The 42,971-nt window shown below is 68.8% G+C and carries 70 protein-coding genes; 9 read left to right on the plus strand and 61 right to left on the minus strand.

What is annotated here, in order from left to right; genetic code table 11:
* From H1D24_RS38990 to H1D24_RS39145, 32 genes are all read right to left on the minus strand, one after another.
* Positions 1-1,110 (minus strand): carbohydrate binding domain-containing protein (locus H1D24_RS38990; protein WP_181662498.1); only part of this gene is annotated, 1,110 nt, incomplete at its 3' end.
* Positions 1,111-1,121: 11 nt separating this feature from the next.
* A complete protein-coding gene (locus tag H1D24_RS38995) occupies positions 1,122-4,274 on the minus strand; it encodes a hypothetical protein (protein WP_181662499.1) in 3,153 nt (1,050 codons plus the stop codon).
* A gap of 130 nt (positions 4,275-4,404) precedes the next feature.
* Positions 4,405-4,857, minus strand: a complete 453-nt coding sequence (locus H1D24_RS39000; RefSeq protein WP_181662500.1) for a hypothetical protein — start codon at positions 4,855-4,857, stop codon at positions 4,405-4,407.
* 9 nt (positions 4,858-4,866) lie between these two features.
* On the minus strand, positions 4,867-5,376 hold the full coding sequence (locus tag H1D24_RS39005; RefSeq protein ID WP_181662501.1) for a hypothetical protein: 510 nt from the start codon (positions 5,374-5,376) through the stop codon (positions 4,867-4,869).
* Between the two features lie 9 nt (positions 5,377-5,385).
* The gene (locus H1D24_RS39010) at positions 5,386-6,372 is read right to left on the minus strand and encodes a phage tail tube protein (RefSeq protein ID WP_181662502.1); all 987 of its coding nucleotides are present in this window, start codon (positions 6,370-6,372) and stop codon (positions 5,386-5,388) included.
* A 3-nt stretch (positions 6,373-6,375) separates the two neighbouring features.
* Complete coding sequence (locus H1D24_RS39015; protein WP_181662503.1) at positions 6,376-6,588, minus strand: hypothetical protein; 213 nt, start codon at positions 6,586-6,588, stop codon at positions 6,376-6,378.
* A gap of 25 nt (positions 6,589-6,613) precedes the next feature.
* Positions 6,614-7,078, minus strand: a complete 465-nt coding sequence (locus tag H1D24_RS39020) for a hypothetical protein (RefSeq protein ID WP_181662504.1) — start codon at positions 7,076-7,078, stop codon at positions 6,614-6,616.
* The gene (locus H1D24_RS39025) at positions 7,079-7,912 is read right to left on the minus strand and encodes a head-tail connector protein (protein WP_181662505.1); all 834 of its coding nucleotides are present in this window, start codon (positions 7,910-7,912) and stop codon (positions 7,079-7,081) included.
* A gap of 11 nt (positions 7,913-7,923) precedes the next feature.
* Entirely contained in the window at positions 7,924-8,202 is a 279-nt protein-coding gene (locus H1D24_RS39030) for a hypothetical protein (RefSeq protein WP_181662506.1), read from the minus strand.
* Between the two features lie 10 nt (positions 8,203-8,212).
* Complete coding sequence (locus H1D24_RS39035; RefSeq protein WP_181662507.1) at positions 8,213-8,623, minus strand: hypothetical protein; 411 nt, start codon at positions 8,621-8,623, stop codon at positions 8,213-8,215.
* 77 nt (positions 8,624-8,700) lie between these two features.
* Complete coding sequence (locus H1D24_RS39040) at positions 8,701-10,173, minus strand: phage major capsid protein (protein WP_181662508.1); 1,473 nt, start codon at positions 10,171-10,173, stop codon at positions 8,701-8,703.
* A complete protein-coding gene (locus H1D24_RS39045) occupies positions 10,173-11,138 on the minus strand; it encodes an HK97 family phage prohead protease (protein ID WP_181662509.1) in 966 nt (321 codons plus the stop codon). The genes H1D24_RS39040 and H1D24_RS39045 overlap by 1 nt, the downstream gene beginning before the upstream one ends.
* Positions 11,138-12,496, minus strand: coding sequence for a phage portal protein (locus H1D24_RS39050; protein ID WP_309484610.1), 1,359 nt, complete (start codon positions 12,494-12,496; stop codon positions 11,138-11,140). Before H1D24_RS39050 ends, H1D24_RS39045 begins: the two co-directional genes overlap by 1 nt.
* Positions 12,497-12,671: 175 nt before the next feature.
* Positions 12,672-14,183, minus strand: a complete 1,512-nt coding sequence (locus H1D24_RS39055) for a terminase large subunit domain-containing protein (protein ID WP_181662510.1) — start codon at positions 14,181-14,183, stop codon at positions 12,672-12,674.
* Positions 14,140-14,394, minus strand: a complete 255-nt coding sequence (locus H1D24_RS39060) for a hypothetical protein (RefSeq protein ID WP_181662511.1) — start codon at positions 14,392-14,394, stop codon at positions 14,140-14,142. The genes H1D24_RS39055 and H1D24_RS39060 overlap by 44 nt, the downstream gene beginning before the upstream one ends.
* Positions 14,395-14,574: 180 nt before the next feature.
* Positions 14,575-15,000 carry an AAA family ATPase gene (locus H1D24_RS39065; RefSeq protein ID WP_258564684.1) on the minus strand — a complete coding sequence of 142 codons (426 nt, stop codon included), beginning with the start codon at positions 14,998-15,000 and terminating at the stop codon, positions 14,575-14,577.
* An 18-nt stretch (positions 15,001-15,018) separates the two neighbouring features.
* Entirely contained in the window at positions 15,019-15,315 is a 297-nt protein-coding gene (locus tag H1D24_RS39070; RefSeq protein WP_309484611.1) for an HNH endonuclease, read from the minus strand.
* Positions 15,312-15,671 (minus strand): hypothetical protein, encoded by a 360-nt coding sequence (locus H1D24_RS39075; protein ID WP_181662513.1) that lies wholly within the window; start codon positions 15,669-15,671, stop codon positions 15,312-15,314. Before H1D24_RS39075 ends, H1D24_RS39070 begins: the two co-directional genes overlap by 4 nt.
* 133 nt (positions 15,672-15,804) lie before the next feature.
* Positions 15,805-16,032, minus strand: a complete 228-nt coding sequence (locus tag H1D24_RS39080; protein ID WP_181662514.1) for a MerR family transcriptional regulator — start codon at positions 16,030-16,032, stop codon at positions 15,805-15,807.
* Between the two features lie 135 nt (positions 16,033-16,167).
* Positions 16,168-16,818: a GIY-YIG nuclease family protein gene (locus H1D24_RS39085; RefSeq protein ID WP_181662515.1), complete on the minus strand. Its 651-nt coding sequence runs from the start codon at positions 16,816-16,818 to the stop codon at positions 16,168-16,170.
* A 91-nt stretch (positions 16,819-16,909) separates the two neighbouring features.
* Complete coding sequence (locus tag H1D24_RS39090; RefSeq protein WP_181662516.1) at positions 16,910-17,092, minus strand: hypothetical protein; 183 nt, start codon at positions 17,090-17,092, stop codon at positions 16,910-16,912.
* 82 nt (positions 17,093-17,174) lie between these two features.
* On the minus strand, positions 17,175-17,633 hold the full coding sequence (locus tag H1D24_RS39095; protein ID WP_181662517.1) for a hypothetical protein: 459 nt from the start codon (positions 17,631-17,633) through the stop codon (positions 17,175-17,177).
* 182 nt (positions 17,634-17,815) lie between these two features.
* The gene (locus H1D24_RS39100; RefSeq protein WP_181662518.1) at positions 17,816-19,939 is read right to left on the minus strand and encodes an FtsK/SpoIIIE domain-containing protein; all 2,124 of its coding nucleotides are present in this window, start codon (positions 19,937-19,939) and stop codon (positions 17,816-17,818) included.
* On the minus strand, positions 19,936-21,258 hold the full coding sequence (locus H1D24_RS39105; RefSeq protein ID WP_181662519.1) for a hypothetical protein: 1,323 nt from the start codon (positions 21,256-21,258) through the stop codon (positions 19,936-19,938). The genes H1D24_RS39100 and H1D24_RS39105 overlap by 4 nt, the downstream gene beginning before the upstream one ends.
* 22 nt (positions 21,259-21,280) lie before the next feature.
* A complete protein-coding gene (locus H1D24_RS39110) occupies positions 21,281-21,481 on the minus strand; it encodes a hypothetical protein (RefSeq protein WP_181662520.1) in 201 nt (66 codons plus the stop codon).
* A 25-nt stretch (positions 21,482-21,506) separates the two neighbouring features.
* Positions 21,507-21,731, minus strand: coding sequence for a hypothetical protein (locus H1D24_RS39115; RefSeq protein WP_181662521.1), 225 nt, complete (start codon positions 21,729-21,731; stop codon positions 21,507-21,509).
* A 92-nt stretch (positions 21,732-21,823) separates the two neighbouring features.
* Positions 21,824-21,985, minus strand: coding sequence for a hypothetical protein (locus H1D24_RS39120; RefSeq protein WP_181662522.1), 162 nt, complete (start codon positions 21,983-21,985; stop codon positions 21,824-21,826).
* 34 nt (positions 21,986-22,019) lie between these two features.
* The gene (locus H1D24_RS39125) at positions 22,020-22,232 is read right to left on the minus strand and encodes a hypothetical protein (RefSeq protein ID WP_181662523.1); all 213 of its coding nucleotides are present in this window, start codon (positions 22,230-22,232) and stop codon (positions 22,020-22,022) included.
* 183 nt (positions 22,233-22,415) lie between these two features.
* Complete coding sequence (locus H1D24_RS39130; protein WP_181662524.1) at positions 22,416-22,607, minus strand: hypothetical protein; 192 nt, start codon at positions 22,605-22,607, stop codon at positions 22,416-22,418.
* Positions 22,598-22,882: a hypothetical protein gene (locus H1D24_RS39135; RefSeq protein ID WP_181662525.1), complete on the minus strand. Its 285-nt coding sequence runs from the start codon at positions 22,880-22,882 to the stop codon at positions 22,598-22,600. The genes H1D24_RS39130 and H1D24_RS39135 overlap by 10 nt, the downstream gene beginning before the upstream one ends.
* Positions 22,882-23,091, minus strand: coding sequence for a DUF8839 family protein (locus tag H1D24_RS39140; RefSeq protein WP_181662564.1), 210 nt, complete (start codon positions 23,089-23,091; stop codon positions 22,882-22,884). The genes H1D24_RS39135 and H1D24_RS39140 overlap by 1 nt, the downstream gene beginning before the upstream one ends.
* A 26-nt stretch (positions 23,092-23,117) precedes the next feature.
* On the minus strand, positions 23,118-23,456 hold the full coding sequence (locus H1D24_RS39145) for a hypothetical protein (RefSeq protein ID WP_181662526.1): 339 nt from the start codon (positions 23,454-23,456) through the stop codon (positions 23,118-23,120).
* Between the two features lie 228 nt (positions 23,457-23,684).
* Here H1D24_RS39145 and H1D24_RS39150 point away from each other — a divergent pair, with 228 nt between their 5' ends.
* From H1D24_RS39150 to H1D24_RS39175, 6 genes are all read left to right on the plus strand, one after another.
* Positions 23,685-23,927 (plus strand): hypothetical protein, encoded by a 243-nt coding sequence (locus tag H1D24_RS39150; RefSeq protein WP_181662527.1) that lies wholly within the window; start codon positions 23,685-23,687, stop codon positions 23,925-23,927.
* Between the two features lie 149 nt (positions 23,928-24,076).
* Complete coding sequence (locus tag H1D24_RS39155; protein WP_181662528.1) at positions 24,077-24,712, plus strand: NUDIX hydrolase; 636 nt, start codon at positions 24,077-24,079, stop codon at positions 24,710-24,712.
* Positions 24,709-25,116 carry an NUDIX hydrolase gene (locus H1D24_RS39160; protein ID WP_181662529.1) on the plus strand — a complete coding sequence of 136 codons (408 nt, stop codon included), beginning with the start codon at positions 24,709-24,711 and terminating at the stop codon, positions 25,114-25,116. Before H1D24_RS39155 ends, H1D24_RS39160 begins: the two co-directional genes overlap by 4 nt.
* Positions 25,117-25,246: 130 nt before the next feature.
* On the plus strand, positions 25,247-25,504 hold the full coding sequence (locus H1D24_RS39165; protein WP_181662530.1) for a hypothetical protein: 258 nt from the start codon (positions 25,247-25,249) through the stop codon (positions 25,502-25,504).
* Positions 25,505-25,559: 55 nt separating this feature from the next.
* A complete protein-coding gene (locus H1D24_RS39170) occupies positions 25,560-25,772 on the plus strand; it encodes a type II toxin-antitoxin system HicA family toxin (RefSeq protein WP_181662531.1) in 213 nt (70 codons plus the stop codon).
* Complete coding sequence (locus tag H1D24_RS39175; protein ID WP_181662532.1) at positions 25,769-26,185, plus strand: type II toxin-antitoxin system HicB family antitoxin; 417 nt, start codon at positions 25,769-25,771, stop codon at positions 26,183-26,185. Before H1D24_RS39170 ends, H1D24_RS39175 begins: the two co-directional genes overlap by 4 nt.
* Before the next feature lie 43 nt (positions 26,186-26,228).
* Here H1D24_RS39175 and H1D24_RS39180 read toward each other — a convergent pair whose 3' ends face one another.
* The 29 genes from H1D24_RS39180 to H1D24_RS39320 all read right to left on the minus strand — a co-directional run bounded on the left by H1D24_RS39180 (position 26,229) and on the right by H1D24_RS39320 (position 39,919).
* Positions 26,229-26,870 (minus strand): hypothetical protein, encoded by a 642-nt coding sequence (locus H1D24_RS39180; protein WP_181662533.1) that lies wholly within the window; start codon positions 26,868-26,870, stop codon positions 26,229-26,231.
* Between the two features lie 57 nt (positions 26,871-26,927).
* Positions 26,928-27,125, minus strand: a complete 198-nt coding sequence (locus H1D24_RS39185) for a hypothetical protein (protein WP_181662534.1) — start codon at positions 27,123-27,125, stop codon at positions 26,928-26,930.
* Positions 27,122-27,358: a hypothetical protein gene (locus H1D24_RS39190; RefSeq protein ID WP_181662535.1), complete on the minus strand. Its 237-nt coding sequence runs from the start codon at positions 27,356-27,358 to the stop codon at positions 27,122-27,124. The genes H1D24_RS39185 and H1D24_RS39190 overlap by 4 nt, the downstream gene beginning before the upstream one ends.
* Complete coding sequence (locus tag H1D24_RS39195) at positions 27,358-27,609, minus strand: helix-turn-helix domain-containing protein (protein WP_181662536.1); 252 nt, start codon at positions 27,607-27,609, stop codon at positions 27,358-27,360. The genes H1D24_RS39190 and H1D24_RS39195 overlap by 1 nt, the downstream gene beginning before the upstream one ends.
* Positions 27,606-27,782 carry a hypothetical protein gene (locus tag H1D24_RS39200; RefSeq protein WP_181662537.1) on the minus strand — a complete coding sequence of 59 codons (177 nt, stop codon included), beginning with the start codon at positions 27,780-27,782 and terminating at the stop codon, positions 27,606-27,608. Before H1D24_RS39200 ends, H1D24_RS39195 begins: the two co-directional genes overlap by 4 nt.
* Positions 27,779-28,021, minus strand: coding sequence for a hypothetical protein (locus H1D24_RS39205; protein WP_181662538.1), 243 nt, complete (start codon positions 28,019-28,021; stop codon positions 27,779-27,781). Before H1D24_RS39205 ends, H1D24_RS39200 begins: the two co-directional genes overlap by 4 nt.
* A 72-nt stretch (positions 28,022-28,093) precedes the next feature.
* The gene (locus tag H1D24_RS39210) at positions 28,094-28,573 is read right to left on the minus strand and encodes a hypothetical protein (protein ID WP_181662539.1); all 480 of its coding nucleotides are present in this window, start codon (positions 28,571-28,573) and stop codon (positions 28,094-28,096) included.
* On the minus strand, positions 28,570-28,959 hold the full coding sequence (locus tag H1D24_RS39215; RefSeq protein ID WP_181662540.1) for a hypothetical protein: 390 nt from the start codon (positions 28,957-28,959) through the stop codon (positions 28,570-28,572). Before H1D24_RS39215 ends, H1D24_RS39210 begins: the two co-directional genes overlap by 4 nt.
* Before the next feature lie 111 nt (positions 28,960-29,070).
* Positions 29,071-29,382 (minus strand): hypothetical protein, encoded by a 312-nt coding sequence (locus tag H1D24_RS39220; RefSeq protein WP_181662541.1) that lies wholly within the window; start codon positions 29,380-29,382, stop codon positions 29,071-29,073.
* Positions 29,379-29,684 carry a zinc finger domain-containing protein gene (locus H1D24_RS39225; protein WP_181662542.1) on the minus strand — a complete coding sequence of 102 codons (306 nt, stop codon included), beginning with the start codon at positions 29,682-29,684 and terminating at the stop codon, positions 29,379-29,381. The genes H1D24_RS39220 and H1D24_RS39225 overlap by 4 nt, the downstream gene beginning before the upstream one ends.
* Entirely contained in the window at positions 29,681-30,427 is a 747-nt protein-coding gene (locus H1D24_RS39230; RefSeq protein ID WP_181662543.1) for a zinc finger domain-containing protein, read from the minus strand. Before H1D24_RS39230 ends, H1D24_RS39225 begins: the two co-directional genes overlap by 4 nt.
* Entirely contained in the window at positions 30,424-31,365 is a 942-nt protein-coding gene (locus tag H1D24_RS39235) for a hypothetical protein (protein ID WP_181662544.1), read from the minus strand. Before H1D24_RS39235 ends, H1D24_RS39230 begins: the two co-directional genes overlap by 4 nt.
* A gap of 30 nt (positions 31,366-31,395) precedes the next feature.
* Positions 31,396-32,487, minus strand: a complete 1,092-nt coding sequence (locus H1D24_RS39240) for a competence protein CoiA family protein (RefSeq protein ID WP_181662566.1) — start codon at positions 32,485-32,487, stop codon at positions 31,396-31,398.
* Positions 32,488-32,577: 90 nt separating this feature from the next.
* The gene (locus H1D24_RS39245) at positions 32,578-32,769 is read right to left on the minus strand and encodes a hypothetical protein (protein WP_181662545.1); all 192 of its coding nucleotides are present in this window, start codon (positions 32,767-32,769) and stop codon (positions 32,578-32,580) included.
* A complete protein-coding gene (locus H1D24_RS39250; protein ID WP_181662546.1) occupies positions 32,766-33,749 on the minus strand; it encodes a hypothetical protein in 984 nt (327 codons plus the stop codon). Before H1D24_RS39250 ends, H1D24_RS39245 begins: the two co-directional genes overlap by 4 nt.
* Positions 33,746-33,994 carry a hypothetical protein gene (locus H1D24_RS39255; RefSeq protein ID WP_181662547.1) on the minus strand — a complete coding sequence of 83 codons (249 nt, stop codon included), beginning with the start codon at positions 33,992-33,994 and terminating at the stop codon, positions 33,746-33,748. The genes H1D24_RS39250 and H1D24_RS39255 overlap by 4 nt, the downstream gene beginning before the upstream one ends.
* 88 nt (positions 33,995-34,082) lie before the next feature.
* The gene (locus tag H1D24_RS39260; RefSeq protein WP_181662548.1) at positions 34,083-34,460 is read right to left on the minus strand and encodes a UBA domain-containing protein; all 378 of its coding nucleotides are present in this window, start codon (positions 34,458-34,460) and stop codon (positions 34,083-34,085) included.
* Between the two features lie 62 nt (positions 34,461-34,522).
* Positions 34,523-35,455: a recombination directionality factor gene (locus tag H1D24_RS39265; protein WP_181662549.1), complete on the minus strand. Its 933-nt coding sequence runs from the start codon at positions 35,453-35,455 to the stop codon at positions 34,523-34,525.
* Between the two features lie 2 nt (positions 35,456-35,457).
* Positions 35,458-36,300 (minus strand): hypothetical protein, encoded by an 843-nt coding sequence (locus H1D24_RS39270; protein ID WP_181662550.1) that lies wholly within the window; start codon positions 36,298-36,300, stop codon positions 35,458-35,460.
* Positions 36,297-37,037: a 3'-5' exonuclease gene (locus H1D24_RS39275; RefSeq protein ID WP_181662551.1), complete on the minus strand. Its 741-nt coding sequence runs from the start codon at positions 37,035-37,037 to the stop codon at positions 36,297-36,299. Before H1D24_RS39275 ends, H1D24_RS39270 begins: the two co-directional genes overlap by 4 nt.
* A 98-nt stretch (positions 37,038-37,135) precedes the next feature.
* Positions 37,136-37,528, minus strand: coding sequence for a hypothetical protein (locus H1D24_RS39280; RefSeq protein WP_181662552.1), 393 nt, complete (start codon positions 37,526-37,528; stop codon positions 37,136-37,138).
* Positions 37,525-37,884 carry a DUF6197 family protein gene (locus H1D24_RS39285; protein WP_181662553.1) on the minus strand — a complete coding sequence of 120 codons (360 nt, stop codon included), beginning with the start codon at positions 37,882-37,884 and terminating at the stop codon, positions 37,525-37,527. The genes H1D24_RS39280 and H1D24_RS39285 overlap by 4 nt, the downstream gene beginning before the upstream one ends.
* Complete coding sequence (locus H1D24_RS39290; protein WP_181662554.1) at positions 37,881-38,072, minus strand: hypothetical protein; 192 nt, start codon at positions 38,070-38,072, stop codon at positions 37,881-37,883. The genes H1D24_RS39285 and H1D24_RS39290 overlap by 4 nt, the downstream gene beginning before the upstream one ends.
* Positions 38,069-38,464, minus strand: a complete 396-nt coding sequence (locus tag H1D24_RS39295) for a hypothetical protein (protein ID WP_181662555.1) — start codon at positions 38,462-38,464, stop codon at positions 38,069-38,071. Before H1D24_RS39295 ends, H1D24_RS39290 begins: the two co-directional genes overlap by 4 nt.
* Complete coding sequence (locus tag H1D24_RS39300; protein WP_181662556.1) at positions 38,457-38,645, minus strand: hypothetical protein; 189 nt, start codon at positions 38,643-38,645, stop codon at positions 38,457-38,459. Before H1D24_RS39300 ends, H1D24_RS39295 begins: the two co-directional genes overlap by 8 nt.
* Positions 38,642-38,953 (minus strand): hypothetical protein, encoded by a 312-nt coding sequence (locus H1D24_RS39305; RefSeq protein WP_181662557.1) that lies wholly within the window; start codon positions 38,951-38,953, stop codon positions 38,642-38,644. The genes H1D24_RS39300 and H1D24_RS39305 overlap by 4 nt, the downstream gene beginning before the upstream one ends.
* On the minus strand, positions 38,950-39,240 hold the full coding sequence (locus H1D24_RS39310) for a hypothetical protein (protein WP_181662558.1): 291 nt from the start codon (positions 39,238-39,240) through the stop codon (positions 38,950-38,952). Before H1D24_RS39310 ends, H1D24_RS39305 begins: the two co-directional genes overlap by 4 nt.
* On the minus strand, positions 39,237-39,530 hold the full coding sequence (locus H1D24_RS39315) for a hypothetical protein (protein ID WP_309484612.1): 294 nt from the start codon (positions 39,528-39,530) through the stop codon (positions 39,237-39,239). Before H1D24_RS39315 ends, H1D24_RS39310 begins: the two co-directional genes overlap by 4 nt.
* A gap of 92 nt (positions 39,531-39,622) precedes the next feature.
* Positions 39,623-39,919, minus strand: coding sequence for a helix-turn-helix transcriptional regulator (locus H1D24_RS39320; protein ID WP_181662559.1), 297 nt, complete (start codon positions 39,917-39,919; stop codon positions 39,623-39,625).
* Between the two features lie 537 nt (positions 39,920-40,456).
* Here H1D24_RS39320 and H1D24_RS39325 point away from each other — a divergent pair.
* The 3 genes from H1D24_RS39325 (at position 40,457) to H1D24_RS39330 (ending at position 42,813) form a co-directional block, all read left to right on the plus strand.
* A complete protein-coding gene (locus H1D24_RS39325; RefSeq protein WP_181662560.1) occupies positions 40,457-40,891 on the plus strand; it encodes a hypothetical protein in 435 nt (144 codons plus the stop codon).
* 157 nt (positions 40,892-41,048) lie between these two features.
* On the plus strand, positions 41,049-41,492 hold the full coding sequence (locus H1D24_RS43300; RefSeq protein WP_258564685.1) for a hypothetical protein: 444 nt from the start codon (positions 41,049-41,051) through the stop codon (positions 41,490-41,492).
* Between the two features lie 22 nt (positions 41,493-41,514).
* Positions 41,515-42,813 carry a site-specific integrase gene (locus H1D24_RS39330; RefSeq protein WP_309484613.1) on the plus strand — a complete coding sequence of 433 codons (1,299 nt, stop codon included), beginning with the start codon at positions 41,515-41,517 and terminating at the stop codon, positions 42,811-42,813.
* Positions 42,814-42,971: the final 158 nt, after the last annotated feature.

Raw genomic sequence — 42,971 nt, forward strand, 5'->3', positions numbered from 1 at the left:
GCCGACCTCCTCGACCTGGGCGGCGTCCATCCATACCTGATGCCCCGACGTTGGAATGGTGCTCGGCCGTATCCGTACCTGATGGCTCGTGGACGTCGCCGTGAACGTCACACTGAGCCTCTGCCATTGGGCGAACAGCGTGCTGTCCTCGCCGATCGCTCCGCCGACCTGGGTGAGCCGGACCGTGGTGTGCCCGGTCGGCACCCACACGTAGGCGTAGAACGTGTATGTCGTGCCGATGACCAGGCCGGTCATGGCGGCCGAGGTGACGGTCTGGTTGTCGACGCCACCCCAGGTGACCAGCATCGAGTACGTGCCCTGCTGGGCACGGGTGCTGGACTGTGTCACGACCGGCGTCCCAGAGGACGTCCAGCCGCTGACGCCGGCCTCGAAGGTGCCGTTCGCAAGGAGGTTCGGCGCCACAGCGCTGGTGCCCTCCCACAGCGCTACGGCGTCGACCCAGCACTGGGTGCCGGACGTCGGGGTGCCGACGATCTCCAGCACGAGCCGGTGTTGGGTGCTGGTCGCGGTGAAGTTGAAGGCGATCCGCTGCCAGTTGTCGTTGAGGGTGGAGGCTGTACCGAGGCCCATGCCCTCGATGTGGCATTCCATCGCCGGGGCGCCGGTTGGTACCCACACGTAGGCGCTGGCGGTGTACCGCTTCCCGATGTCCAGGCCGTACACATCGGTGTACACCGACTGCCCGGCCGGGGCGCCCCAGGTGACGCGCAGCGCCTGGCTGCCATGCATCACGTGCGTGGCGTCCAACGCGATCGTCGGGGACGCGGTCTTGGTCCAGTCCGTCAGCGACCCGAACGACGGGTTGGTGACCAGGTTCCGGTCTGCGCTGACGGTCCGGATCCGAATCGGCACGTTCTTCCGCACATTCGGGTAGTACGGCGACGCCGTTCGGGCCGGTGTGAACCTCCCGTCGCTGTTGTCCAGCGTCAGACCCGCTGTGCCAGTCTGCGCCTCCGACGACTCGTCGGAGGCGCCGCGGGAGATCCTGACGCCCGCGGCGAGGTCGACGTACTGGGTGATGTCCGTCCACACGGGAGACGCCGAGGTGATCGTGTACCCGAACGCCACCTCGGCGATGATCCGCGCCATGCTGCCACCTCTCAGACGAAGTTGAGCTTGGCGCCACCCCGGTTGCGCTTGAGCCGGGTCAGCACCTTCTCGATCTGCATGGCGACGGCTTCGGGGTCGAGAGCGCCGGAGATGTTGACGATGATCGGCGCCTGGCCGCTCGCCGCTACCGCGGCCGGGCGGCCGATTGCGGGGCGCGTGGCGGCAACCCTGCCGGCGACTGTGTCGAGAGCTTGGTCGACGGCTGGGAGGGCTTGGACCAGGCCGCGGGCCAGGCCCTCGGTGGAGTAGGCGCCGAGCCTGGCCATCACCGTGGACGGGCTCTTGATGCCCAATGCCTTCTTGATGGCCTTCTGCATGCCCTTGGCGATGTCGAGCATCAGCTTCTCGATGGACTTCTTCTCCGCCTGCAGGCCCGCCAGGAAGCCCTTGCCTGCGTTCTTCCCGGAGTCGTACAGCACGTCGGCGCCGGTCCGGCCGAGCCTTTCCGCCTGGTCGTTGATCTTGTACTGCGTGGAGTTGATCTCCTTGAAGATGCTGCTGTTCGCCCCTGCCAGAGCGGAGGCGTAGGCGTAGCCCTCCTCCGGCCCCATCTCCAGAATCTCGCGCAACATGGTCTTGTTGAGGCCACGCTTGGCGAGGGTCTTGATGTAGGACGTGAACGTCTTCATCTTCGTGAGCTTCTGCGCCAGCTTCTGCTGGATCCCGGCCGCGGTCACCTCCTCCTCGCCGCCGAACATCGAGCCGAGAGACGCGGACTTCTTGGCGCCGACGCGGGTCGTCTCGGCGAACTCCTTCGCTGCCTTGATCTTCGCGCCGATGCTGTCGCGCTTCGATGCGAGGTCCATCAGCTTCTTCGTCTGCTTGTTGACCATCGCCACGAGGCGGTTGTCCTTGCTGCCACTGAAGGCAGCCCAGATGTCCTTGGCCAGGTCCGCGGCCGTGGCCTTGATCTTGTCGCGGCTGCCGGGCAGGCCCTTGATGAAGCCAGCACCAACATCCTTCGCCAGGGCCTGCATCTTCTTCGACGGCGAGGCGATCTGCAGCTCGGCACGTACCCCGGTCGTGACTGCGGCGGCCATGCGGCGAGCGGCGCTCAGGACGGATCCCGAAGCGCCCTCCATGCCGAGGGCGAGGCCGCGGGCCACGTCCCCGCCAGCGCCACCAGACCCGCCCGTGGCAGCCGCCAGACCGAGACGCCCCTCGTTGATGGCCTTGAGGAACGCGACCCCGTACCGGGCCACCGACCGGGCCCGCACCACAAACTCGCCGTTGCTCACGCGGGCCAGGATCGAGTCGGACGTGCCGGAACCCGGACCCTCGACGAGCCCGCCACCGGGGAAGCCTGGCGTCCGCACCAGGCCACCGGAGGCGTACTTCAACTGCGAGCCTTGGGCGCCGGACTGGCGGGCCTGACCGCCGACCACCACGTAACGGGTGGTGAGCGTGACTGTCCTGCTGCGCACGGACGCCAGATCGGCCTTCGCGCGCCGCACCTTGGCCTGCAGGTCGGCGATGTGCGCCTTCAGGTCGGCCCGCTTCGACGGCGGCACCGACTTCATCTGCCGCTTCGCCTCAGCGATCTGCGCGTTCCAGTTGTTGATGTCCAGCTTCAGCTTGCCCGCAGCAAGGCGCGGCCCCACCGACGCAGCGAAGTCCCGGGATCCCCTTTCCGCAGAGTCAAGGCTGTCAAGGAAGCGGCCCCTGAACCGGTCGAACTCGGTGTTGGCCTTCTTCAGCTTGGGGCCGATCCCAGGAACCCAGCTGAACGCTGTGGCCGCACCGGACACGATGCCGTCGAGGGAGCCAAGAACACCGATCGCTACCAGCCTGAACGCCCGAATGATCGACGGCGTGCTCTGCACAGCCGCGTCCACCATGTCGATGACCGCGCCGCCGAAGACACGGGCGGCCTCCATGATCCCAATCTTGTTTTCCTTGACCCACCCATTGAGACGCTGGAGCGGGCCCGCAGCCTTGTCGACCTCCGTGCCGACCGGCGCGAACGCGCCGATGATCCCAAGAGCGGTGTCCTTCAGGGTCGGGCCGACGAGCGCGGCAACGTCGCGGATGGTCGTGAGACCAAAGCCGATGTCGCGGAAGACGGGCCGCAGCAGGACCAGCGCGCTACGGAACGCGTCCATCGCCCCCGCGCCAGTAGTGCCGAACATCTTGAACGTCTGGCCGAGGAGCGGACCCAGCTCCCGCGCGACTGCGCCCGAGAGTCGACCGATCGCAGGCAGCAGCTGGTTGACCATGCCGAAGAAACCGTCGAGGAACTTGGCGCTGCCGTCGATCCCGGTCTCCAGGCCCTTGAACATGCCCGGCAGACCCTTGCCGAGCAGGTCAGACAGCCCGCCCGACAGCGCCTTGAGGGTCGGCTCGCTCTTGGCGCCGAAGTCGAACAGCGCCACACCCAGCCTGCCCACACCGCCGGCCATGTCCTTCACGAAGGTGTTGCCCAGGCGCAGCACATCGGTGAAGTCTCTCTGGAACCCGGAGTCCTTCAGCAGCCGTGTCACGCCGTCGGCCGCTTTGCCGAAGCCCTCGGCCATGTCGGTCATGGAATCGCCGAGGATCTTCACCACCGGCCCTGCCGCCTTCACCGTCTTGGTGAACGCCGGAAGCATCGCCTTCTGGATCTCGCGGCCGATCGGCTCGAACTGTTTCTTCGCGTCCACCAGAGCCTTGGTGAACTCGCGCTGCTCCGGACCCAGCTTCTTCAGGGCCTCCTGGTACTTCTTCTTGTCCTTGCCCGCCTGCTCTAGCGCCTCGCCAACACCCTTGAAGCCCAGCTTGAGCGTGCCCGCAGCCACGCCGACGCCCGCCATCATCGGCACCAACGCACCCAGAGCAGGCAGCACCGACAGACCGGCCGCCCCCGCGACAGCCAGCAGCGCGGGGGTCAGCCCGCCGCCGCTGCCGCCCAATGCGCCAGCCGCGTTCCCGCCGGCCGACGCGACGTCCCCCAGACGGTTGGCAAGGACAGGCATGCCGCCTGCCATGACCTGCGCCGCATCCGCAGCCGAGAGGAACCGGCCCCGAAGGTCACGCAGTCGCCCGTTGGCGTCACGGGTGACCCCGGCCAGCCGCTGCTGCAGCTGCGCCGCCGAGTTCCCCGCATGGTTCAGCGCAGGAGACAGGTTGTCACGCCCGTCCAGAACGAAAGTCAGATGCTGCGCCATCACTCACCTCCGCGCATCCGTGCCTCGTGGGCGTCGATCCAGGCGGTGAGTACGTCGAACTCTTCCTCGGTGAGGCGGTCGACGTCTGCTGCGCTGTAGTGGAGGTAGAAGCCGAACAGCGGCAGGTAGGTCAGGCGACGCTCAGTGAAGCTGGGCTCGGGCTGGACTCGGCCGGGGCCGGGTCTTTTGGGGCCGTCACGTCGGCGATCGCCGCCTCGCAGGCCTCCCCGTCCGCGGCCACATCTCGCAGCTCGCGAAACGCGGCGGCCAAGTCCTCCGGGCTGTTGCCGTACTTGGCGAAGAGGCGCTCGGCGTAGTCGCGGACTTCGCGGGCGTCCAGGCGTATCCGCATCTCGTCTTCGAACGGGTCGAAGTCGCCGAAGCGCAGGGACGGTTCGGTGCGCTTCTTGACGGCCCAGGCAACGACGCGCAGGGCACCTATGTCGCCCTCGCTCATTGCCTCCTTGATGTCCGCCCAGCGGCCGTCCCCGGTCCGTTCGATGACCTGAATCTCGGAGGCGCGCAGCCGCCCGGCGTCGAGCCGCTCGACCTCGCCGCCCTCCGGCGTGTACTCGATGATCAACAGTGCTCCTTAGGAAAGTCGGCTCCGGACGTCGCCGAGGACACGCTCAACCTCGCGCTGCATGCGCGGCGTCTGCTGGCGGACAACGCGGTCCCACCACAGCGGAGTGGCGTACTGGTTGACCCAGCGCCGCTTGTTGCCGAACACCGGGTGCCTGAGGCGGCCGGTGTTCAGCTGCTCTGGCACGTTTGACTTCTGCAGGTCCGGCGGCAAACGGCCCTTGTCGAGCCACACTCGCGCGCCGGGATTCCCCGTCGTGCGCACCGAGATACGGATCGCCTCGGCGAGTGTGGCGCGCAGAGGGCGCGTGGTCGGCGAAGGGCCGCCGGGTCGGGTCGTGCGGCCCTGAGAACGGATATCCAGACCGCGGATGGAGTCCTGCAAGCCGTCCCGCAGCGGCTCGGCCGCCCGCCGGATACGGCGCTGCATGCTGCGGCGGATGTTGTCGCCACCAGCAGCCCGCAAACGCCGCTGCAGCTCCAGCAGGCTGCCTGTGTTGGTGATACGGACGTCCTGCACGGCGTCACCTCACAGTGTGACGTCAGTCGACATGAACTCGATCTTCGGCTGGTTCGTGCCGTCGTACAACGCCGTGAAGTTGTACGTCGGCTTGATGACGTCGAAGCCGTCCACCACAGGCGGGCCCTCGTCGAAGCGGACCGCGGGCAGCGTGATTCGGAACGTCTCGAAGAAGGTCGACGCGATGAGCGGACCGACGAACTCCCACACCAGGGACGTCGCACCGTCAGAGGTGTGCAGGTCATCGAGGACGGTGTCGACGTAGTCGGTCTCCAGGTTCCCGGTGATCTTCACCTGGTCGTTGCTGATCGGTTCCTTCTTCAGCCCTGCTTGCCCGGCGTAGAAACGCTCGACCGCCTGAGGCCGCTCGATCTTCACCGACACCTTGCGGACGCCGTCCCGCGCCGTCTCCGCACCGAACGTCCCGGTCTTGACCGCCATCTGCCCGAAGTGGAACGGCGACATCGACGGGTACGAGGCCGACGCCAGAACCTGCGCCTCGTCACAGTCCTTGCCGTCGAACTCAAACGACCCGGTGAGCATGCCGCCCACCTCGCACGCGAACTCCGCCCCGGTGACCTTGCAGCCCAGAAACGTCTTGTCGGTCACCGCGCCCGACGTCAAGGGCACGCCCTTCTGGATCGTCAGGCTCTTGCCTGCGGTGTCCGCGAGGGTGTGCGTCTGCAGGTACGCCGCGGTGGCGGCCTGCTGCACCGGCGTGACGGTCGTGCCCATCAGCGCCTGCAGCAGCAGCCCCATGGCCTTGTTGGTGACCTCCAGGTCGATCGACCCGGAGACCTCCTTGCGGGTCAGCACCCGCCGCGACGACAGCGCCAGCAGACGCCCCGCCGCGATACCCGCGGACTGAGCCGTCGTCTTCTTCAGGACGAGGCTTTCCTTCGTGAACTCGATGAACTTCGTCGGCGCGACGAACGTGCCGTAGGTCGACTCGGCACTGATGCCGAGCTGGGCGCCAAGGCCCGAACCGATCGCCATGGATCAGTCCTCCTTCTGCGACGCCTTGGCCGCGGTCGTCTTCTTCGCCGCGGCCTTCGCGACGGGCTCCTCAACGGGCTCCCAGTTGCTGGGCTGACAGACGTAGCCCTCGAAACGCTCGTCCGGCACCTCGACAACCTGGTCCGGTTCGACGAGCCGGTCGCCGAGCTCGGGCACGGTGACGGGCTCGGCGCCGATGAAGCGCACACGCGCCATGGCTGTACTCCTTGAATGGGGTGGGTCAGATACGGGCACGGCAGGTGATCGTGAAGGCCAGGCCAGCCACGGCGCCCTCGGCTTGGACCTGCTGCAGGTTGCCGGTCGTCAGGTGCGCCCACAGCACGGTGCCGTTCAACGTGGGCGCCGTCGGCGCGGAGTCGGTGGCACGAAGTGCATCCTCGACCGCACCGACCAGCTCGAAGACGGCCGTGCGCTGAAGGGCCATGTCCTTGTCGCCCGACCGCGTCTCCGCGTAACAGGCGATCTCGAAGTCCTCGTCACGGGTGCGAGCGCCGGCCGAGGCGAAGTCTTGCGTCAGCCCGACCGCTGCATCCGCGCCCGGCTGCCATCCGATATGGATGCGCCGCCGATCAGTGACGTTCACCGACTCCGGCCCGTCGACGATGCGGACACCAGCCAGAGCGGAAGCCGCACGCAGGATCGTCAGCAGCGCATCCACCGCCGCCGGTACACGAGACGTCGCCATCTACGCCACCCCCGGCGGTAGCCGGTGCGGCTCCAGCAGCTGCAGCGCCCGGTTGGGTATCGCGTACCCGAACCCGGCGATCGGCTCGGTGACGTTGAAGTCGTCGCCTCCGCCGATGCCGGCGAGGGCGCGCGACGCCCCGTACTGGGTGCGCCAGAGATGCTGAAGGATGATCTTCGCGGCGGCGGTGATGTTCGCCGGAATGACCGCGCGACCAGCCGTGTATGTGATCCGCAGTGGGCCGTACATCCGGCCGCCGCTCCGGAGCCTCACGATCCCCATGCGGGTATCCACATCCAGGTCGCCGACTGTGTAGCTCGTTCCGCCCGTCAGAATGGCGACCGCCGACGTCAGCGACAGGACCGGCGTTCGGCGAAGCGCGAGCTCCCTGACACCAGACGGCTGAATGCTGTGATCCTCCACGACAGTGCCGCGCGCGCAGACGCCGGTGAACTGCTCCACCAAATGCGTCACCGCTTCGATCCAGCCCCGCAGCTCGTCATCTTCCGTCGTCGTGGTGATGTCGAGGTGTGCCTTGGCGTCGGCGAGGGACAGGATCGCCGGGGGCGATGCCTCCCGAACGTCGAAGCTGTCCGTGTAGGCCGACGCCGGGCCGGTGAAGACCCAGCGCACCGCATGCCGCCCGGCCTGCGTGCTGGTGTAGTCCAGCGTGTACTTGCCGGTCTGGCCTGGAGGGTTGGTCACCGCCGGGGAAGCGGTGCTGCCATCCGGCAGCGTGATGGTCAGGGCCACGCTCGTGGCGTCGGTGAGCGTGCCGCCCGCGTTCTTGCAGTCCGCGGCCAGACGCACCGTATCGCCGAGATCGAACGGCATCGCTCACCTCCTCAGCCCTTGTCGTCGTCGGCCTTCTTCGCCGGGCTCTTGCTGGCCGCGCGAGAAGTCCGCGACGCCACGGCCCGCTTCTCGCCCGGCGCCGCGGTGGCCTGCTCCACCGGAGCCGACCGCTCAGCCTTCTCGGACATGAACGTCTCGACGTCCTCGAAGAGGTGCTCGTGCCCCTTGTAGACGGGGTCGGTGTCCTCGATGAGCTGCCCGCCGGTGATGACGCGCGGGACGCCGTTCTTCCAGACACTGAACGGGCTCTTGCAGCGCTTGATCGCCACTGCCTTCTCCTTAGCTGCGCGAGATCGGCGGACGCCGCACGACGCCGCGCACGATGGCCGCACCGAACGTTCCGCCAGTCGTCGCACCAGATGTGGTCACGGACGCGCGCAAGTAGCGCTTCGAGCCCTGATATCCGAGCTCATAGATCTTGTCGTCGTCGGTGCTGGTGATCGTGGGTGCCGAGCCCTGCAGGTCGGCGGCAGCAACCGTGGCCCACGCCGAGTTGTCGTCCGACTCCTGCAGGATGACCGCGTGCGACCCGTCGGTGATCGTCCCGGAATGGACGATGAGCATCGCCGAGCGGGACGCGTCCTTGTTCTCGTTCAGGTCGACGCTCGTGCCGTTGATCGTTCCGTTCGTGCGCAGCGCGATCGTCAGCGTCGCCTTCGCACGCGCGTTGTTGTACAGACTCAGCCGCATGGGTCCTCTCTCCCTCGGGCATACGGAAGGCCCGGACCGTCAGCAGTCCGGGCCTTCCGTCACGGAGTAGGCGACGTTCAGGTCACGTTGAGCATGCGGAGAGCGCCGTCGTTCACCGAGTCGGCCCCGACGCGGTAGTACGCGTACCAGCCGCGCTGACCGGTCGGGCGCCGGTTGGCGCCCACCAGGTGGGGGATGAACTCGACCGTCATGCCAACACGATCCGCGATCACGTAGGACTGGAAGTCGCCGTACACGGCCAGGTAGTTGTCCTGGGTGGCGTTGACGACGCCATCCATGTCTTCGGACTCCAGGGCCGGGCGGCCGAGGAGCTGCGGCGGGACGTCAGCGCCGATGCGCTCCCACATCTGGGCGCCGCCAGCGGTGTCGAACTGGCGGACCAGGTTGTAGACCGCCCGGTTGGCGAGCCAGGTCGCGTTGCCGCGGTAGCGGGCCGGCAGGGCGTTGTCGACCTTGTAGATGTCCGCCGCGGCGAACACGTCCGTCGTGGTGGAGGTGACGACCGAGCTGGTGCCGGTGAGGGCGGTGACGATGCCCGTCGGCTGCCCGGATCCGGTGCCCGTGGCGAACGCCGCCGCCTCGAGGGTGTCCCGGCCGAACGCGAGGAGCCGCGCGACTTCCTGGGTGACGTTGGCCTCGTCCTCCAGGGCCTCGATGGAGATCGGCACGAACCCGGCGGCCTTGTGGACCGGCACGGTCGGCTGCGCGAACGTCGTCGAGTCGTCCGAGACTTCGGCGGCTTCCGCGTCCCACGACCAGGAGACCGCACCGGAGGAGACGCCGTTCCACACGTCGCCGGTCGCGACAACGCTGCGGGCGACCTGACGGATCTGGTTGCGGGAGCCGTTCGCCGTGATGATGACCGTCGGGTCCAACTGGAACGGGACCAGGTAGCCACCAGCGCTGTCGGTGAGGGACATGGCCCGCTCGAGGGCGCGCTGCTCCTCCGGCGAGATCATGTGGCCGCGGCCGGCCGCCACCTTCGACCAGGCCCGCAGGTACTCGGGGCTGGACGCCGCGAGGACCAGCTTGGAGATGCGCGACTCGCTGTCGTCGAACTGTTCGATGATGCCGGTCGCGGCCGAGCGGACAGCGTCGTTGGCGCCGCCCATCTTCTCGATGGCCGACTTGGCACGGGCCTTGAGTTCCTGCGCGACCGCTTCCTTCGACTTGCCGAACGTGCGCACCTCGGACAGGTCCCACGGGTTGCGGAACCGGCAGTCCTCGACGCTGTCGGGGTGGAGGACCGGGTCAAGGTCGTATCCGTCGCGGGACGACGTCGGCGTGCCGCCCTCGATCTTCACGGCGGACGGGCGGCGCTCGGTCGCCTTGGCCGCCGACCGCACCCGCTCCAGAGCGGACTTCCGCTCCAGCTGACGGCGATGCGTGTCGACGTCGGCGAACTCGCGGGTGAGCTCGTCAAACGACTGCTCATCCTCCGCGGTGAGGTCGTCCTTCTCGCCGAGCCGCTCGAGCTCGGCCTGAATGTCCTTGAGGCGGATCACCGCCTGGGAGTGGCTGAGTTCCATCAGTCCTTGTCCTTCACGATGGGCGCCAGGCGGGTCTTCATGAGCGCCGCGATCTCGCGGATATCGCCCCTGAGCCGCTCTGAGCTGGGGTTTTCTGGTGTGGACGGGTGCCCATCGAAGGGCGGCGCGTCGGTGGTGCTGGGGGCTGGCGGGTGCTCTCGTTCGAGCGGCGCGCCATCGGTGGTGGTCTCTGCGGCCGGGTGCCCGGTGGGCGGCGCGGCTTGGCTGGCGGAATCACGGCTGAACAGGAGAGCCGCCGCAACCTCGCGGCGCAGCTCTGGGTCCTCGGGCACCTGCGGCAGTGAGGCCGCGTCCCTTGCGAGGGACTGACGGATCTGCCGCGTCATGTCATCGGAGCGAACCAGCTCCGCGGCCATGCCGCGGCTACGGACACTGACCGACGTCCCCGCGTAGGCCGGGAAGACAACAGGACCGAGCTCGCGGCACTTCAGCTCGATCAACTCGCGCCGCAGCGGGCCGCGATCGCCCGGGTACCAGAGAAGATCCATGAGCTCTTCTGGCTTCACCAGCTTCCCGGTTTGGTCGCGCCACTCGTCGCGGACGACCTCGAACCGGAACGACATGCCGGTCACGGTCTGCTGAGCGATCGCCTCCCGGACCGGCTCGATTAGCCAGTTCTCAGAGAGGCGCGCCTCGACATAGAGGCCGTCGTCGTCCTCCCGGAGGTCTTCGATGGAACCGATAGGGATGGACCCAATCAGCGGGTGATGCCCGTGGTCGAACTGCATGACGGGCTTTGACTCGCGGATCGTCTTGCGGAAGGCGCCCTTGCGGATCGTCTCCGTGAAGGTTCCCTCCCACGAGTCGATCTCGGTGTCCTGGCCGAAGACGGCGGCATAGCCGGACAAGGTCCGGCCATCGCTCTCACCGGCCTCGTCGGCTCGCTGAAACTGAAACGGCGCGGACCTCTCCAGGTCGCGCGCCGCAGGATGCAGGGTGCCCATCAGGTCCCCTCCTCGGTAGGTGTCTGCGGGACCGGGGCTGCCGTCGTCCCAGGCGGCTGTAGCTGCACGGAGAACAAGCCGAGGTGCTCGAGCAGCGAGTAGTCCTCGGCCTCAACGGCAGCCACGACGCTCTTCGGCGTGTATCCGGCGTCCGTGAGGGACCGGATGGTCTGTGCTTGCCGGAACTGGATCTCCGCGGCGTCCTTGCGGTCCTCCCGCAGGAACGGCACGTCACGGGAGTCGTACCAGAGCCGGAGCCCGTTCGATCCGCCACCAGCCGGCTTGAGCAGCCGTGAGAAGGAACCAGCAACCTGCTGCCACAGCGGATGGATCGTGCCGTCCGCGAACCGGCGCCGTGCCTGGCTGTAGTTGGAGTACGTCGCAGCCTGCAGGCCCTCCGACAAGCCCACGATGACCGGAGGCACCCCGGCCGCTGCCGCGATGCGGGTTTCGCCCGCCGCCTGCACGCTGGTGAAGTCCAGCTGCTGGAAGTCCTTGCCGACCACCGTGACGTCTGCGCCGCCGCCCAGGTACATGGTCTTGTAGGCGTTCTCCACGCCCCGATGCGAGCTGTCCATCTTGGCGACGAACTTCTCGAACGCCTCAGGCGCGACCTCCCGCGCCAGACGGACGACCATGTTCGGTGTCGCAGCGTTCTCGAAGAACCGCTGCTTGTGTGTCGTCATCAGGTTGTCGTTACTGGTCTCGCGGATGATCGGAGTCATCCACGACATGCCCCGGTACGTCGCCAGCGGGTCCGGGGTCGGCGCGAAGTGCGCCACCTCCTCCGGCAGGAACGGCACCGGCTCCGCACCCGCACCAGGACCCCCCTCCTGGTACAGGTAGCCGATGCGCCGCCATCCGAGCGTCCCGCCGCGGGTCCGGCGCGGCTCCAGCACGATCTGCACCCAGTCCGGGCGCATCCGCACCAGCTCGTCACCCTCACGGGCCCAGTACGAGTTCCCAGCCAGGTCAGCATCCTGAATGACCCGCGACAACAGGTCCTGAGTCGTCCCACCCACCCACGGCTCCTCAAGAAGCCGCAGATCAGCCGTGCCGAACATCTCCGACGGGCGGCCATTGTTCAGCCGCTGCCATTGGAAACGAGTCGCGGAGAACACCATCTGCCGCACCGACAGGCACGAAAACAGCACGCCATTCGTGACCGCCCGCGTCGCGAACCCGGTGAAGTCATTCGGGACACTCTCCGCGGCCTGACCGGGCATCGTCTGCTGCATGCCGGTCGGGTAGTACGTCGCACCGCCGAACTGGAAGCTGTTGACGTAGTCCTCGAGCGTCGCGATGTGCCGCTCCTCGGCCGATGGGCGCCCGCGCCGAGACCGCCACAGGCTCGTCACGGGCGCCCCCTCCCGCCACCCCTAGCAGGGTCCACATCGGCCAGCAGCAGGCAGTACGCCACCAGCAGCACGCCGCCAGTCATGAGGCCCGCCGCGACGTCGCAAGCAAGCCACACCCCGGACGTGAAGAGGCCTCCGCCAACCAGGACACCCGCCCGTGCCCACGCGGCACGGTTCACCTGAAAGCGACCCACGGCTCCACCTCCTCCTCCTCGTCGACCTCCGCGCCGAGGCCCCACTTGGCGAGCGTCACCGCCACCAGCGGGCTGATATCGACGCTGACGATGCGGCGCGCCCACGCCCAGGCGTCGCCCAGCGGGCGTTTCTGTGCGCCGGCGAGGGCGGATGCCAACGGCGCCTGGTCCAGGTGCGACATGGTCTGCTCGGTCACGGCGTCGTAGAACTGTCCGCACGCTGCGGCGACTTCACGCGCCTTCGGCGAGACGATCTCCACGCCGAGCCGCTCGGCGAGATCCGGGATCAGCGACCCAGCAGGCCCGCCCGCGTCAACGACCCAGCAGCGCGGCTTCCACTTCTTGTGCAGCTCTTCCGCGCGGTCCAGGATCCAGCCCGTGCCCGGCCGGTGATCGACGACCTCCACGTGCGTGCCGCCCCGCCACTCGCCTGCAACGCAGATAGCCGCGTGCGACCGCTCCGGCGTCATGTCGATCGAGAACGCCACCGGGTCGCCCGGCGCCGACTCGGCAGCCGCCAGCGCCCGCCACGCGTCCTCACCGATGACCTGCCACGTGTCCGCAGTGTCCGACGGGTAGACGCCCACGCCGAGGCGCTCACGCTCGAAGATGCCGCCGCTCCCAAGGGAGGCCCGCTCATTGCGGATGTGCTCCCGACTGATCCGGATACCGAGCGCCGGGTTCGCCCTCGCCCACGCCGCCGGATCGTCCGCGTCATCGTGCTCCGTGCAGGCGGACCCGCACTCGGACACGTGGGCGTCCACCGACCACTCGAAGTACGCGAGCGACGGATCCGGCTCACCAGACTCCACCGCAGCCTCAGCGCGCCGACGTAGGCGGCCGAGCTGCACCGACGGAGAGCCGATCCCGGCCGAACCGAGATACCAGATCTGAGGATTCGGTACTGCGGCCATCGTCGGCATGAGCGCGCCCATCGCGTCATCACCGAGGATCATCGCCTCGTCCAAGATGTTGCAGTCCCCGGTGAAACCACGGCCCGAGCCTCCCGAGCGGGCCAGGAACCGCAGCACCTGGCCAGTGACAAGCTCGATCGCCTCTTCGCCCGTCGTCTTCCGCACCCGCAGCACACGCTTCCGCAGATCAGGGCAACCCATGACCAGCTGCTCGATACGACGGAACGCCACGATCGATGTTTTGAACTCGTGAGCGCTGTGCAGGATCAGCTTCTCGCCCAGCAGGAACAGGCCTGCCAGCTCGCGGGCCTCGATGATCCCGCCCTTGCCGTTTTGCCGCGGCACGTTGACGGCGACTTCGAACGCCGACCAGTTGCCGTCTTCCCGCTCGCGGAGGCCGACGTCGAGGATGTGCTGCTGCCAGGGGTCCAGCTGCAGCCCAGCAAGCGCCGCGAGCTCGACTGCCTCCTGCCCCGACGACGACAGGAAGCCGACCGGAGCAGTGAAGAGCCGAGGCGTCTGTACGCCCCGCAGCTCAGGCCCCGCGGCGGCGGGCCTCTCGCTTACGAGTGAGCTCATCGAGCGCATCCCCCTCCTCGCCGACCGGAGCGAGCTTGCGCAGGTCGGCCATGATCGGGCGGAGCTTGTCGGCGACGACGGCCTTGGCGGTCGGAGCATCTGACGCGTCGATCGCCTTGGCGAGGTCGAGCGCGACGGCAGCCATCCCGGGCGATGTCTCGTCCGCGTGAAGATCATCCAGCTCGGCGGCGATCTTGTCGGCGACGCTCATGATCACCCCCGGCTGTGACGGAGCGTCACATCACGCAGAGTGACAGCCGCTAAATCGCTAGCCTGCGCTTCGACGGATTAGGCCTTTCAAAATCGCCACGCAAAAAATCGGGCGAGAAGGGCGGTTGGGTCGCTCGCTTCTCGAAATTCACGATGGGTCGAGGCCCCCCTCCCACCGTGATCACCAACGTCGCGAAGCCTGCGGCATCGCCGTCCGTGACTGCCCGCGGCGGGCGTTGTACCACCGCGACGCGACCCGCTCCATCCCTGGCTGCCGCATGGCCCTGATGCGTGCCATGACGATGTCGCGGCCTGGGTCGACGGTCACGATGCGCGCCTTCAGCCGCTTGTACTTCGCGAGCGCTTTCGCGCTTGGCTGCGTATGGATCACGTACACATCGGTGGTATCGAGGTGCTGATAAGCCTCATCGAGGGCGGCGAACCGGGCTCGGTGCACAACCTTGGTCAGCACCTCACTGTGCGCGTGGTGGTCGGCGCCTGGTCCGGCCATGGCCAACGCCATGAGGTCAAGGTCGATGACGATGTCCTCAGGCTTGGCGTGCGCCCTGATCCAACTGGACTTCCCCGCCGCGGGCGGGCCGGTCACAACGAATAGCACCCCGCGTCACCACCTGCGCGAGGCCCGCTGTGGCGCTCTGAGCGCCGTCCGATTCCCGCGCGCGCTGTTGCACCTGCGGTGCGCTGAGCGGGCGTTGGCGGGGTCGAGGAGGTCACCGCCGTGGCTGAGTGGTACGAGGTGGTCGAGGGTGAAGGCGAGCGGGTGGCGGCGGCCGTCGACGTTCGTGGGGATGTTGTGGCCGCAGATCCAGCAGGGGTGGCCCATGGCTTTCACTGCGGCGACGAGCCTGCGGTAGGGGCGCCCGTTGCGCGGGTTGCCGGCCACGGACGCCACCTCCCTCACGGCGTCTCTTCGAGCTCCTTCTCCAGCTCGTCGAGTTCCTTCTCGAGGTCTTCGAGGTCTTGCTCCAGCTCCTCGGTGCTCGGCGTCGAGACACTGTCGCTGGGCTCGGTGAGGTCGCTGGTTGCGTCCTTCAGCTGATCCTCGACGATCTCGCCCACGTAACGCTCAAGGGTCTTATTGTCGACGCCCTCGCACTCGGAAGGCCGCTTGCCCTCGATGTCCTTCTCGACTGCGTCCTTGAACTGCTTCTCCATCGCGGCCTTGCAAGCTGCCGGGTTGGCTTCGGCCTCGCTGCTGCAGGCGGTGAGCGGAGCGAGGAGCAGGGCCGCGGCTATGGCGACGGTACGGATGCGCATGGTCCCCCCAGGACTGTTGATGCTGAGGGAGCATCATGCGGCGGAATGAGGCGCTGTGTAAGCCCTGTGGCCGCGTTGTGACGCACTTGGGGCCCGCCGCCCTCGTCGGGGGGATTGCCGAGGACGGCGGGGGTCAGGCGGCCTTCGGTCGGCCGGGCTTCACCTGGGCGGCCTTCTCGACTGTGGGCAGGTGGTAGAGCGGCTGGCCGTTGCCAATCGGCATGGGCTCGATCTTGCCGCGGGATACCCAGACGCGGATCGTGCCGGGCTTGACTCCGGCAACACGTGCGGCTTCCCAGATGGTGCCGAGGTCGTCTCGGTCGTAGATCTCGCGAAGCCCTGGGTTGGGGAAGGTGGCCATGGCGCCTCCCCGGTATACGCAGAGACCCCCGCGGTGTGTCCTCGCGGGGGTCCGAGTTGCTGTTGGGATGGGTGTTCCACCATCGACTTCGGAGATTACAGATTGTCGGATCAGCTAGCAAGTGGCGCTAGCAGCTCAAGCCACCTGTGGCCCGAAGTCCTTGAACTGGCTGAGTCCGCTCGGCGGTGGCCCAACTCGTTCAAGCACTTGATCTATGTGGGCCTGTAGCTCGTTGTCGAGCAAGAAGTACTCGCAGCTCGGGTGCAGTCGGAGGCCAGCGAAACGCTGATGCAACTCGCCCTCCAGCTTGTAGCTGCCTGGCTCGACAGCCAAGACTTCGTCGGGGAGCAAGTCACGCATGCGGTTCCGGAGCTGCGTTGTCGTACCGATCTTCACGTACCGGCCTCGCCTGATGTAGTAGACGACGCCGTCGGGGGCGTCGCCGTAGGTTCCGGGAGGCGGGGCGGCATCTGCAAGAGCGGCGTACCGTTCCCCCTGTCGCGCCTCCGCGGCTGCGCGCTCCTTGGCGCGGGCCACCTGAGTCGCGGCCAGTTGGACAGCCACAGCCATCAGTTCATCGGTCATCTCGACGCCAGCCTGCGTCCAGTCAGCCACGATGGTCGTGAAGTGCGGGAAGACCGGATCATCCGCAGCGGGGATGTGCCGGGCGCCAGGTATCCCCACCCAGCTGCTCCGCGGCTTCATGCTCTTCGGGACGTAGGGCCTGGATACGAGGTTGCGCCCTTTGGCATTCTTGGTCACGTCGATCTCCTTGGGATCGGCCACGCCCCGGGAGTGTTCGCAGCACTCGCCGGGGTCCTTGCGTGATTCTCTCAGCCGCCACTGACAACGGCCCGCGCCTACGGTGCAGTTGGCGCTACGGCCGCACCCAGCAGTAGTGCCAGTCGGCGTCGTCGTGCGGCGGCGCCCCGAACATGCGCAGCACGTACCGGGCCCCGCCGATGGTCTGCTCCCCTGCTGGCCGGCCGTGGTCGCCGACCGGCACGGTGATCTCCCCGCCGTCACGCGGCCCGCCCTCGATACCCAACGTCAAGTCCATGATCCGATCAACGGCGGGTGGCGGGTATGGTCACGGCAGCGCCCCCGGTACTAGCTCTACCGGGGGCGCGCTGGGTGTCCTCTCACTGGTTGTTGGTCTTGGCCCACACTCCGCGGGTTGTGCTGCTGGTGCTGCGCTGGTCCTGGTAGACGGGCCCGTCGTAGTGGTGGTGGTGCTCATCCGGCAGTACACCCTTGGCGCGCTTGACGAGGCGGCTGAGGGCGAGGACGAGCGCGGCCGGGGCCCCGAAGACCATGGCGACGACGATGGGGTCGGCGCCCCCGGACGCCCACAGGATGGCAGTGGCGGAGCCGCCCACGACAGCAGTCAGGACGCTGCCGGAAAGCATGAGCGCGCTGGCGTCGGTGGCCTTCTGGCTCATGGGGGGCCGGCCGGGCTGGGCGACGGGCGGGGCGCTGCCGACGATCGGGATGGGGCTGTCGTCGCGGAATGAGGTCGGGGCGGGGATCTCGTCGATGGCGGCCATGAGGCGGCGGATCGTCTCGCGGTCGGCGTCGGTGGGGTTGGTCTCGGTGGACATCGTGGACTCCGGTCGGTAGGGGTGTGCAGCGGCTGTGCGGGGCTGTGAAAGTGCAGGTCGCGGGGTGTGAGAACCCCTGTGCGGGCGGCCGGACCCCTGTGCGGTGCGCACAGGGTGGAAGCCTGCCCACACAGGGGTCACATAGGGTCAAACACACCCGAAACGGAGCAGACATACAGGGGTTAATGGGTCCTATCGGACGCCCGGAGGGCTTCCAGCGTCCACCCCCACACGCGCTTGCCGTCATGCGGGAACTGCACAGCTGGCATGTCGACCTTGAGGGCGGCGAGACGGTCCTTGAGGGCACTGCCGGCCCGGGACGCATACCGCGCATCGCTCTCGTCGTCGGCCTGGGCGAACTCCTCATCCACCCTGGCCAGGTAGGCGAACGCCTCCGCTCGGGTCACGTTGCCCCGACCGGTCTCAGCCGCAGCCTTGACCAGGTAGTCGAGGATCGTCACTTCCGGGGCGGCCGGCAGCGTGCCTGCCTCCTGACGCAGCGCGTGCGCCCGCCGCAGGATGACGGCGACCTGGTCGTCGTCGTAGTAGTGACCGCGGACGAGTTCCGGCTCGGCTGACTCGCCGGAAAGCAGGATGCCCACGCCGCGCTGCGCCTTGAGAATCGTCTGAGCGTTGTGCCCGGCGGCCGAGTAGCCCTGACCGAGGATCGTGTCGGAGGCCTGCGGGGTGAGACAGCGCATCGCCCACTTGATCGACAGGATGTCGCGGATGCCAGTCGGCACGGAGTCCCCGTCCGGCTTCTGCGTCGCCGCGAGAGTGATCACACCGAGGGCGCGGCCCTGCTGCACGATCAGCCGCAGCAGACGCTCCATCTCCTCACGGATCTTCGGCGGTGCGGCGGCACCGTAGGACGACCACTCGTCCACAAGGAGCACGGCCAGGCGGACGCGGGGGTCGACCGCCGCCATCTCCTCGGTCAGCTTGCGCGACCCGTGCTCCTTGGCCAGCGCGCGCCGCTCCGGGATCTCCACGGTCCAGATGTGGTCGAGGATGTTGAGCAGCTGCACGGGGTCACCATCGGTGTCGTACATGGCCGCGATCGACTCGAACGGGGTGATGTCGGCGCCGCCCTTGCCGTCCGCCAGGTACAGGGGCACGGCCGGGTCCAGGGCGGCAGCGAGCAGCAGTTCGTTCGCCGCGGCCGACTTTCCGGACCCGGGCTCTCCACCGAAGATCCCGGACCGTTCGACCCAGGACACGTCGACGAGGTCGCCGCGTAGGCCGACACCCATCGGGATCGGCCGCCACAGGTTGACCCGCTCGGCGGTGAGGAGCGGCCCAGTGGGTGCCTTGTCGGAGAACGGCACCCGCAGCGACACCCGAAGCCGTATGCGTCCTTCGCGGTCGCCGCGGGCCTGGTGGACCTGCTGTACGGACACGCCGAAGGCTCCGGCGATCGCGTCGGCCGCGCCGAGGGCCTTCTTGGCGGGGACGCCTGACGGCAGGTCGAAGGTGACCTCCCACGCCAAGCCGTCGGCGGTGAGCGTGCACGGCGTGAGCAGCCGCAGTTCGTCGTCGGCGGCGATGACGCGGGCGTCGCGGTACACGCGGTTGACCATGGCGTCGGTCATGCGGTCGCCGTCGCCGATCTTCGCGTCACGGTCGGTGTACAGCTCACCGGCGGTGGTGCGGCGTCCGATGAGGGCGAGTGCGGCCAGGGTCGTGCAGGCGGCGGCGATACCACCGGGGGCCCCAAGGAAGTGCAGTCCCGCACCCTCGGCACCGAGGATCGGCGTCAGGGCGACGGCACCACGCATGGCGCGCTTCGCCCGGGCATTCTTCTGCGCCGACCGGTACTCCTTCATGGCCCATGCGGAGTCCTTGGACGCTTTCTCCAGGTCGCCGCGACGCCGGTCCTTCTCCTTGCCAGGGAGGAGCCGACGGTCGTGCGCCCACTTGGCGGTCTTGTAGTCGCGGTGGGCGAGGATCACGTCGTGCTTCGCCTTGGAGACTTCGGCACCCTCGGTCCCGTGCACCCAGACGAGCGTGCGGAGCATGCCGCGGCCGATCTGGGCGGCGTGCCCGTGCTGGGTGGTCTGCCGGCGCAGCCACTTGCGGAAGCTGCGCGTGCTGTTGATGCGGCCGACCTTGGCGCGACTCTTCCACCCGGCGCGGGTCTTCACCCACGCCGGGGTGAGGGGGGTGTCGCCCATCAGGTCGACGGGCGCAGGCTGCTTCACGATGGGCGTCGCGTCAGAGGCCGTGCCCGGCCCGGAGTTGTAGCCGGCGACGAGGCGCTCCCACTCGGGGTCGGGGCTGCTGCTGGGGGTCGTCTCGATGCTCATGCCTGGTCTCCTCGGGCGGTGTTCTTAGCGGCGGCGGACGCCTGTTCGAGGGCGGCCTGCTTCCTCGCGATCGGGCTGGGCGGCGGGGTGTCGCCGGGCGTCCGACGGGGCGGGGTGCCGCCGTTGAAGCGCCGCCCGTCGGGGGCGTTGGGGTCACGCTTGGCACGCTGACCCTTTTGGGAATCGACCTGCGAGAAGTCACCGATTATCGGAACCTCGGTGGCGACCTTCATGCGGGTCTGCGCAGCACGGCTACGTGCCTCGATCTCGGCCGTGATGCCGACCGTCTTCGAGCCGGTCACCCGGTACCAGGCGTCGGCCCAGATCTGCTCCGTGACGTACTGGGAGCCGCGGGCGGAACGCATCGCGTCGGCGACCTCCCACACCTCCGGGTGACCCTGCCGGCGGTCGTCGTCGCGGCGCTGCTGCTCCGCCTCGGCGACCTTCTGCTGGGCGGCCTTCTCGGCTGCCGCCTTCTCCTCCGCGACCCGCTTCTCGGCCCGCGCCTTCTCGCGGGCAGCTTCCTCGCAGGCCTTGGCGCGCTTCGCTGCGCGGCGCTCGCGGCGGGACGGAATGCCGTCCGCCTTCTGCGCGATGCCGTGCTCGTAGGCCATCAGCACTACCGGCCCGCCGAGCGAGGCGAGGGCGCCGATGAGGCCCGCGTTGAGGCCGATCGCCGGGTCGGTGAGGCCGTGCCACAGGTTGATCCCGGCGGCAATCAGGGCGCCGGCCATGATGCCGATCCGGTACGGCATCACGTCCCGGCGGTGAGCGACCGCCCACGCTGCACCAGCGGCCAGCACCAAGGCCAGCCCTTCCAGCAACGCCGGGGCGGCGACGAGGAACGGGCGGTCCTCGTCCCAGAACGCGAGGAACTGAACCGGCGCGGCGATCACCAGACCGACGAGGTAGATGCCCCGGGCGCCCCACTTCCACAGGTTCTCGGTGCGCTCCTGCTCGGCGAGCTGCTGAGCCTCCCGCTCGTCCTCCTCCTCGGCAGCCTTATCCGCCTTCTCCTTCTCGGCCTGCGACTTGGCCGTCTCGGCTGCCTTCTTCGCGAGGTGCGCGTTGTGGTCGGCCTTCTCCTTCTCCAGCCGCATCGCGGCGCGCTCGTTGGCGATGCGCTGCTTCTCGGCCTCCTCGCGGGCGAGGATCTCGGCGGCCTTGGCTTCACCTTCGGCCTTGATGCGCTCGGCTTCGGCCTTGGCGGCGGCCTCGGTACGGATCGCGTCCGCCTTGGCCAGCGCCACGGCATCGAAGCCGCGCTCGGGCGAGGCAACGGGCGTCCCGTTGACCCTCTCGATGGATGTGGCGGTCACGATGATTCAGTCCCTTCAGGTGTCAGGCGTGAGCAGGGCGGGCGGGGCGGTGACGGAGGTAGGCGACGACGGCGGCCAGGACCAGCACGGGCCCTGGGATGGCGCCGATCACGGCGGCCAAACCCGTGGCCGCGAGGGCGACCGGGGTAACTGCGGCCGGCCACAGACCGACGGCGATCAGGAACAGTGCGGCGAGCAGCCAGAGGACGGGGTGGCGGCGCATGACGGGCTCCTCTCGGGGTTGGTGGTCAGGCGGCGGGGGCGACGTCGCCGAGGCGGGTGCCGTACAGCTCGTCGACGAGCGGCGGGTCGTCGTCCGGGTTCGCCTTGTCGTAGGCGACGGCCTCGGCGAGCAGGCGCAACTCGACCGCCCAGTCGTCGGCCGCAAGCCAGCGGGAGATCAGGTCGGCCCGGTACTCCCAGTCGCTGACGGGCGCGGACGGGGCGGAGGGGAACTGGATCAACGTGAACATGGGGGTGGTCCTCTCTCGGTGATCAGGCGTGGGGTGGCGGGTCAGAGCTGGTTGGGCTGGAGGTCGAAGAACAGGACCGTGAGAGGCGTCCCTTAGTCCTGCGCGAACTGCTTCAGAACGAAGTCGAAGAGGTACTCGCGGGTGACACCGCTGGGGACGTCGACGATGGCCGAGCGGGTGTTGAGGCGGCCGTCGGCGGTCTGGACGGTCGCGATCCACTGGTAGGCGGTGGTCTGCTCGGTCTGAGCGGTCATGGCGATGGGTGTCCTCTCGGGTCCAGGTCCGGGGTTAGGCGGTCTGACGGTCGGTGAGCGCGCGGAGTACGTCCTGAACGATCTCGGCGGGCAGCAGGCCCTTGTCGATCGCGCCGAGCGTGGCGAACTCGCGGGCGATGCGCTCCTGTCCTGCCATGCGGTTGAACGGCATGGAGCCGTTCTTCTGCTCGTTGATCTCGGCGGCCCTCCGCAGCAGCGCGGCGGCCTCTTCCAGGTAGCGGGACATAGCGGTGTCCTTCCGTTGGTCAGGCGGGGTGGGGTTGGGCGCCGCGCCCGGGGGATGGCATGGGGGTCGACCCCGGGCACGGCAGAACGGAGAGCCGCTACCGCGGCCGGTTGGAGCTCCAGCGGTTCACGTCGGCGAGCTTCTTCGACAGCTCCTTGTGCTGCTCCTCCGTCAGGCGGGCGGTCACGACGCCGCCTCGTCGAGGAGCTCCAGCAGCTGGGAGAGCGAGCTTTCGAGCCGGCCGAGCATGCGGGCCATCGCCCGGTCGTCAGACAGGTCCAGCCGCTCGGAAGCGGCCAGCGCCTCACGCGCCTTCTCGATCCGGTACCGGTCGTGGACGGTCAGGTTCTCGATGCGGGCCACCGTCACCACCACCGCCGCTTCTTCTTCGGGGCGACCTCGGCCTCGGCGCGGTTAGCCGTTGCCCGCAGGCCCTTACCGCGGTCACGGAGCCGGTCCGCCTCACGCTGCGCACGAGCGGCCTTGCGCGGGTCGCTGTAGTCGCGGCCCTGACGCCCGTATACGTCGGCGGTCATCTGCTGACGCTCCGCCTCCTGCTCGGCCGCGTAAGCCATCTCGCGCAGCCGAGGTGCCTGCCGGGCCGCGTACTGCTGCTCCGGCGTCTGCATGTCCTTGAACCGACGGCCCATCACTTCACCGCCTCGGTGGAGGCAACGACGAGGAACGCGTCCGACGCCAGGTCCATCACGACCTCGGCGGGCGTACCGGCCCGGCGCAGCTCGTGGGCAAACTCCTCCGCCGGCCAGGAGCCGCGCGGACCGCCAGCGGGGAAACGCTCGAGGACGGGGCGGCGCACGTAGGACGCGGCCTCGTGGGCGGCACGGTCGGCGGCCGACATGGCGGGGGCCTGGGTTGCGGTGGTCATCAGGCCACCGCCTTGGAGGCCGTGTTCCAGGTGGAGAAGACGCAGATCGTGTCGAGGAACGTCGGGTCGGCGATCCGCACGACGCGCAGCGGCTGGCCGTCGCGGTCGACGGTCTCCCACTCGTCGACGGCGCTGAGCACCGCGCGCTCCTCCGCGATCAGCTCCTCGGCCTCCTCGGTAGTCGAGAAACCCCAGAGGGAGCCGTGGCTGTCGAAGTTCGCGACGGTCTGTGTGTCCATCGCCAGCTCGAGACGGCGCAGCGCGTCGGCGGCGAGCACGGGAAGCGGAGCGGTGGGGCGATCGGCGCCGTGGGGCGCCGGTACGATCTCTACAGCCATCAGGGGTCCCTTCAGAGAACCTGGTGGTTAGGGCCGGCCTGCGAGGTAGGAGTCGCGGTGTCCGGCCCGCTTTGTTTGGTTGTGAGGTGCCGTCCGCGGACTGGGTCCGGTAGGAGTGGACGACGATCTCAAGCGCGTGCTTGCGATCTGCCTTCGACAGTAGGGGCATCCGCCAGCGACGTCAAGCGCACGCTTGATGTGACTCGAAAAGCCCCCTACCCTCAGGCCATGACCCAATCCCCGGACGCCCTCCGCCGCCAGCTGATTGCCAGCCTCAACGCCATCAGCGATCCCGAGGAGCGCCTCCGGAAGTTCAACGACATCGAGAGCGAACTCAAGCTCGACTTCAAGCAAGTCAAAGCGCGGATCGCCCGCGACCTCAAAGCAGCGAACCGAACCTGGCCACAGGTTGGCGAAATCTTCGGAGTGACAGGCGCGCGAGCCGAGCAGATCTCCCGTGCCGCAAGGTGAGCTGAACTCCATGCCCTCGAGTCAACGCCCCGTCACAGCCCTGAGCCATGAACCGGCAGTGCACTCGCACTGCACCAGCTAGACCTTCAGTGCACCCGCAGTGCACTGGCACTGCATGTCCCCAGCGAGCAGACCGCGGGAGCCGGATAGTGGACGTCGTCGACACGTGGACCGGTCGGACAGCCTGCGCCTTGCAGGCGGCATTCCGGGATACCAACGAGGCGTTCGCAGGCCGCCTCGACGTGGCGCCCCGGACGGTCGCCAACTGGCACAAGGATCCGGAACTGGTCCCGCGTACCGAGCTGCAGGCGGCATTGGACACGACTTACGAGAGGGCAGGTGAGGCAGTGCGGCGACGGTTCAGTCTCCTTGCTCGCCCGCCGGAGGAGCGCATCAACGCTCAGGCGCTGCGTGTCGCAATCGCGGTCGTGGTCCGCGGCGAGGAAGTCCTGCTCGTCTGCCGCCGCGGAGACGAGAGCCTCCGCTGGCAGTTCCCCGCCGGCGTGGTGAAGCCTGGCGCGGCAGCCGAGGCGGTGACGGTGCAGGAGACGCACGCGGAGACTGGCGTGCACTGCGCGGTACGCGAGCACCTCGGCAGCCGCCTGCACCCTCTGACAGGCGTTCTGGCGTTGTACTACCTCTGCGACTATCTGGCCGGCGAGGCCACCAACAACGACGTCCTCGAGAACGTGGACGTGACCTGGGCGCCGATACGGGCCCTATCCCGATTCATCCCTGCCGACACGATCTATCCGCCGATCATGGCTGCTCTGGAGGATGCATGACCAGCACGACCGACAAGCCCGGGATCTCCGCCGCCATCATCGTCGACGAGGGGCGCGTCCTCATGGTCCGCCGCCGCATCTCCGAGGGCGAGCTGATGTGGCAGTTCCCGGCCGGCGGTATCGAGCCGGGCGAGACTCCCGAGGATGCCGCAGTCCGCGAGACCGCAGAGGAGACCGGCCTGACGGTGAAGGCCGTGCGGCTGCTCGGGCAGCGCGTACACCCGAAGACCGGCCGCGAGATGAGCTACACCGCCTGCGAGCCGATCGAGGGCGAGGCGCGCGTCGCGGACGATGAGGAGCTGGACGCGGTCGCCTGGGTCACCCACGGCGAGATCAAGGAGTACGTGCCCTACGGCCTGTTCGAGCCGGTGCAGGACTACCTCGACAGCGCCCTGCCCCACTAAAGCGAACGGCCGAGCGGTTGCACCCGCCCGGCCGGTTCGACCAGCGAGTTGCACCTCGCTGACCAGTAAGTCCATCCCGTCAAGAAAGGACTCTGCCGTGAAGTCTACCCAGGCTGTGTTAGACCGGCCCGTGATATCTCCCACGCGCCTCCTCGAGGCCCCGCTCCCCCAGCTCCTCGCCGAGGTCGGCGCCGAGCTGGTCGACTCCCGCATCACCGACGCCGCGTTCACCGGAGCGGCGGTCGTCGCTGATGGCCGGGTGCTGCTGTCGATGCCGCCGGGCCGGCCGGAGTGGGAGCGGGACGCCGTGGCCCGCGCGCTGCTGGGGGATGTGCTGCGGGTGCCGCTGCCTCCACTGCCCTCGCCGTACACGCTGACCGAGCTGTAGAGATAAGTCTAGCCCCGCTTGACTTGACCAGTCTAGCGGGGCTAGACTTATACTCATGAAGCACAGGGACCTGATCAAGAAGATCAGAGACGCGGCCAAAGCCAAGGGCCTCCCCTTCGAGATGCTGCGCCAGAAGGGCAGCCACCAGATGTGGGTCTGCGGCTCGACTCGCGTTGTGATCCCTAAGCACAGCGAGGTCAACGAGATCACCGCTGAGAACATCTGCAAGACACTCGAACCCGAACTTGGAGAGGGGTGGTGGCGATGAGCGCCTACCGCGTTGTTGCGCGGCGAACCGGCGACTGGTGGGCCCTCGAGGTTCCCGACCTGCCGGGTGTCTTCAGTCAGGCCAAGCGCCTGGAGCAGGCCGACGCTGCGGCCCGCGAGGCGATCGCGGTCATGCTCGACGTAGAACCCGACACGATCAGCGTGTCCGTCGAACCGGAGCTGAGCGAAGAGGAACGCGCTGTCCTTCGAGAAGCGGCCGAAGTCAGGAAGGCGCGGGCGGAGGTGGAGGAGAGGGAACGACGCGTGATGCAGCATGCGGCCTCAACCCTGACACGGAGCCTCAGCCAGCGGGACGCAGGCCGCATCCTGGGACTCTCCTTCCAGCGCGTCTCACAACTGCTGAAGGATGAGCCGGCAAGGCGCAAAACGCGACGGTCCAAGACTTCCGTCTAGCTCCCACAGCGAAAGGCCCCCGCCATCTCGGCGGGGGCCTTCGTCACGCCGCGGCCCGCCGTTCCGCCAAAGGCAGGTCGAGCAGCTCCGAGTGCCCGTACTGCGCTTGGCACTGGGGGCAGCGGGCGCCGTCGCTGTCGAGGGTGATGCGCAGCACCTGCCCGCAGCCGCATTGGACGGGCACGCGCCGGGGCGGCCGCTCGCCGGAGACCTGCGCTTCGCACTGCCGGCGCAGCTGGGATATCTCGCGGGCCACCTCTTCGAAGGCGGGGTGCTTCTCGGCGGCCCAAGGCAGCAGGATCCGCAGCCGCTTCACGGCCTGGTCGCACTGCTGCTGCAGGTCGCCCTCCCAGCGCGGGTACGTGTAGCCCAGCAGCTCATGGAAGTCGACGATCCAAGTCTGCAGGATCGTGACTACGCCCCCGCGGGCGAGCAACGACAGTGGCTCAAGGCGCAGCGGGAGCGGGGCTGTGCGGCTCCCGGAGACCGCCGGGCCCCCGTTTCCGCTGCCGGGCATCAGCCGACCGCCGAGGCGGGCGTACAGCCCCTCCGGCCCGGCGAGGGCCCGCAGATGCAGGTCGACCCGATCGGTGCAGGGCCGGCATGCCTGATGCCCCAACTCGTCGGCGTACAGCGGGCGAAGGCAGACGGAGCAGGTCGGTGCGGGGGCGTCGTCGAGGTTCACGGCGAAGGCTCCTTGCGGCGATTCAGCGGGCGTTGCGGCTAGCGGGTGGTGGCTCGGTCAGGACCGGGGCTGGTCGTACTTGTCGTCCCAGTGGGCGCGGTCGGCGTCGCGGCATTCGGCGACGGTCGGCCCGTCGTGCGGGGCGACGGCCTCTGACGGCTCGCTGACGGCCTCCGGGGTGCGGGTACGACAATCGCCCCGCTGCGGGTCCGAAACGGCGTCAGGCGGGCGCTGAGGCCCTTCCTGGGCGCTCACGCGGCCTCCTCGATGGTGTAGCTGATGACGATGGCGTCGTCGGTGACGTGGAACGTGAGGGCGTTACCGGGGATGGCGGCGTCCTCAGGCAGGCCGTGGGCCTCGCGGTACCGGGCAGCGGCGACCGCCCACGCCTTGGAGACCTCCTCGGCGGGTGCGCCCCACGGTTCGGCGGCGGGGACGATCCACTCGTGGCGGGTGCTGGTGACGGTGCGGGTCGTGAACGTGGCCATCAGGTGGCGCTCCTCTGCTGGTTGGGGATCAGGCCGCGCTTGCGAGCGATGCGGATGGCTGCGGCCCGGCGTTCGTCGCGGGGCAGGTGGGTGACGTCGAGCCGCTGGTAAGCCTCGGCGAGGCGAGCAGCGATCTGCGGGCGGGTCGTGCCGAGCCGGCGGGCGACCTCGGCAAGCGGGGCGCCATCAGCAGCGGCGGTCAGGACTTGCGCCTGCCGCGGGGTCAGCGGCATACGGGCCGGGCCTCTCACGGCCGCCTCCGGTTCTTGATGCGCCCGTCGGGCGTGAGGTGGCCGTCGGCGGTGGCGAGCATGCGGGTGGCGCGTTCGAGGACGGCGGCCGGGTCCTGGCCGCGGTAGCAGCGGCGCAGCACCTCCGCCGTGCGCGCGGTCACGGCCAGGCGGAGGGGGCGCGGGGCGGTCACGACGGGTCCTCGTCGGCCGGGATCGTGACGTCGGACGACCACCACGCCTCCCGCGTCTCGGGGTTGTCCGGACCGGTGCGGCGCGAGACGTCCTCGCCTGCCGTCACGCGGTACTCGTAGCTGCCGTCACGCAGAGGGCCGACGGCTTCGCAGATGGTGGCGGTGCCGGCGCGGGCTGCGGGCCACTGCTGGCCGTAGTGCCGCACGCGAGCGCCGACGGGCAGCGGGTGGTCGGTCATCGGTTCCTCCGGGTTGGTGTGGCAGGGTCGGGGCAGATCCGCCCGGATAGCAGCCGGGCGGATCGCTCACGTTCACGCGGCGGGGCGTTTGGGTACGGCTCGCGCTTCGGATAGCCACGGGTGCGGCAGCAGTTGCGACGACGACGTGGGCGCCTGCCTGTCCTGGTCTCGGGCGGTGACGTACACCTGACCCGTGCGCCTCCCGCCGATCTGGTTGGGCGGAAGGCCGAGGCGACGGCGGACCTTGAGCACGTACTGCGGCGGCCTGCGCAGCCGGGCCTCGATCTCGACGTCGTTCCATCCCAGTGCGTGGAGCCGGCGGACGGCTGCCTCACGCTCGCCGAGGGTTGTTTCCTCGGGGATGTCTCCGGCGCACAGTCGTTCGACCGCGACCTCATCGACGGTGTTGCGGGACTGGCCCCAGTTTTCGTAGCGGATTTGGGCGCGGGTCATGTCTCCCGCGGCCCAGCCGCGCCGGTAGCAGACCTGGCAGTAGCCCTTGGCGTGGTGGGGGCGGGTGCACCAGTCGTTGGCGCAGGACTTGCCGGTCATGACGCCTCCTCGCGTGCGTTCCAGGTGTCCTCGCGCTCAGAGAGCGCCGCGGTGAGTAGGGCCCTGGAGATACGGCCGGGCTTGGCGAGGAGAGCGGTGATCCGCTTGTGCCGATCAGCGGTCTCCTCGATCACGTGCAGCGGCGGAGTCCTGCTGGCTATCTCGCACCACTGCTCGGCCTGCCGCCGGTACTCGGCCGCGTTCCACTCGGCCAGACGCAGGCGGCGCCACAGCTCGATCAGCGGGATGTCGGCGTAGTGCTCGGCGAAGTGGCGCCATTCGTCGGCGCTTACGTCGGGGTTCGCGTAGGAGTCGCCAGCGGTGGGCCACAGCACGAGCCCAACGGTGACCCGCGGGAGAACGGGCTCGGCAGGCTGATCTGTCATCGGGTCTCCTTGCGGGTTGTGTGGTTGCCTTGGCGGAGGCCCGCCCCGCTAGCTCCGGGGCGGGCCGCTTGCGTGATCACGCGGCGTCCGGGCGCGGTTCAACGTGCGGCATCAGGCGGCGGCCTGCTTCCAGCCCTCGGCCGCCCACCGCCACACGGTGCGCGGCGTGACCCCGACGACGCGCGCGATCTCCTCGCCCGGCAGGCGGCCGTGCAGTCCGCGGGCGACCATCACCCGCTCGAGGCGGGTCAGGCCCTCGACGGGCCGCGGGTCGGACACGATCAGCTCGACGTCGGTCTCGTCGAAGTCCTGCCAGCTGGAAGGGCGGTGACGCTCGCGCCACTGGCGTCCGCGGCAGGGATTGCACACGTACCGGCCGGGGCGTGCGGGTCGGCCGCAGTTGTGGCGGCAAGTGCGGTTCATGCGGCGGTGGCCTCGGCTTCCTGGTAGCGGCGGGCGTGGACGGTGGTGCGGGCGCGGCCTTCGTCGTGGCAGGGAGTGCCGGGCTCGACCTGGCATTGCGGGCAGCAGGCGGTCGCGCGGGCCCAGGCGGAGATGCGGCCGGGGTGGGGCTGCGGGAGGAGGTGGCGGCCGGAGACCGTGGTGCAAGGCCGGCGGTCGAGGGCTCCGCAGTGCGGGCAGTCCACGGCACGCGCCGGATGCTGGGCGGCACGGAGCAGGTGGCGGATCGAGTCGGGCATCGGGGCGGCGGGGCGGCGGGTCATGCGGACTCCTCCATGGGCTGGTCGTCTGGGGTGCTGGTGTCGTTCTCGAGTTCGGCGAGCTTGAGGCGGGAGGCCTCGCGGACTCGCGCCTCTTGGTCGGCGAGCTGCTCGGGCGTCAGCTCCGGCTCGCCAGATGAGGCGCGAATGCGGGCGGTGTGCGGCTTGCTGCGGGGCTTGCCGAGGACGTGCTTGCGGCTGCCGCCGGGCGCCTTGCAGGGGTGGCCGATCTCGGCGCCGCATGCGGGGCACTGGATGCCGAGCGGACCGGCGCGGCGCACGGTGTCGACGAGCGCCTCGTCGTCGCTGTCCGGCACGTCGCGGCCGACCGCGTAGCCGCGGGCCTCGAGCTCCTGGACGAAACCCCGGTGCGGGGCGCCCTCGAGCGCCAGCCGTCCGGTGGGAGCAGCGATGCGGCCGGAGGCTATGGCCTGCACCTGGCCGCGCAGTCGGGCCAGGTACTGGGGCACGGTCTCGTCGCCGATTGGCTCGTACTGGAAGTTCTCCAGTCGCGCCGAGCGGAGTTTCGTGCGGAGGGTGCGGACGTGGTGCGGCAGGATCCACAGCCGCTCCTTCGGATCCTGCGGCGGAGTCGTGTAGTACAGCGCCACCGCGGCCTTGGCGTCGTCGTCGAGCGGCACGTCGTGCAGGGCGGAAGCCCAAGCGATAGCGGCAGCAGCAGAGGGCTGCCGGTTGTCGAAAGCCGTGCAATGGCCAAGGAGTTCGGCGGCTTCCTTCGGATTCATGCGGAGTCCTCGCTTTCGAAGCTGGCGGCGATGGCGGCCCAGCCGGCGACCTTCGCGTCAGTGCCGGTGAGGGTCTGGCCAGAGGGCAGCTGGATGACGTTGGCCGGCTGGTGCTGCAGGCGACGGGGGGCGCGTTGGGCGTCGTCGCGGACCCACTTCTGCCAGGCGTCGGGCCAGCTCTTCCGGCGGGCGCCGGTGGAGCGGTAGTGGCTGACGAACTGGGCTGTGCTGTGGTCGATGTCGACGTGCGGGTAGGTGGCGTGGGCCCATCGGCGCATGGCGTCGGTCAGCTGGAAGCCGTCGACCTCGATCGGTGTGGGCGCGAAAGCGTCAAGATCAGTCGCGCTACTACCGTTACCTCCCCCATCTACATCAGCCACATCTATGGGGTTCGGGTCGGGTCGGGTCGGGGCGCCGTTAGTAACGCCGTTACGAAACGCGCTGACCTGCGACTCTTCTTCTGAAACTGAACGGTTATCGTTCGCCGTCGTGTCGCCGTCGTGTCGCCGTCGTGCAGCGTTCGTGTCGTCGGCGTGCGTTTCGCCGGATCGCGTAACGCCGTTACTACGCCCGTTACTCGACGGGTCGGGCGGCACTGGCTTGCCGTTCCTTCGGCGCCGGAACGCCTCCTGTCGGGCGGCGTTCTTCTTCCGCTCGGCGATGACCTGCTCGCGGGACGGGTTGTAGCTCAGGTAGTCGTGGATCACCCATCCGCCGTCGACGCGGTCCCACAAGCCGGCGTCCTCGAGCTGCTGCGCCGTGGCCTTCAGGCTGCGCACGTGCGCCACAAGCGTCAGTTCGCGCTCGCGGATGTGCCCGTCGGTGAGGTTCTCGGCGCACCAGCAGATCGCGGAGACGTGCAACCGGAAGGCACGATCGGAGAGCAGCGCCACCTTGCGATGTGACGGGAAGCGATCGTCCAGGCGGACCCAGGGCATCGGAGCTTCTTTCCTACGGCGTGGATGAGGTCAGGTGCCGAGCTGGGCTTCGGCGCAGGTCTTATGCGAGGGGCGGCCGGTGTCGTCGCGCAGGTGCGTGAGGCCACGGCAGTAGCGGCAGGGCGCGTCGATCGACGACCAGTGCGAGCTGTCCCGCCAGTTGAGGTGCGGGCCGCGGCTGATCTCGATGCGAGGCCGTGCCCTGCAGGTGGGGTCGCGGTCCGAGGAGCCGGTGGCCGGCTTGCGCGGCTTGGGCCCGACGGGGCGGACGGAGCGGCCGATGGTGTCCTCGTACCGGTCGAGCTCCAGGGCCGTGGTCCAGAAGTGGAAGGTCGTCCGGAACTCCTTGACGCCCGCCTGGACGACCTCGCCAGCCGCGACGCCACGGACGAAGTCGTCATAGGAGATCTGGCGCACCGAGGAGACGGGATGCCACTTGCCGCACTTGCCGGTCTTCTTGGTCAGGCAGGGGCGTGCACGGCGCTCGTCGCACTTCTCCATATGCAGGTAGCGGTAGCCGCCTCGGACCTGCAGGTGCGCGCCATCCCGTATGGCCTTGGGCGGCAGGTTGTTGTCGGTGCGCGTCCAGGCGACTTCGTTGCGGCTGAACATCTGGCTGTCGTCGGTGTGCCAGGCGGCGAGAACCCCGTGGTCAGCGGATGCCTTGTTGCGGCGCCGGATGGCATTCTCCGGTTCGAAGGAGCGCTGGATTTCGAAGCCGGTCGGCATGTCGTTGGCGCCGTAGACGAGGACGTCGCTGCGGACCTTGCCGTCCTTGGTGCGGGCTTCCGCCTCCGCGCGGTGCCCGGCCTCGGTGGCGACGCGGACGGTGCGCTCCTTGTACGCCTGGTGCTCGGGGCTCTCGTTGGAGATGTGACGCCGTTCGGCCGTCTTCGCCTCGTGAGCGGCGATCCGCTGGCCTTGCCGTTCGTAGACGTACATCCACTCGACGTGGCCCTGGTCGCGGCAGACGCCTCCGCATTGCAGGCCGCGGCGGGAGAGCGGGCTGCTGCGGTCCTGCAGCAGCCGTTCCCACACGCCGGGGAGCTCGGGCCGACCGAGGTCTGGCTTGCGGATGTCGAGCTCGCCGAGCTCGGTGTGCCAGAGCAGGTAGTTGACCACGGTCGGCTCCTCTCTTACTGGCGTTGCGGATAGGTCTGCGGGTGCTGGGTGCTTCGGGTCAGGGCCCGGCGTGTGGCTGCCGGCGGCCGGTCATCGCCGCCCCGCTTCCCAGCAGTCCGGGCAGATGTCGCGGCCGTCGCGGGTGCGGTGCCAGCCCTGGCGCTGGAGGATCCGGCGAGCGGCGGTTGCCGACTGCGGGGCGCCGGGTCCGCTGTCCTCGGACATGCACGGCCCGACCTCGGTGTCCGGTACGTCGCAGGTGAGGGAGACGTAGAAGCTCACGCGGCGACCTCCTGCTTCATCTCGGGGTGGCGCTTGAGCGCCTGCTGCAGGTGGACTTTCGTGACGCTGAGCCGTTCGGCGGCCTGCTCGACGCTTAGGCCGGAGACCCACATGAGTTCGCGTGCGTCTGCAGCCAGGTCGGCTTCGCGGGTGGCGGCGGCATTGCGCGCGGCGAACTTCAGCTGGTTGCGCGTCTTGCCGTCGAGGTGCGCGTGCGCGGCGAGCCAGCCAGCGTGGGCGTGCTCGCAGGCGAGGCACATCGGCAGGCTCTGCCGCTTGTGGACCCAGTAGCCGCGGTCGGTGCCGCAGCAGCCCGTCCAGTCCGGCGCGGCGTTGGGGTCGTCGATCGCCTCGTCGTCCCATGCGCCGGGCGGCGCCCACATCTCGCGGGCTGCCCGCTTGAGGTTGCGGACGGACGTGCCGCGGGACTCGCCGAGCTTGCGGTATGCGACCTTGACCCGCTGGGCCAGCTCGTAGCGAATGGTCTCGGAGTGGCCGTTGAGCAGGTAGCTGGCGGTGGAATCCTCGATGTCGCCGGCTGCCGCGACGGCCTTGAGGGAGTGGCCGAGCGCCGTGAGCGCCCGGATACGACGGATGGATCCCACCGCGGGCACGGATCGGTTGGCGGCGATGGCGTTGCCGGGCTTCATCGCCATGATCTGGTCGGCGGTCTGGCGGCGGACACGCTTGGAACGGCCGCTGATGATGTTCTCGAGGGTGCTGCGTGGCCGTCCGATCTGCTCGGCGATGATCGTCAGAGCGTCGCCGTTGTCCATGAGCATGCGCAGGTGTGCGGCGACGGGTGCAGCGTCGACGAGGAGGCCGCGCCCAGTGGCTTTGAGGTAGCGCTGGTGCTTTGTGTACGCACGTTCCGCTGCCCTGCAGGGGGCGCAGTAGCAGCGCTCCTGCCCACTGCGGTGGTTGCCGCGGGCCCGCGCGTAGGTGCCGTGCGGCGGCAGTGTCTTGGTCGCGGTAGTCACTGGGTCCCCCCTTCGCGCGTGGCGAGGTCGTTGTGGAGTCGCCGGATGCCGTCGGCGGGCGGGTTGTTGAGGAGTTCGGTGATGGCTCCGGCGCAGGCGATGCGGAGCCAGGCTTGACGTGTGGCGCGGGCGAGCCAGTAGCAGGCGGCTGCGGCATGGAAGGCGACGAAGAAGCCGAGGATCGCGGCGGAGATGAGGGCGCCCCAAAAGATGGCGTTGGCGGCGTACAGGGCGTCGGCGATCACGGCTGCCTCCTCGAGGGTCGGACGATGAGCGCGCGGGCGACGGCGGCGATGCCGAGGCCGGCGAGGCAGACGAGGATCAGGGCGGCGATCACGCGGCGGCCCTCCGCTGCTTGTTCCGCATGGCGCGGCGCTGGGTGGCTATGGCCCGGCCCTTGTCGGTGAGTCGCCAAACCGATATCCGGTGCCCGTGGGTGGGGCCGGAGGTCGACGGCACCATCCGCCCGGTGTGCTCGATCACGCCGCCGCCGCGGAGGCTGTTGATGGCGGCGCCGAGGAATCCGGGGCCGAGGTCGGGCAGCAGCTCGCGGAGCTGGTTGCAGGTGAACTCGTCGCGGGCCTCGCCGAAGTGGAGGACGGCCTGCTCGACGAGGAACCGGTCCCACTCGTCGTGGCGGGAGATGTCCTCGAGCAGCTGGTCCTTGACGGTCGACGCGAGACGCTCGGCGACAGACAGACGCTTCTTCATGTGATGTCCTTGGGGTGAGGAGCCGCCCGCACTGCCCGCGGGCGGCTCTCGATGGGTGCGGGCTACTGCTGCTCGACGAGTTCGGCTTCGTATGCGCCGTCCTCGTCCGGTCCGGCGGCCTCGGCCTTGAGCCGGTCCGCGATCGCCGTCAGGCCAGCGATCAGCTCGTCGTTCAGGTGGCCGGCGGCGTTCGCCCGCCGGTACACGTCGCCGACGTCGTCCGGGGTGAGCGCGGCCTCGGCCTCGGCGAGGTAGTCCGGTCGCGGTGCCTCGATCGCGGCGACGGCCTGACTGGTGGCGCCCGGATCCAGGGCGACCGCTGCCGTCATCGGCCCGGCCAGGGCCTGCCGCGGGGTCACGCCGCGCAGCTCCACCACAACGACGGGGAACTTCTTCGTCTGCCCGTCGCGGACGACCTGCCTGGGCTCGATCCGCAGATTCACCGGTACGAAGCCATCGCCCCTCGTTCCGGCGAGGACCATGTCGACCATGCCGCCCCACTCGGATGCGGCGTAGAAGCTGTGGGTCTCGGCCCGCCACATGCCCATGCCGGACAGGTCCGGGAGCATCACGTTCAGGCGGGAGGTGGTGGAGCAGACCACGCCCTTTTTCTGCTGGTGCCAGTCCTCGCCGAACTGCCGGGCGCACAGGCACGGCTGGCGGGACAGCAGCTCGGTCTCGCCGTCGCAGCGACGCTGGCAGCCGCCCTTCGTCCAGAGCTCGTTGTACTGGTTCAGCGGGTCGCCGGGGGTGATGAGCGCCTCGATCGAGGACGCCTTGGTGATGACCCGCCACTGCGTGATCGTGGAATTCAGCGCCTGCCACTGCTCCGGAGCGCCGCCCCACAGCTCGGCCGCGGTACGGACGTGCTCCTCGGAGTGCGAGGTGACGACCCACGTCGCGGAGCGGACGGGCCGGTTGCCCTGGGTGTAGCCGGTACGCAAGCGTCCGTGCTCGGCTGCGCGTGCCTGGATATTGCGGAGTCGGGAGCCCATGCTCAGGCTGCCTTTCGGATCGTGCGGCGCCGCGCCGGAGCGGGCTGGCCGGGGGCGAGGAGCGCCGGGTATGTGGAAGGGGCTGCGTGATGCCAGAGCGCGTTGGCGAGGGCGCCGCGGAATGCTCGGTGGGCGTCGCGGCCGGCGGGCATCTCGACGAGGGCGTGGGACCTGGCGCGGAGGTTGAGGATGCCGGTGCGCTGGATCTTCGGCATGGGCTGTTCGGAGTCGTCCGGCAGGAGGACCGACTCGCAGTAGCGGAGGCCTGCGAGCTGCTGGGTGTTCTCCGGGTAGACGGACTTGGCGGAGCGGGTGGCGGAGGTCTTGAAGTCGATGAGCCACAGCTCGAGGGCGCTGTTCTTGCCGGTGGGCAGCCAGATCATGAGGTCGGCGGTTCCGGCGTAGCCGAGGCGCCGGTGCAGGCAGGTGATCTCGGTGGCTTCGATGTGCTTCTCGATGTTGACGCCCCAGTAGGACAGCCACAGATCGAGCTGTGCCAGGTAGGGGGCAACCTGGGGGTCGACTGCGACGGGGGCACCGAGGAGGCGCTGCTCGGCGGCCTTGTGGATGCGGTCGCCAAGGTCGGCGGCCGTGTCGCGGGCGTCGCGGTGGATCTGCTTGATCTGCTTGGTGAGTTCGGCCCGGTCGGTGATGGCGCGGCGTGCGACCTCGATGCGGTTGTTGAGGATCCATTCGACGGTGACCTTGACCGCCCACGGCATAAGCGCCCGCTTGTTGACGCTGGTGTCGAGGACGTTGGTGACGGAGACGAGGTCGGGGCCGCCGGCCGGGTCGCGGTAGTAGCGCCCGTTGTCGGTGTCGTAGGCGTGCCGGGGGTCGGTCACTGCTGCCCGCCGTAGGTGTTGGAGAGGGCCTGGCCGGCCATCTCGGCGAGCTGCTCGTCAGTGGCGGTGTAGAAGGCGTCGGCCTTGGTGATGGCGTCGTACACGTCGCGGGCCCAGCGGGCGTCACCGAGTGCGGTGTGGGCGGCGCCCTTGACCGGCGGCTCGATGCCCATGAGGCGGGACAGCTCGTAGGACTTCCAGCCGCCTTCGAGGAGCCGGTCGGCGCGGCCGTAGAACTCGGCGTCGCACTGCTGCTTGGTCAGCGTGTAGGCCTGCCCGTACAGGTGGCCGACGGCCATGGTCGCGATGTCGCGGGTGCGGTAGTGCCAGGCTGGGGTGACGCCGGCTTGGCGGAAGAGCTTGGTCAGAAAACGCTCATCGAAAGCCGGGTTGGAGCCGACGAGGACGGACCCGTCCAGGAGCGCCATCAGGTCGAGCATCAGATCGCGGCCGGAGACGGGGCGGTCGGCGGGCATGCTGCCGGTGGCCAGCCGGACGGCCAGCTCGCCCTCGGGCACGGCAAAACGCTCGTGGTAGCTGTTGATGTCCAGGGCCTCGGGGTCGGCTTCGGCGAGGCTGACGCGGATCTGCCACAGGTACTCGGCATCCGGGTGCCCGGGGCGCCGGTGGATGATCGCGATCTCCCACGCGTCGTGGTGGTCGACGTCCAGTCCGGTCGTTTCGGTGTCGATGAACGCGAGCGGCTTGGGCGCCTTCGTGGGGCTGCTGGTGGTCATGTCTCCTGCTTTCAGGCAATGGGGGGGCCAGCCCCCTGGCGTGTTGTGGCTTTGGTCGCCGACCGTGGCGGGTGGCTGGTCACCGCCCGGCCGGCGGTCTAGGCGGCGGGGATGTGCGCCGGGTCGGTGGCGCCGGGTGCCGCGGGCTGGGGCGTGATCGGGTACACCGCGCGGAGGTCGCTGACGTCGGTCGGCACCGTGGGCTGGTCGTCGGCGACACGCAGGTCCCGCGGCGCCGGGACGTCCACCCGGTGTGCGTTGGCCCAGGCGGCTTCCCACGCCCGCACGGCGCCCTGCAGTCGCTTGATCTCGCGGCTGTCGACGTCGTGCTGCCGGACGGCCTCCTCCTTGTCGGCGAGGCGGTCGCGGCGGCACAGGGCCAGCGCGTCGGCGAGACGGGCGGTCTCTGTCTGCTGCCAGTGCAGGCGCTCCCGCAGCTCGTCGTTGTCCTGCTTCAGTCCGGCCTTCGTGAGCCGGTGCCGGCCGCTCACGCTGCTGCCTCCGCCCGGAGCTCCGCAGCGGTGCGGAGGAGCAGCTGGACGGCGTCGTCCTTGTCGCGGCCCTTCTCGTCGTTCCACGTGACGAGCGATGGCCGGTCGATTCGGTCGAGCAGGGCGCGTTCGGCGGCGTAGACGCCCGGGGATTGGGCGTAGCGGGGCGTGCCGTGGGCGGCGATGTTGAGGGCGCCGATGATGTCGACTCGGCAGCGGTCCAGCGACAGCCCCGTGTCGGCCTGCTTCGTGTCGTACAGGTGCCGCTTGTTCAGGCCGTTCTTCCCGATGACCCCGGCGGCCTCGTCGAGGAGCGCGGCGACCTCGGTTGTCGTGGGCTGGGTTGCGGTGGTCACCAGGCGCCTCCTTCAGGCGGGCACTTGCAGTCGCGGGGGTCGGCCTTACCGTCCGCGCAGGGGCAGTCGGGTCGGCCGGTGCAGCCGTCACAGGCGACGGCGGGTGCGATGTCGCCGATCTGGTGGCGGGCGATGAGCCCGGCGGCTATCAGGCCGATGCAGATCGCGATCACAGCGGTGGCGGTCATGAGACGGCCTCGGGGAGCTGCACGTCCTCGACGGCGCGACCGTTGTGGGTGGCGTGCTCGCACTTGCGGAGGAGGCAGGGCTCCGCGCGCTGCCGCCACTCGTCGTGGCCGATGAGCTCGTGCCGCCAGCCCTCGGCTGCCTCGCGGCGCCGGTCGCGGACCTTCGGCGTGAACTGCTTGTGGGCGTCCTCGGCGAGCGGGCCGACGTACTCGGCGAGCGCCGAACCCTCGACGCAGCCCTGCGGGTTGATGCGGATCCAGAACTTGCGGGCCGCCTGCCGCTCGGCGCGCATCGCGGCGACGCAGTCCGGGTGGCCCAGCGCGCGCAGGACCCAGGCCCGGTTCGTGGCCATCTCCCGGCAGTCGGCGCAGACGGTCGTGGTCTCAGGCATTGCTTCCTCCGTTCAGCTCGTCGGGCAGTTCGATGAGTCCGGCCTCGATGGAGGCGATGCAGTTCGGGTCGGTGATCCACGCGGGTACCGGGCGGCGGGTTATGCCGAGGCCGTGGAGCAGGCCGGGCAGGATCACCGGGTCGGCGTCGGCGGGCATCGGCGGCAGGTCGAGGAGGCTCACGACTCGTCACCGCTCTCACGCTCGGCCTTGAGGCGGGCGATCTCCTCGCGAGCGGCGGCGAGTTCGTCCTCTGCGGTGCGGCGGCGCTGCGTGTCTTCGGCGAGCTTGTCGCGCCACCTCTGGACTCCGCGAAGGATCGACTCGGCGATCTTCAGCTGTTCGTCTGCGGACAGGTTGGAGCTGATCTGGAAGGAGACCGAGCCGCTGTGGCCGCCGTCGGGCTGGATGTACAGGGCGGGGTGAGGCAGGCCCGAGCCCCGGGCGTGGGCGTGCTCCTCAAGGAAGAAGGTCACGTTGAAGCTGCTCACGAGGCACTCCCGGGCTTGCTGTAGTCGCGGCCGCGGAGGTCGGGGTCGATGTCGAGGAACTCGTGCCACTGGTCCCAGTGCTCGGGCGTCGGGGCGGTGCCGCGTTCGGCGAGGTGCTGCAGCGCATGCGCACGAAGCTCGGAGATCTGCTGCTCCAGCTCCGCCGGCTCGGGCAGGTCGTTGCTGTCGTCGAGCTCCGGGATGAACGGTTTCGCGTTCGGGTCGAGCAGCGAGAAGAACTCGCGGGCGGTCAGCGGCTGGCCGAACGGGATGTTGTCGATGCTCATCGCGCACCTCCGGCGGCCTGCTCGTGGGCGGCGCGGGCTGCGCGGTCGGCCTCGACGGCTTCCCACCACGTGTAGAACAGGGCGTCCAGCGCCCCGTCCTTCTCGGCCTCGGGCAGGGAGTCGAAGGCGACGCGGCCGATGTCGAGGACGTCGAAGCCCTCCGGGTGCGTCTCGCGCAGCATCTCCTCAGCGGCGTTCCACATGACCTGGAACGCGGACAGCATCGGGACCTGCGTGGTGATGCGGTCGAACTCGTCGAGCGGCTCAGGGTTCTGAGAGAATGTGGACACGGTCCACGCTCCTGTTCTTCAGGGTTCTGGTGGTGTGGATCGCGAGGTCGCTCCCGGGCTGGCGTTTGGGGGCGGCCTCTTGCGTTGGCCGACTAGGCGGCGGCGCGGGCGGTGTGCCGGCGGGAGTGGTGCGCGATGCGCGGCTCCGGCGGGCGGGACTCGTGCGAGGGCTCGGCCCGGGTGGCGGCCTCGTAGAGGCCGTCGAGGTGGGCATCAAGGTCGGCGATGCGGTAGGCCAGGTATCGGCCAATCGGCACGCCCCTTGGCCCCTTGTCGAGCTGGCGCCACTTGTAGAGCGTTGTGCGGGCCTGGCCGATGTACGGGGCCGCATCCTCGATCCAGAGGTAGCCGGCGGGGGCGGGGGGCTTGCCGCCCTTCATGTTGGGCATGGGGTTACTCCTTTGAGGTGGGGGTGATCTCTGGAGACGTGTCGTCCAGTTCTGGAGACGTCTTGGGCGCGAAAAGGACCAGGATGTCGACGCCGCTGGCCTCCGCTATGGAGTGGGCTTCGTCTATACCTGCGGTCTTCTGGCGTCCGGTGCGGAGACGATCTATGAGGCCTGGGGTGCAGCCGACCTCTTTCGCGAAGGTTCTTACCGAGTAGGGGGCGCCTCGGCCGGGGTGATCCATGACCCATCGAAGGATCTCGGGATTTCTCAGCTCGTAGCGATGGCGACGGCTCAATGGATCTCCAGTGATACGGAGTGGCCTTGACTGAGACGAGTTAAGCACACGAGAGACGATTCGTCTACGAAACTGGACGGCTGGATCGTGTGTATCGGCAAAGTCTCCGCATAGATAACATCGATTTGTAGACGCTTCGTCTCTAACACGCGATGGTTGTAGGGACTGACCTGCTATTTTTCGGGCGCGACCCCCCACGTCTAGAGACAGTCGGTGACAGAGTGACTCGAGAGGATCAGGACATGACGGTTCCGGCCACAGCCCCGGACCCCGGCGCGGCCGAAGAACCCAAGCCCATCGGCGCGCTCTCCCAGCTCATCCAGGAGGCACTCGACAAGGGCGACTCCTACGCGAAGCTCGCCGAGCGTGCCATCGACCCTGAGACCGGCGAGACCGTCTCCAAGCCCTACCTGCAGCGCATCGTCAAGAACCCTCCCGCCAACCCGCCGACGCCGCCGATGATGGGCGCTATCGCCGCAGCCCTCGGCAAGCCGCTGCGGCACGTCAAGGAAGCGACCGCCAAGCAGTGGCTTCTCTACGAGGCCACCGAGCTGGCTGGCTACGACTCAGAGGTCCGCATCATCGTCGGCCACCTGGCGGGCAAGTCGAAGGCGGAGCTGCTGCGCTGGCGCATGATGATCGAGGCGGATGAGCGCGCCCGTCGCGAAGCGGAATAGCAGGAGCGGGTCAGCTGCGCAGGCAGCTGACCGCAAATGTCCGTAAGTAGACATTCACCGCAACAGATTGTCGTTGCCTGCACACCGGACGTATCCTTCCCCACTCGTGCACACGTGGATGACCGACCACTGTGTGCACTGTCGTTGGGGAGGACCCATGCTGCGCTGTGTGTACCAAGCTGCTGACCTCGAACCGGGGGTCATCACCGACTGGCGCGAGGAGCGCGGACTCCTGGAGATCCGCATCGCCCGTCACGCCAGACCGTCCGAGTTCGCACCTTCGCTGAACGCCACGCTGTTGGACTTCCTCGCCACCGCGGAGTGGTACCAGATATGGAACGGGGAGGTCATCTCCGTCAACTCGCCCGGCAGTCCGCTCCGCGCGACGGTCGAACTGTCCAGGCTGCACGATGCTCCGCCCGTGGACATACGCGAGCACAAGGGCCACGTAATCGTTGATGTCTCCCCTACCACGACGGTCGACGAGTTCGTGGCGACTCTCAACCCATCCCTCGAGATCTTCTTGGCCGGTGGACAATGGTTCCAGTTGTGGCAAGGCGAGATCGTCACCATGGACTCGCCCGGCGCCATGGCCGCCTGACGGTCACGAAAGGGGGAGCCGCGTGCCGGGCTACATCGAGGACCGGTGGTACACGAAGCGCCCAGACCCGAAGACGGGCGAGAAGCGTGAGACCGCGCGCCACGGTCAAGGGAAGCGGTATCGGGTAGCCGGCATCCCCGGCGTCCGAGACCGCAGCTTCGAGAAGCTCACGGGCCCCGACGGCGCGAAGGCGTGGCTGGCCAAGGCTCAGCACGAGTCAGCTAAGGGCGAGTTCATCGACCCGCGCGACGGCAACATGCTGCTGCGCGAGTACGTCGAGACCGAGTGGTGGCCCAACCAGGACTACAGCGACCCCAGCACCAGCGCGACGGTGAAGGGGAAAGTCTGGAACCACATCCTGCCGCACCTGGGGTCCATGCCTCTCAACGCCATTAAGACGCCGCAGCTGCGCTCATGGCTGAAGGAACTGAACAGCCAGCTCGGGCCGGGCACCGTCAATGATGTATGGGGCAGCCTGTCCGTCATCCTGCAGGCAGCGGTCGAAGACGAGCGCATCACAAGGAACTACTGCCGATCCCAGTCATCGGTGCGCCCGCCCGCCCGGCCGGAGCCGAAGGCGCGCGCTTGGACGCGCCAGCAGGTGCTACTGGTGCGTTCCTCCGTCGATGAACGCATGTGCCTCGCTGTCGATTTGGGTGTGGGCGCCGGCCTACGGCAGGGCGAGGTATTTGGTCTCGCGACGGAGGACATTGACGAGGTCGGGCAGCTGATCCATGTGCGGCGTCAGGTGAAGAAGGTCGGGTCGAAGCTGGTGTTCGCCCTTCCGAAGGGCCAGAAGACGCGCACCGTTCCGGTGCCGCAGCATCTCCTCGACCGGATCAGTGAGCACCTGGAGCGGCGCCCGGCGAAGAAGGTGACGCTGCCGTGGGGCAACCCGGGCCCAGCCCAGACGGAGAAGGAAGCCAAGGAGCGTGCTCCGCGAACCTACGAGCTTCTGCTGCCTGCACCCCAGGGTGGGGCTTGGTATCGGGACTACTTCAACAACACGATCTGGAAGCCCGCATTGGAGGCTGCGGGCCTGTGCGGGCCGCCGATGGTGACGAAGCGGCCGATCGCGGGGAAGCCGGGTAGGTTCCGGACGGTGAAGCGATATGCCGAGGATCGGGAGCAGGGGTTCCACTCGCTGCGGCATACCTTCGCCAGTGTGCAGCTGGACGCGCGGGAGTCTGTCGTGTCAGTCTCGAAGTGGCTCGGTCATTCGGATCCGTCGATCACGCTCCGGATCTACGCGCACATGATGCCGGAGGCCGATGGTCGCGGCCGGACCGCGATGCAGAACTGGTTTGAGATCTCTCCGTAAAAGATCTCCCCAGATCCTCCCCAGCGGTTATGGATCTTTGCCGACGACTTGCTTGCGGCGGCAGGCGGATGCTTCAGCTAGCGGCCTGACCTGCATGTATGGACGAGTGTACGAGCCTCGGCGGGAGGCATTGGTTCTTCAGGGACCGATGTTCGGTT

Source organism: Streptomyces himalayensis subsp. himalayensis, assembly GCF_013778455.1.
GTDB lineage: Bacteria > Actinomycetota > Actinomycetes > Streptomycetales > Streptomycetaceae > Streptomyces > Streptomyces himalayensis.

Excerpts from the sequence above, each read along its gene's own strand:
- H1D24_RS39095 (WP_181662517.1), bottom strand. The coding sequence starts at position 17,633 with ATGTCCACCGAGACCAACCCCACCGACGCCGACCGCGAGACGATCCGC.
- H1D24_RS39010 (WP_181662502.1), bottom strand. The coding sequence starts at position 6,372 with ATGGCGATCGGTTCGGGCCTTGGCGCCCAGCTCGGCATCAGTGCCGAG.
- H1D24_RS39230 (WP_181662543.1), bottom strand. The coding sequence starts at position 30,427 with ATGAATCCGAAGGAAGCCGCCGAACTCCTTGGCCATTGCACGGCTTTC.
- H1D24_RS39220 (WP_181662541.1), bottom strand. The coding sequence starts at position 29,382 with ATGAACCGCACTTGCCGCCACAACTGCGGCCGACCCGCACGCCCCGGC.
- H1D24_RS39175 (WP_181662532.1), top strand. The coding sequence starts at position 25,769 with ATGAGCGCCTACCGCGTTGTTGCGCGGCGAACCGGCGACTGGTGGGCC.
- H1D24_RS39295 (WP_181662555.1), bottom strand. The coding sequence starts at position 38,464 with ATGCCTGAGACCACGACCGTCTGCGCCGACTGCCGGGAGATGGCCACG.
- H1D24_RS39025 (WP_181662505.1), bottom strand. The coding sequence starts at position 7,912 with ATGCCGTTCGATCTCGGCGATACGGTGCGTCTGGCCGCGGACTGCAAG.
- H1D24_RS39135 (WP_181662525.1), bottom strand. The coding sequence starts at position 22,882 with ATGGGCCGTCGGTTCAAGGACATGCAGACGCCGGAGCAGCAGTACGCG.
- H1D24_RS39140 (WP_181662564.1), bottom strand. The coding sequence starts at position 23,091 with ATGTCGGCCGCCGACCGTGCCGCCCACGAGGCCGCGTCCTACGTGCGC.
- H1D24_RS39205 (WP_181662538.1), bottom strand. The coding sequence starts at position 28,021 with ATGACCGACCACCCGCTGCCCGTCGGCGCTCGCGTGCGGCACTACGGC.
- H1D24_RS39020 (WP_181662504.1), bottom strand. The coding sequence starts at position 7,078 with ATGGCGACGTCTCGTGTACCGGCGGCGGTGGATGCGCTGCTGACGATC.
- H1D24_RS39290 (WP_181662554.1), bottom strand. The coding sequence starts at position 38,072 with ATGACCGCCACCGCTGTGATCGCGATCTGCATCGGCCTGATAGCCGCC.
- H1D24_RS39150 (WP_181662527.1), top strand. The coding sequence starts at position 23,685 with ATGACCCAATCCCCGGACGCCCTCCGCCGCCAGCTGATTGCCAGCCTC.
- H1D24_RS39055 (WP_181662510.1), bottom strand. The coding sequence starts at position 14,183 with ATGAGCTCACTCGTAAGCGAGAGGCCCGCCGCCGCGGGGCCTGAGCTG.
- H1D24_RS39035 (WP_181662507.1), bottom strand. The coding sequence starts at position 8,623 with ATGCGGCTGAGTCTGTACAACAACGCGCGTGCGAAGGCGACGCTGACG.
- H1D24_RS39260 (WP_181662548.1), bottom strand. The coding sequence starts at position 34,460 with ATGAAGAAGCGTCTGTCTGTCGCCGAGCGTCTCGCGTCGACCGTCAAG.
- H1D24_RS39045 (WP_181662509.1), bottom strand. The coding sequence starts at position 11,138 with ATGGGCACCCTGCATCCTGCGGCGCGCGACCTGGAGAGGTCCGCGCCG.
- H1D24_RS38995 (WP_181662499.1), bottom strand. The coding sequence starts at position 4,274 with ATGGCGCAGCATCTGACTTTCGTTCTGGACGGGCGTGACAACCTGTCT.
- H1D24_RS39210 (WP_181662539.1), bottom strand. The coding sequence starts at position 28,573 with ATGACCGGCAAGTCCTGCGCCAACGACTGGTGCACCCGCCCCCACCAC.
- H1D24_RS43300 (WP_258564685.1), top strand. The coding sequence starts at position 41,049 with ATGCTGCGCTGTGTGTACCAAGCTGCTGACCTCGAACCGGGGGTCATC.
- H1D24_RS39225 (WP_181662542.1), bottom strand. The coding sequence starts at position 29,684 with ATGACCCGCCGCCCCGCCGCCCCGATGCCCGACTCGATCCGCCACCTG.
- H1D24_RS39190 (WP_181662535.1), bottom strand. The coding sequence starts at position 27,358 with ATGGCCACGTTCACGACCCGCACCGTCACCAGCACCCGCCACGAGTGG.
- H1D24_RS39145 (WP_181662526.1), bottom strand. The coding sequence starts at position 23,456 with ATGGCTGTAGAGATCGTACCGGCGCCCCACGGCGCCGATCGCCCCACC.
- H1D24_RS39160 (WP_181662529.1), top strand. The coding sequence starts at position 24,709 with ATGACCAGCACGACCGACAAGCCCGGGATCTCCGCCGCCATCATCGTC.
- H1D24_RS39075 (WP_181662513.1), bottom strand. The coding sequence starts at position 15,671 with ATGCGCATCCGTACCGTCGCCATAGCCGCGGCCCTGCTCCTCGCTCCG.
- H1D24_RS39110 (WP_181662520.1), bottom strand. The coding sequence starts at position 21,481 with ATGCGCCGCCACCCCGTCCTCTGGCTGCTCGCCGCACTGTTCCTGATC.
- H1D24_RS39015 (WP_181662503.1), bottom strand. The coding sequence starts at position 6,588 with ATGGCGCGTGTGCGCTTCATCGGCGCCGAGCCCGTCACCGTGCCCGAG.
- H1D24_RS39275 (WP_181662551.1), bottom strand. The coding sequence starts at position 37,037 with ATGACCACCAGCAGCCCCACGAAGGCGCCCAAGCCGCTCGCGTTCATC.
- H1D24_RS39170 (WP_181662531.1), top strand. The coding sequence starts at position 25,560 with ATGAAGCACAGGGACCTGATCAAGAAGATCAGAGACGCGGCCAAAGCC.
- H1D24_RS39060 (WP_181662511.1), bottom strand. The coding sequence starts at position 14,394 with ATGAGCGTCGCCGACAAGATCGCCGCCGAGCTGGATGATCTTCACGCG.
- H1D24_RS39265 (WP_181662549.1), bottom strand. The coding sequence starts at position 35,455 with ATGGGCTCCCGACTCCGCAATATCCAGGCACGCGCAGCCGAGCACGGA.
- H1D24_RS39100 (WP_181662518.1), bottom strand. The coding sequence starts at position 19,939 with ATGAGCATCGAGACGACCCCCAGCAGCAGCCCCGACCCCGAGTGGGAG.
- H1D24_RS39325 (WP_181662560.1), top strand. The coding sequence starts at position 40,457 with ATGACGGTTCCGGCCACAGCCCCGGACCCCGGCGCGGCCGAAGAACCC.
- H1D24_RS39320 (WP_181662559.1), bottom strand. The coding sequence starts at position 39,919 with ATGCCCAACATGAAGGGCGGCAAGCCCCCCGCCCCCGCCGGCTACCTC.
- H1D24_RS39080 (WP_181662514.1), bottom strand. The coding sequence starts at position 16,032 with ATGGCCACCTTCCCCAACCCAGGGCTTCGCGAGATCTACGACCGAGAC.
- H1D24_RS39235 (WP_181662544.1), bottom strand. The coding sequence starts at position 31,365 with ATGCCCTGGGTCCGCCTGGACGATCGCTTCCCGTCACATCGCAAGGTG.
- H1D24_RS39215 (WP_181662540.1), bottom strand. The coding sequence starts at position 28,959 with ATGACAGATCAGCCTGCCGAGCCCGTTCTCCCGCGGGTCACCGTTGGG.
- H1D24_RS39040 (WP_181662508.1), bottom strand. The coding sequence starts at position 10,173 with ATGGAACTCAGCCACTCCCAGGCGGTGATCCGCCTCAAGGACATTCAG.
- H1D24_RS39115 (WP_181662521.1), bottom strand. The coding sequence starts at position 21,731 with ATGTTCACGTTGATCCAGTTCCCCTCCGCCCCGTCCGCGCCCGTCAGC.
- H1D24_RS39120 (WP_181662522.1), bottom strand. The coding sequence starts at position 21,985 with ATGACCGCTCAGACCGAGCAGACCACCGCCTACCAGTGGATCGCGACC.
- H1D24_RS39310 (WP_181662558.1), bottom strand. The coding sequence starts at position 39,240 with ATGAGCATCGACAACATCCCGTTCGGCCAGCCGCTGACCGCCCGCGAG.
- H1D24_RS39090 (WP_181662516.1), bottom strand. The coding sequence starts at position 17,092 with ATGGACTTGACGTTGGGTATCGAGGGCGGGCCGCGTGACGGCGGGGAG.
- H1D24_RS39125 (WP_181662523.1), bottom strand. The coding sequence starts at position 22,232 with ATGTCCCGCTACCTGGAAGAGGCCGCCGCGCTGCTGCGGAGGGCCGCC.